This is a genomic window from Microbacterium sp. T3-8 (assembly GCF_055398145.1).
On the sequence record NZ_AP027918.1, the window covers coordinates 1520198 to 1577868 of the forward strand.

45 protein-coding genes and 1 tRNA gene (1 of these 46 cut by a window edge) are annotated in these 57671 nt (G+C 69.6%); 28 read left to right on the plus strand and 18 right to left on the minus strand.

Annotated elements, in window-relative coordinates:
• Positions 1-630 carry the 3' portion of a YflT domain-containing protein gene (locus ACZ5Y9_RS07160; protein WP_464472648.1) on the plus strand. The gene continues 84 nt to the left of window position 1, outside the view, so only the last 630 of its 714 coding nucleotides appear in the window; its start codon lies beyond the left edge, outside the window; the stop codon is at positions 628-630.
• A complete protein-coding gene (locus ACZ5Y9_RS07165) occupies positions 630-1298 on the plus strand; it encodes an alpha/beta hydrolase family protein (protein WP_247622939.1) in 669 nt (222 codons plus the stop codon). Before ACZ5Y9_RS07160 ends, ACZ5Y9_RS07165 begins: the two co-directional genes overlap by 1 nt.
• Positions 1299-1309: 11 nt before the next feature.
• Here ACZ5Y9_RS07165 and ACZ5Y9_RS07170 read toward each other — a convergent pair whose 3' ends face one another.
• Both ACZ5Y9_RS07170 and ACZ5Y9_RS07175 read right to left on the minus strand, forming a co-directional pair.
• On the minus strand, positions 1310-2722 hold the full coding sequence (locus tag ACZ5Y9_RS07170) for an aminopeptidase P family protein (RefSeq protein WP_247622938.1): 1413 nt from the start codon (positions 2720-2722) through the stop codon (positions 1310-1312).
• A gap of 36 nt (positions 2723-2758) precedes the next feature.
• The gene (locus tag ACZ5Y9_RS07175; protein WP_247622937.1) at positions 2759-3781 is read right to left on the minus strand and encodes an endonuclease/exonuclease/phosphatase family protein; all 1023 of its coding nucleotides are present in this window, start codon (positions 3779-3781) and stop codon (positions 2759-2761) included.
• 100 nt (positions 3782-3881) lie between these two features.
• Between ACZ5Y9_RS07175 and ACZ5Y9_RS07180 the strand changes: the two genes are divergently transcribed.
• Positions 3882-4757 carry a PHP domain-containing protein gene (locus ACZ5Y9_RS07180; protein ID WP_464472649.1) on the plus strand — a complete coding sequence of 292 codons (876 nt, stop codon included), beginning with the start codon at positions 3882-3884 and terminating at the stop codon, positions 4755-4757.
• 68 nt (positions 4758-4825) lie between these two features.
• The gene (locus ACZ5Y9_RS07185; protein ID WP_464472650.1) at positions 4826-5692 is read left to right on the plus strand and encodes a DUF817 domain-containing protein; all 867 of its coding nucleotides are present in this window, start codon (positions 4826-4828) and stop codon (positions 5690-5692) included.
• Between the two features lie 45 nt (positions 5693-5737).
• Here the strand turns inward: ACZ5Y9_RS07185 and ACZ5Y9_RS07190 are convergent, their stop codons facing one another.
• Complete coding sequence (locus ACZ5Y9_RS07190) at positions 5738-7261, minus strand: DEAD/DEAH box helicase (RefSeq protein ID WP_247632557.1); 1524 nt, start codon at positions 7259-7261, stop codon at positions 5738-5740.
• Between the two features lie 195 nt (positions 7262-7456).
• Between ACZ5Y9_RS07190 and ACZ5Y9_RS07195 the strand changes: the two genes are divergently transcribed.
• Positions 7457-8173 carry a ferritin-like fold-containing protein gene (locus ACZ5Y9_RS07195; protein ID WP_247622933.1) on the plus strand — a complete coding sequence of 239 codons (717 nt, stop codon included), beginning with the start codon at positions 7457-7459 and terminating at the stop codon, positions 8171-8173.
• A 64-nt stretch (positions 8174-8237) separates the two neighbouring features.
• Here ACZ5Y9_RS07195 and ACZ5Y9_RS07200 read toward each other — a convergent pair whose 3' ends face one another.
• Together ACZ5Y9_RS07200 and ACZ5Y9_RS07205 are read right to left on the minus strand one after the other, a co-directional pair.
• On the minus strand, positions 8238-8525 hold the full coding sequence (locus ACZ5Y9_RS07200; protein ID WP_336640663.1) for a hypothetical protein: 288 nt from the start codon (positions 8523-8525) through the stop codon (positions 8238-8240).
• A 5-nt stretch (positions 8526-8530) separates the two neighbouring features.
• Complete coding sequence (locus ACZ5Y9_RS07205; RefSeq protein WP_247622931.1) at positions 8531-8755, minus strand: DUF3107 domain-containing protein; 225 nt, start codon at positions 8753-8755, stop codon at positions 8531-8533.
• 167 nt (positions 8756-8922) lie between these two features.
• On the opposite strand from ACZ5Y9_RS07205, the gene ACZ5Y9_RS07210 reads away from it, so the two are divergent.
• The gene (locus ACZ5Y9_RS07210) at positions 8923-12138 is read left to right on the plus strand and encodes an ATP-dependent helicase (protein WP_464472651.1); all 3216 of its coding nucleotides are present in this window, start codon (positions 8923-8925) and stop codon (positions 12136-12138) included.
• Positions 12135-15638, plus strand: a complete 3504-nt coding sequence (locus ACZ5Y9_RS07215; protein WP_464472652.1) for a UvrD-helicase domain-containing protein — start codon at positions 12135-12137, stop codon at positions 15636-15638. Before ACZ5Y9_RS07210 ends, ACZ5Y9_RS07215 begins: the two co-directional genes overlap by 4 nt.
• Here the strand turns inward: ACZ5Y9_RS07215 and ACZ5Y9_RS07220 are convergent.
• Positions 15584-16864, minus strand: coding sequence for a phosphotransferase (locus tag ACZ5Y9_RS07220; protein WP_247622929.1), 1281 nt, complete (start codon positions 16862-16864; stop codon positions 15584-15586). The genes ACZ5Y9_RS07215 and ACZ5Y9_RS07220 overlap by 55 nt on opposite strands.
• A 71-nt stretch (positions 16865-16935) precedes the next feature.
• Here ACZ5Y9_RS07220 and nudC point away from each other — a divergent pair, with 71 nt between their 5' ends.
• Both nudC and ACZ5Y9_RS07230 read left to right on the plus strand, forming a co-directional pair.
• Positions 16936-17811 (plus strand): NAD(+) diphosphatase, encoded by an 876-nt coding sequence (gene nudC / locus ACZ5Y9_RS07225; RefSeq protein WP_464472653.1) that lies wholly within the window; start codon positions 16936-16938, stop codon positions 17809-17811.
• The gene (locus ACZ5Y9_RS07230) at positions 17808-19529 is read left to right on the plus strand and encodes an ATP-dependent helicase (RefSeq protein ID WP_404596671.1); all 1722 of its coding nucleotides are present in this window, start codon (positions 17808-17810) and stop codon (positions 19527-19529) included. The genes nudC and ACZ5Y9_RS07230 overlap by 4 nt, the downstream gene beginning before the upstream one ends.
• A gap of 804 nt (positions 19530-20333) precedes the next feature.
• On the opposite strand, the gene ACZ5Y9_RS07235 is transcribed toward ACZ5Y9_RS07230, so the two are convergent.
• On the minus strand, positions 20334-21743 hold the full coding sequence (locus ACZ5Y9_RS07235; protein ID WP_247622926.1) for a zinc-dependent metalloprotease: 1410 nt from the start codon (positions 21741-21743) through the stop codon (positions 20334-20336).
• Between the two features lie 117 nt (positions 21744-21860).
• Between ACZ5Y9_RS07235 and ACZ5Y9_RS07240 the strand changes: the two genes are divergently transcribed.
• On the plus strand, positions 21861-22946 hold the full coding sequence (locus ACZ5Y9_RS07240; protein ID WP_336640656.1) for a YlbL family protein: 1086 nt from the start codon (positions 21861-21863) through the stop codon (positions 22944-22946).
• A 57-nt stretch (positions 22947-23003) separates the two neighbouring features.
• Entirely contained in the window at positions 23004-25925 is a 2922-nt protein-coding gene (locus tag ACZ5Y9_RS07245; protein ID WP_247622924.1) for a UPF0182 family membrane protein, read from the plus strand.
• Between the two features lie 159 nt (positions 25926-26084).
• Here the strand turns inward: ACZ5Y9_RS07245 and ACZ5Y9_RS07250 are convergent.
• A tRNA-Met gene (locus ACZ5Y9_RS07250) sits at positions 26085-26158 on the minus strand.
• Between the two features lie 79 nt (positions 26159-26237).
• Between ACZ5Y9_RS07250 and ACZ5Y9_RS07255 the strand changes: the two genes are divergently transcribed.
• Positions 26238-27047: a carbon-nitrogen hydrolase family protein gene (locus ACZ5Y9_RS07255; RefSeq protein ID WP_464472654.1), complete on the plus strand. Its 810-nt coding sequence runs from the start codon at positions 26238-26240 to the stop codon at positions 27045-27047.
• A 62-nt stretch (positions 27048-27109) separates the two neighbouring features.
• Here the strand turns inward: ACZ5Y9_RS07255 and ACZ5Y9_RS07260 are convergent, their stop codons facing one another.
• Positions 27110-28318 (minus strand): aminotransferase class I/II-fold pyridoxal phosphate-dependent enzyme, encoded by a 1209-nt coding sequence (locus tag ACZ5Y9_RS07260; RefSeq protein ID WP_464472655.1) that lies wholly within the window; start codon positions 28316-28318, stop codon positions 27110-27112.
• A gap of 100 nt (positions 28319-28418) precedes the next feature.
• On the opposite strand from ACZ5Y9_RS07260, the gene ACZ5Y9_RS07265 reads away from it, so the two are divergent.
• The 3 genes from ACZ5Y9_RS07265 to ACZ5Y9_RS07275 are packed head-to-tail and all read left to right on the plus strand — an operon-like array spanning position 28419 to position 32765.
• Entirely contained in the window at positions 28419-30032 is a 1614-nt protein-coding gene (locus ACZ5Y9_RS07265) for a S1C family serine protease (RefSeq protein ID WP_464472656.1), read from the plus strand.
• Positions 30033-30078: 46 nt separating this feature from the next.
• A complete protein-coding gene (locus ACZ5Y9_RS07270; protein WP_464472657.1) occupies positions 30079-31332 on the plus strand; it encodes a CDP-glycerol glycerophosphotransferase family protein in 1254 nt (417 codons plus the stop codon).
• Positions 31329-32765: a CDP-glycerol glycerophosphotransferase family protein gene (locus tag ACZ5Y9_RS07275; protein ID WP_247622919.1), complete on the plus strand. Its 1437-nt coding sequence runs from the start codon at positions 31329-31331 to the stop codon at positions 32763-32765. The genes ACZ5Y9_RS07270 and ACZ5Y9_RS07275 overlap by 4 nt, the downstream gene beginning before the upstream one ends.
• Positions 32766-32806: 41 nt before the next feature.
• On the opposite strand, the gene ACZ5Y9_RS07280 is transcribed toward ACZ5Y9_RS07275, so the two are convergent.
• Positions 32807-33877, minus strand: coding sequence for a glycosyltransferase family 2 protein (locus ACZ5Y9_RS07280; RefSeq protein WP_247622918.1), 1071 nt, complete (start codon positions 33875-33877; stop codon positions 32807-32809).
• A 78-nt stretch (positions 33878-33955) separates the two neighbouring features.
• On the opposite strand from ACZ5Y9_RS07280, the gene ACZ5Y9_RS07285 reads away from it, so the two are divergent.
• From ACZ5Y9_RS07285 to ACZ5Y9_RS07310, 6 genes are all read left to right on the plus strand, one after another.
• Positions 33956-35239 carry a CDP-glycerol glycerophosphotransferase family protein gene (locus ACZ5Y9_RS07285; RefSeq protein ID WP_464472658.1) on the plus strand — a complete coding sequence of 428 codons (1284 nt, stop codon included), beginning with the start codon at positions 33956-33958 and terminating at the stop codon, positions 35237-35239.
• Between the two features lie 2 nt (positions 35240-35241).
• Positions 35242-36009: a biotin--[acetyl-CoA-carboxylase] ligase gene (locus tag ACZ5Y9_RS07290; protein WP_247622916.1), complete on the plus strand. Its 768-nt coding sequence runs from the start codon at positions 35242-35244 to the stop codon at positions 36007-36009.
• A gap of 51 nt (positions 36010-36060) precedes the next feature.
• Positions 36061-36615 (plus strand): PH domain-containing protein, encoded by a 555-nt coding sequence (locus ACZ5Y9_RS07295; RefSeq protein WP_247622915.1) that lies wholly within the window; start codon positions 36061-36063, stop codon positions 36613-36615.
• Positions 36616-36709: 94 nt separating this feature from the next.
• Positions 36710-37834 (plus strand): 5-(carboxyamino)imidazole ribonucleotide synthase, encoded by a 1125-nt coding sequence (locus tag ACZ5Y9_RS07300; protein WP_247622914.1) that lies wholly within the window; start codon positions 36710-36712, stop codon positions 37832-37834.
• Between the two features lie 121 nt (positions 37835-37955).
• Positions 37956-38423, plus strand: coding sequence for a 5-(carboxyamino)imidazole ribonucleotide mutase (purE, locus tag ACZ5Y9_RS07305; protein WP_247957597.1), 468 nt, complete (start codon positions 37956-37958; stop codon positions 38421-38423).
• Complete coding sequence (locus tag ACZ5Y9_RS07310) at positions 38420-39874, plus strand: LCP family protein (RefSeq protein WP_247622913.1); 1455 nt, start codon at positions 38420-38422, stop codon at positions 39872-39874. Before purE ends, ACZ5Y9_RS07310 begins: the two co-directional genes overlap by 4 nt.
• Positions 39875-40051: 177 nt before the next feature.
• Here ACZ5Y9_RS07310 and ACZ5Y9_RS07315 read toward each other — a convergent pair whose 3' ends face one another.
• Both ACZ5Y9_RS07315 and ACZ5Y9_RS07320 read right to left on the minus strand, forming a co-directional pair.
• On the minus strand, positions 40052-40651 hold the full coding sequence (locus tag ACZ5Y9_RS07315) for a hypothetical protein (protein WP_247622912.1): 600 nt from the start codon (positions 40649-40651) through the stop codon (positions 40052-40054).
• Between the two features lie 143 nt (positions 40652-40794).
• Positions 40795-42558, minus strand: a complete 1764-nt coding sequence (locus tag ACZ5Y9_RS07320; protein WP_464472659.1) for a DUF4012 domain-containing protein — start codon at positions 42556-42558, stop codon at positions 40795-40797.
• A 118-nt stretch (positions 42559-42676) separates the two neighbouring features.
• Between ACZ5Y9_RS07320 and ACZ5Y9_RS07325 the strand changes: the two genes are divergently transcribed.
• The 4 genes from ACZ5Y9_RS07325 (at position 42677) to ACZ5Y9_RS07340 (ending at position 47845) form a co-directional block, all read left to right on the plus strand.
• The gene (locus ACZ5Y9_RS07325) at positions 42677-43750 is read left to right on the plus strand and encodes a glycosyltransferase (RefSeq protein WP_247622910.1); all 1074 of its coding nucleotides are present in this window, start codon (positions 42677-42679) and stop codon (positions 43748-43750) included.
• 111 nt (positions 43751-43861) lie between these two features.
• Positions 43862-46099, plus strand: coding sequence for a hypothetical protein (locus ACZ5Y9_RS07330; RefSeq protein WP_464472660.1), 2238 nt, complete (start codon positions 43862-43864; stop codon positions 46097-46099).
• Positions 46100-46227: 128 nt separating this feature from the next.
• Complete coding sequence (locus tag ACZ5Y9_RS07335; protein ID WP_247622908.1) at positions 46228-47088, plus strand: ABC transporter permease; 861 nt, start codon at positions 46228-46230, stop codon at positions 47086-47088.
• Between the two features lie 4 nt (positions 47089-47092).
• Positions 47093-47845 (plus strand): ABC transporter ATP-binding protein, encoded by a 753-nt coding sequence (locus tag ACZ5Y9_RS07340; RefSeq protein WP_247622907.1) that lies wholly within the window; start codon positions 47093-47095, stop codon positions 47843-47845.
• 7 nt (positions 47846-47852) lie between these two features.
• Here the strand turns inward: ACZ5Y9_RS07340 and ACZ5Y9_RS07345 are convergent, their stop codons facing one another.
• Genes ACZ5Y9_RS07345 through rfbA form a run of 5 tightly spaced genes read right to left on the minus strand, consistent with a single transcriptional unit; the run spans position 47853 to position 53340 of the window.
• On the minus strand, positions 47853-48746 hold the full coding sequence (locus ACZ5Y9_RS07345; protein ID WP_464472661.1) for a glycosyltransferase family 2 protein: 894 nt from the start codon (positions 48744-48746) through the stop codon (positions 47853-47855).
• Complete coding sequence (locus ACZ5Y9_RS07350) at positions 48743-50050, minus strand: UDP-glucose dehydrogenase family protein (protein ID WP_464472662.1); 1308 nt, start codon at positions 50048-50050, stop codon at positions 48743-48745. Before ACZ5Y9_RS07350 ends, ACZ5Y9_RS07345 begins: the two co-directional genes overlap by 4 nt.
• A gap of 4 nt (positions 50051-50054) precedes the next feature.
• The gene (locus ACZ5Y9_RS07355; protein WP_247622904.1) at positions 50055-51476 is read right to left on the minus strand and encodes a sugar nucleotide-binding protein; all 1422 of its coding nucleotides are present in this window, start codon (positions 51474-51476) and stop codon (positions 50055-50057) included.
• Entirely contained in the window at positions 51473-52471 is a 999-nt protein-coding gene (gene rfbB / locus ACZ5Y9_RS07360; protein ID WP_464472663.1) for a dTDP-glucose 4,6-dehydratase, read from the minus strand. The genes ACZ5Y9_RS07355 and rfbB overlap by 4 nt, the downstream gene beginning before the upstream one ends.
• On the minus strand, positions 52468-53340 hold the full coding sequence (gene rfbA / locus ACZ5Y9_RS07365; protein ID WP_247622902.1) for a glucose-1-phosphate thymidylyltransferase RfbA: 873 nt from the start codon (positions 53338-53340) through the stop codon (positions 52468-52470). Before rfbA ends, rfbB begins: the two co-directional genes overlap by 4 nt.
• Before the next feature lie 123 nt (positions 53341-53463).
• On the opposite strand from rfbA, the gene ACZ5Y9_RS07370 reads away from it, so the two are divergent.
• Genes ACZ5Y9_RS07370 through ACZ5Y9_RS07380 form a run of 3 tightly spaced genes read left to right on the plus strand, consistent with a single transcriptional unit; the run spans position 53464 to position 56547 of the window.
• A complete protein-coding gene (locus tag ACZ5Y9_RS07370) occupies positions 53464-55401 on the plus strand; it encodes a DUF6541 family protein (protein WP_464472664.1) in 1938 nt (645 codons plus the stop codon).
• Positions 55402-55420: 19 nt separating this feature from the next.
• Positions 55421-56161: a glycosyltransferase family 2 protein gene (locus ACZ5Y9_RS07375; protein WP_464472665.1), complete on the plus strand. Its 741-nt coding sequence runs from the start codon at positions 55421-55423 to the stop codon at positions 56159-56161.
• Positions 56158-56547, plus strand: a complete 390-nt coding sequence (locus tag ACZ5Y9_RS07380; protein ID WP_247632526.1) for a DUF2304 domain-containing protein — start codon at positions 56158-56160, stop codon at positions 56545-56547. Before ACZ5Y9_RS07375 ends, ACZ5Y9_RS07380 begins: the two co-directional genes overlap by 4 nt.
• Before the next feature lie 7 nt (positions 56548-56554).
• Here the strand turns inward: ACZ5Y9_RS07380 and ACZ5Y9_RS07385 are convergent, their stop codons facing one another.
• Positions 56555-57571 (minus strand): glycosyltransferase, encoded by a 1017-nt coding sequence (locus ACZ5Y9_RS07385; RefSeq protein WP_464472666.1) that lies wholly within the window; start codon positions 57569-57571, stop codon positions 56555-56557.
• Positions 57572-57671: the final 100 nt, after the last annotated feature.

Sequence of the window (57671 nt, forward strand, 5' to 3'; positions counted from 1 at the left end):
ACCGTGTCGACGCTGATCGCCGCCGAGATCCCCGCCCGTGACATCGCGATCGTGGGCCAGGGCGTCCGCACGGTCGAGCGCATCACCGGTCGCCTCGGCTACGCGACGGCCGCGCGTTCCGGCGCGGTGAACGGCGTGCTCATCGGTCTCTTCCTCTCGGCGATCCTCGTGATCGGCAACCCCGAGGTCCCGATCCAGCTGTTCCTGGGCTTCGTGCTCATCGGCGTGGCGATCGGCATGATCCTCAGCCTCGTGACCTTCGCGATCGTCCGCCGACGTCGCGACTTCGCGAGTGTGACGCAGCTGGCGGCCGACCACTACGAGGTCACGGTGCTGCCGGCGTCGCTGGCGAAGGCTCGTCAGGCGCTGGGGACCGCCCGCCAGGCGCCCGTGCGCCCGCCCGTCGATCTCGACGAGCCCCCGCGCTACGGCGAGCGGATCACGCCGGGGAGCCAGGGCCAGGCGCCCGTGCCCTCCGGCGAACCGGTGATCCCGCCGCGGCCCGCCGCACCGGTCGCTCCCGGAGCGGACGCGCCGACCGCGCCCGAGGCCGACGACACGGAGCAGGGTAAGCCCGCGAAGCCGGGCGAGGGCGACGCTCCCGCTGCAGGTACGCCCGAGCCCGCCTGATGCTCGCATCCGGACGCTCGTCGTTCGAGGTCGCCCTGCCCGCAGGTGGAACGCAGGTCTCGGTCGAGCGCACCCCGGGCGAGGGGCGTACGACGATCCTGATCGCGCACGGTGCGGGCGCCGGAATGGACCACCCGTTCCTCACCGGGCTCGCCGCGGCGTTGACGGAGGCCGGGTTCTCGACCGCTCGGTTCAACTTCCCCTACGTGGAGCAGGGGCGACGGATGCCGGGCCCCGCCGCGCACGCGATCGCGACGTGGCGCGCCGCCGTCGCCGCGGAGCGGGAGCTCGACCCGACGGCGCGGATCATCGCGGCCGGCAAGTCGTACGGCGGCCGGATGGCCTCGATGGCCGTGGCCGAGGGACTCGACGTCGACGCTCTCGTCTATCTCGGCTATCCGTTGCACTCGCCGGGCGCCCCCGAGAAGCTGCGCGCCGAGCATCTGCCGGCGATCGCCGTGCCCCAGCTGTTCATCGAGGGCTCGAACGACCCGTTCATCCAGCCGCTCACGCAGTTCGAGGAGGTCTTCGAGACCTGCCGGGATGCGCGCGTCGCCTGGATCGACGGCGGAGGTCACAGCTTCGAGGTGAAGGGGCGCAAGCGTCCGGCATCCGATATCGGTGCCGGGCTCGCGCCCCTCCTCGTGGACTTCGCCGCCCGGATCTGACTCCCGAGGGATCAGCTCTGGACGCGGGCGATCCAGGCCTCGATCTCGTCGGCCGTGCGGGGGATGCCGGCCGAGAGGTTGACGGGACCGTCCTCGGTCATGAGGATGTCGTCCTCGATGCGCACGCCGATCCCGCGGAGTTCGGCGGGGACGGTGAGATCGTCGATCTGGAAGTACAGGCCGGGCTCGATCGTGAACACCATGCCCGGGGCGACGATGCCGTCGTAGTACATCTCGCGGCGAGCCTGGGCGCAGTCGTGCACGTCGATGCCGAGGTGGTGCGAGGTGCCGTGCACCATGTAGCGGCGGTGCTGGCCGCCGGCGTCGGCGTCGAGGGCCTCCTCGGCCGTGACGGGGAGCAGACCCCACTCCGCGACGCGAGCGGCGATCACGGTCATGGCCGCAGCGTGGATGTCGCGGAAGCGCACCCCGACCTTCGCGGCGGCGAAGGCGACGTCGGCCGCTTCGCGCACGGCTTCGTAGACACGGCGCTGCACATCGGTGAACGTGCCGGAGACGGGCAGCGTGCGGGTGATGTCGGCGGTGTAGAGGCTGTCGGCCTCGACACCGGCGTCGACGAGGATCAGATCGCCGGGCACCACGGCGCCGTCGTTGCGGGTCCAGTGCAGGTAGCAGGCGTGGGGCCCGGAGGCGGCGATGGTGTCGTATCCCTCTCCGTTGCCGTCCTCGCGTGCCCGGCGGTGGAACACGCCCTCGACGACGCGCTCGCCGCGCGCGTGCGCCACGGCGGAGGGGAGCTCGCGGATGATGTCGTCGAAGCCCGCGGCGGTGATCTCGACCGCACGTCGCATCTCGGCGATCTCGAAGTCGTCCTTGATGAGGCGCAGCTCGGAGACCGTACGGGTCAGCGTCTCGTCCTCATCGAGCACCAGCTCTCCCTCGGCCGGCGCGAACTCGGCCAGGTGCGCGGTGGTGAGGGCGAGGTCGGCGGCGACACCGGCCAGCGAGGGGCGTGGTCCGATCCAGAACTCTCCGACGGTGGCGTCGGCGTAGAACTCGGTCGTGGTGCGGTCGGCACGCTCGCGGAAGTACAGGGTCACGTCGTGACCGTCGTCGGTCGGGTCGAAGACGAGCACCGAGTCGGGCTCGGTGTCGGATGCCCAGCCGGTGAGGTGCGCGAAGGCGGAGTGCGCACGGAACACGTAGTCGGTGTCGTTGCTGCGCTGCTTGAGGGAGCCCGCCGGGATGACGAGGCGCTTACCGGGGAACGCGGCCGAGAGCGCGGCGCGGCGCACGGCGGCGTAGGGTGCCTGCTCGCGCGCGCCGGGAAGCGTCTCGGGACGCTCGGCCCACCCGGTCGAGATGGTGTCGAGGAAGCCCTGCGGGAACGGCTGCTTGCGATTCGTGTTGCTGTTCTCGACGTCGGGTTCGGCGATCGTGTCGCGTTCTGCTGCGGTGCTCATCCCTCAAGTCTCTCACTCGGGGATGCACGCCGCCTCTCAGCCGGCGGGCTCGAGCTGCACCACGAGGGCACGGTGATCGCTGCCGCCGGCGTCGTCGAGCACGACCGAACCGGTGGGCGTCCAGTTCTGCGAGGCCATCACATGATCGATCGGCGCGCCCGCCAACGGGGGCAGCGAGCTGGGCCAGGTTCCGACGACTCCGTTCCCGGTGCGCGAAGCGACATCGCGGCAGTACCCGATGTCACCGCCCTCGACGCCGAGACCGGCCATGTGGTCGATCGTCGCGTTGAAGTCGCCCGCGAGGATGAAATCGCCCGCGGGGCACTGGTCGGCGATCCACTGGAGATCGGACTGCCACTGCTGCATCTCCTCCACGCGGGGGGCCACGGCGTGCACCGCCACGACCGTGGGCCCGCTCCCGTCGACCGGCATCAGCACGACGCTGGGCACCGAGCCGGTGTTGCTCGTGCCGTCCTGCGACGATTCGATGACCGAGTACTCCCCGAGGTCGGGGGAGACCAGGACGGTCGTCTGCCAGGACTGCGGGCCGTCGGGCACGTCGGGGCGGAACTGCACGTGGTGCACCCACATCGGATGCCCCTGCTCGCGCAGCATGAGCGCGATGCGCTCGCCCACGGCCTCGGTCGTCTCGGGGAGCGCGACGATATCGGCTCCCTGGTCGAGGATCTCCTGGGCGATCTGGTCGGCCGACACCGCCTCGCCGGCGGTGTTCCAGGTCAGAACACGGACGCTCGTCTCCGTCTTGTCGGGGAGGGCCGACGTGCCGAATCCGCGGGTCGCTCCGATGATTCCGGTCGCTCCGGCTCCGAGCAGCGCGACGATGAGGATCGAGGCGGCGAAGCCGCGCAGCGGGCGGGCGAGTAGCAGCAGCAGCGCCAGGAGCGCGATCACCACGAAGATGCCCAGCACCACACCGCGCGCCGCGACGACCTGCGCGAAGGGATAGGTCTGCTCCAGCCGGAAGAACTGCGGCCACACCACGACGGCCGTGGCGGCGGCGAACAGCACGGTGATCAGGATTCCGAGGAGGCGAAACATCCCCTCCAGCCTAGGAGCGCCGCCTGTGAAGTCCCTGCCGCGACAGGCGGGACTGCGCTCCCGTGCGCCCGCCCTCCGCACCGCTCGGTACGCTCGGAGGATGGCCCCTGAGCACCCCCGTCGATTCGTCGGTCCCGCCGACCTGCATCTGCACTCGAATCACTCCGACGGAACCGAGGCGCCGGCCGAGGTCGTGCGCCAGGCGCACGCGCACGGACTGCGCACGATCGCGCTCACCGACCACGACCGCACGACCGGTTGGGGCGAGGCGGCGGAGGCGACGGCGGCGCTGGGAATGACCTTCCTGCCGGGGATGGAACTGTCGGCGAAGCACGACTGGCGCAGCGTCCACGTGCTGGGCTACCTGTTCGACCCCGACGACGCGGCCCTGCGGGCGGAGACGGATCGCATCCGCGGCGACCGCATCGGCCGGGCCGAGCGGATCGTCCGCAGCATCGGCCGCGATTACGACCTGCACTGGGACGACGTGCTCGCCCAGACCACACCGGACGCGACGGTCGGTCGCCCGCACATCGCGGATGCGCTCGTCGCACGAGGAATCGTCCGCGATCGCACCGAGGCGTTCGACGGCATCCTGCATCCGCGCGAGGGGTATTACGAGCCGCACTACGCGCCGGATCCGCTCACCGCCGTCCGGCTCATCACGGACGCCGGGGGAGTGGCGATCATCGCCCACCCGGTGACCTCCGGTCGCGACCGTATGATGCCGATGTCGTTCCTGGAGCAGCTGATCGACGCGGGGCTCGGCGGCTTCGAGATCGACCATCGGGAGAACACCGAGGCGGGGAAGGCCCTGCTGCGCGAACTCGCCGCTCGACGCGATCTCATCGTCACCGGCTCCAGCGACTACCACGGCAGCGGCAAGCCCAACCGGCCCGGGGAGAACACCACGAGCGACGAGATGGTCGAGCGCATGATCGCGCGCGCCTCCGGTACCACACCGCGCTACCCCTGACGGGGCTTCCCGGCATACTGGCGGTCGACTCCCGGCGCTCTCGCCGTCGTCGTCGATACGCTCGCCCGATGCAACGCGCCACCTCGCTCGAGCGCCGGATCGACGCGGCCGCTCACCGTCTGCTCCGCGATGCCCCGGCGAACGGCATCCGCGCGTTCCTCGTCGAGTTCACCGTCTTCGTGCTCAAGCAGGCCTGGGCCTGCATCTTCGGCGCGGCGCTCCTCGTCGTGATCGTCGCCGCGCGGCTCTGGTATCCCGATGACGTGGCCCTCGCCCGGAACGATGCCCTCACGATCGCCGCCGTGCTCATCCAGGTCGCGATGCTGGTGTTCCGGCTCGAGAGCGGACGCGAGCTGTGGGTGATCCTGCTCTTCCACGTCACCGGCACGGTCATGGAGTTGTTCAAGACCGACGTGGGGTCGTGGGCGTATGCCGCCGACGGCATCCTCCGCATCGGCGGAGTGCCGCTGTTCAGCGGCTTCATGTACGCCGCGGTCGGCTCCTACATGGTGCGCGTCTACCGCCTGTTCGATCTCGGGTTCACGCGCTACCCGCGCCGATGGCTCACCGCACTCGTCGCCCTGGCGATCTACGCGAACTTCTTCGCGCACCACTACTGGTGGGATGCACGCTGGGTTCTGCTGATCGCCGTGCTCGTGCTCTGGCTGCCGACGGCCATGCACGCGCGGGTCTGGCGGCGGACGCTGCGCATCCCGCTCCTGCTGGCGTTCGCCGGCGTCGCGGTGTTCATCTACTTCGCCGAGAACATCGGCACGCTGGCCGGTGCCTGGGCGTACCCGGATCAGGCCGACGGGTGGCAACCCGTCTCGCCGAGCAAGCTCGTGTCGTGGTTCCTGCTCATGATCATCTCGGTCGTGCTCGTGACGTGGGTGTACCCGCCGAAGGCCCCGGCGCGGGCCCGAGCCGGGACATGACAGAGGGGCGGATGCCGCAGCATCCGCCCCTCTGTCGAAACCGTCTCAGGCGCCCGCGACCGGTGCCGCGCCCGCTCCGCCGGAACCTCCGCGACGACGGCGGCGACGGCGAGCCGGGGCGGGCTTTCCGTCGTGGTGCTCCTTGCCCGCGCCGTCGTGCGTGCCGGCGCCCTCGGCGCTGCGATCGGCGGCGGGGGCACCGTCGCCGTCACCCGAGGCCGCAGGTGCGGCGCCCTCGGCGAACGTCGAACCGACCGGGTTCGACCCGCCGCGACGGCGACGACGGCGGCGCGTGCCGCCCTCGTCGGTGCCCTCGGCAGCGGCATCCGCTGCGCGCTCGGGGCGCGGGGTGCGCGGGGGACGGGTCGACTCCGCCTTGGGTGCCGAGACGAGACGACCCTTCGTGCCGGCCGGGATGTCGAGGTCCTCGTACAGGTGCGGGCTCGAGGAGTAGGTCTCGACGGGCTCGGGCTGACCGAACTCGAGGGCGCGGTTGATCAGGGCCCACTTGTGCAGGTCCTCCCAGTCGACGAACGTGACCGCGATACCGGTCTTGCCCGCGCGGCCCGTGCGGCCCGCTCGGTGCAGGTACGTCTTGTCCTCGTCCGGGATCGTGTGGTTGATCACGTGCGTGACGTCGTCGACGTCGATGCCGCGGGCGGCGACGTCGGTCGCGACCAGGACGTCCTTCTTGCCGGCCTTGAACGCCGCCATCGAGCGCTCGCGCTGGTCCTGGCCCATGTCGCCGTGCACGCCGCCGACGTTGAAACCGCGGTCGCCGAGCTCGTCGACCAGTCGCTGGGCCGCACGCTTGGTGCGGGTGAAGATCACGGTCTTGCCGCGGCCTTCGGCCTGCAGGATTCGGGCGATGACCTCGTCCTTGTCGAGCGAGTGCGCGCGGTAGACGAGGTGCTTGATGTTCGCCTGCGTGAGTCCCTCGTCGGGGTCGTTGGCGCGGATGTGGATCGGGTTCGTCATGAAGCGACGGGCCAGCGCCACGATCGGGCCGGGCATCGTCGCCGAGAACAGCTGGGTGTGGCGCACGGCCGGCACCTTCTGGAAGATCTTCTCGATGTCGGCGAGGAAGCCGAGGTCGAGCATCTTGTCGGCCTCGTCGAGCACGACCTCGGTCGCGTTCGACAGGTCGAGCAGACGCTGGCCGGCGAGGTCGATCAGGCGACCGGGCGTGCCGACGACGATCTGCGCGCCGGCCTTGAGCTGGTCGATCTGGCCTTCGTACGCCTTGCCGCCGTAGATGGCGACGACGCTGGTCGAGCGGTTGCTGGTGAGCAGGTCGATGTCCTCGTAGACCTGCACCGCGAGCTCGCGGGTCGGCACGACGATGAGCGCCTTCACCCCGTGCTCGGGGTCGAGGCCGAGACGCTGGACGACGGGGATGCCGAAGCCGAAGGTCTTTCCGGTTCCGGTCTTCGCCTGGCCGATGATGTCCTGGCCCGGAAGGCCGAGGGGGATGGTCTGCTCCTGGATGGGGAACGCGTCGACGATGCCCTTCGCAGCGAGCGCATCGACGATGTCCTGATCGATCCCGAGATCGGAGAAAGTAGTCACTGTATTCAGATTGCCTGTCCGGCGGTCGTGCTGAGACCGCCACGTTAACGATCCACGCCGTCTCTTGTGCCACAGGCGCGGGCCCCGCTCCGACGGCGGGGACACGCCCAGCCTACCGGAGGGCGGCCGAACGCCCGAGGAGGACCTCCGCCCCGGGTATTGTGATCGTCGTGGCGAACTCGGTAGGGAGACCTCGTGGTTAAGTGGTTCTGGCAGCGCGACGATGCGCCGCGACGCACTCTCGCCCTGCGCAGCCGGGGCGACCAGGGCGACGCGACCCGCGTGGACTTCGCCGACCTCGCGCCCGAGCTGCCCCGCTTCCTGGGCCAGGCCGCCTACCTGCAGCTGGGGTACTTCGAGACCCTCACCCGTCTCATCCGCGCGACGCCGGAGCTCGCCGAGAAGGAGGCGCTCTCCCGTGCGGCCGGGGCCGCTCTCACGAAGCATCGCGGCATCGTCGAGGTGATCGCCGAGCGCGGCGACGACCCCACGCAGCTGATGCTCCCGTTCCGCGAGAACCTCGATGCGTTCCGCCGCAAGACGATCGGTGCGCGACCGCGCGAGACGCTCCTCGCCGTGTACATCACGGCCGGGATGCTCGACGACTTCTATCTCGCCCTCGCGTCCAGCTACGGCGAGACCGGGCGGCGGATCGCCGAGATCCTGCGCGAGGACGACGCCCGCCACGAGATCGTCTCGATCATCCAGGAGACGATCGAGAGCGACGAGGAGTGGCGCTCACTGCTGTCGATGTGGGCGCGACGCCTGGTGGGTGACACGATCCTCGTCTGCCGCTCGGCGCTGAAGCCCGAGGTCTTCGTGGCACCGGACGACGAGCGCATCGAACCGGTGTACACCGAGCTGATGGGCGCGCACGCGCGTCGCATGGATGCGATGGGACTCGCGTCCTAGACGTGCGGACCTATCCGGACCTGCGGATCTATCTGGACGCGAGGACCTACCTGGACGTGCGGACCTAGATGCCGAGGGCCGCGGTCTTCGCCGCGTCCGAGCGGCGTCGGGCGGCGACCAGAGCGAGAGTCGCGACGACGGCGACCACGACACCGCCGAGGATGCTCGCGAGCCAGAGCCACACGTTGTCCTCGCCGAGACCGGCCCACTGCAGGCCCGTGTAGAGCGCGGCGGTGACGACCGTCGCGATGCCCGGGGTCAGTGCGGCGCCGCGGAGTTCGCGGCCGTCGACGAGGAAATGCGCGGCGATGCCCAGAGCGCAGGCCGCGACGAGGGCGAGAAGGATGTACATCGCGATCAGGCGACGAAGCCGACCCGGCGCGATTCCTCGGTGCCCAGCTCGATGTAGGCGAGGTTCGCGGTGGGGACGATGTAGGAGTTGCCCTTGATGTCGGTGAAGCTCAGGTGCGCGGTGCTCTGGTCGAGCGCTGCCGCGACCTGGGTGCGGATCTCTTCTGCTGCGGTGGCGGTCTCGAAGCTCAGCTCGCGGCCGGTGTTGATGATTCCGATGCGGATTTCCACGCGTACTCCTTGGAGTGTCAGGACGATGTCGTCGTCCGAGGTCTGCGCCAACTCTACCCCGCAGGTGCGTCGCCGGATCGGCGCAGGGGAGCGGTTTCGCCGTGAGCGCACACGCGCCCGACCCGCCGCGGGAGGCGATGTCGGCGCACGCCGCTAGCGTGGAGTGCATGACAGGGGATGCCGCGCAGCGAGCCGTGATCGACGCCGCGGCGACCGCATCCGGAGTCATCATCGGCGCACCGGGAACGGGCAAGACGCGCACGCTGATCGAGCGCATCGGCAGGCTGCTCGATCACGAGGGGCTGCGCCCCGAGGAGGTGCTGGCCCTCACTCCGAGCAGGCAGGCGGCAACGGCGCTCCGCGACCGCATCGGCGTGCGCGTCCGCCAGGCGACGCCGGGTCCGCTCGCGCGGTCGCTCGGATCCTTCGCCTTCCAGATCGTTCGCGGAGCGATGGTGCACGCGGGCTCCGAGCCGCCGGCGTTGCTCACGGGCGCCGATCAGGACCGGATCATCGCCGAGCTCCTCGCGGGCGACGCCGAAGACGGCGGCATCCGCTGGCCCGACGCGCTCAGCGCATCGGTGCGCGGGTCGAAGGGGTTCCGTTCCGAGCTGCGTGCGCTCATCGCCGAGTGCACCGAGCTGGGTGTGCTCCCGGACGAGCTGAAGGCATCGGGCGACCCGATCTGGGCGGCCGCCGCCGATTTCATTCTCGAGTACCGCTCGGTGCTCGACGCGTTGCGCTCGGCGCATCGCGACGCCGCAGACCTGCTCGGCGAGGCGAGCACGATCCTCCGTGACGCGTCCCCGGGCACGCTCGGCCCGCTGGCGCCCCTGCGCGTAGTACTCATCGATGACGCGCAGGAGTTGACCCGCGGGGGCGTCGCCGTCGTCCAGGCGCTGCGTGCCCGAGGGGTCTCGGTGCTCGCGTTCGGCGATCCCGACATCTCCTCCGGTGCGTTCCGGGGAGCGAGCCCCGAACTGTTCGCCGACCTCGTCTCGGCGCTCGGAGCGGTGCACGTGCTCGACGGCGCGCACCGCCAGCACCCGGCGCTCACCGCGCTCACCCGCACCGTGACGCAGGCGATCGGGGTCTCGGGAAGGGTCGAGCACCGGCGCGCACCGCAGGCCGGCCCCATCGAGGGAGCGGATGCCGCCGTCACGTCGTTCCTCGCCCCGTCGCCGCACGAGGAGTTCGACCGCATCGCCGGTGTCATGCGCGAATGGCACCTCATGCAGGGCGTCGCCTGGGATCGCATGGCCGTCATCGCCCACGACACGCGTCAGGTGACACTGCTCGAGACCGAGCTCGCCGCGCGGGAGATCCCGACACGGGCCGCCGGCGTGCAGCGTCCGCTCGGCAGCGAGGGCGTCGTGCGCGACATCGTCGGCATCGTGCGCCTCGCACTCACTCCGGCAGCGGAGCGCACGTCCGCGGAACTCGAAGAAGCCCTGCGCACGCCGTTCGGGGGGATGGACGCGATCGCCCTGCGTCGTCTGCGCGCGCGGCTGCGACACCTCGAGCTGGAACACGGGGGAGCCACACCCGCTCGCGAGCTGCTGCGCCAGGCGATGGCCGACCCCGAGCACTTCACGCTCATCGATGCCCCGGAGTCCCGCACGGCCCGGCGGTTCGCCGAGACGATCGAGGCGGTCTCGGCCGCCGCGCGAGCCGGCGAGACGATCCACGACCTGCTCTGGCGGATCTGGGAGCAGTCGCGGGCGATCGACGGCCGCCGCCTGCACATCGCGTGGCGAGAGGTGTCGGCGCAGCCCGGCGGCGCCGAGACCGCGCGATCGCTGGATGCCCTCGTCTCGCTGTTCGACGCGGCCAAGCGCTTCGTCGAGCGCACGCCGAACGAGCGCCCGGAGACGTTCGTTCGCGACATCCTCGACAGCGAGGTGCCCGAGGACTCGCTCTCGACACCCGATCGGCCGGGGCGGGTCACTCTGCTCACCCCGGCGACCGCGCTCGGCACCGAGTTCGACGCGGTCGTCGTGGCCGGTCTTCAAGACGGCGTCTGGCCGAACCTCCGGCTCCGGGGCGGGATGCTGCAGACCTGGCGTCTTCCCGACGCCGTGACGTCGATGCGTACCGGCGTCCCCCTCGAGACGCCGGGCATCCTGGATCGGCGAAGAGGAGCGCTGCACGACGAGCTCCGCCTCTTCGTCCGGGCCATTTCGCGCGCGCGGGACCGGATCCTCGTGACGGCGGTCGACGACGACGACCAAAGCCCGAGCCCGTTCTTCGCGTTCCTGCCGACGCCCGACGCCCCGGAGGCACACGCATCGGCCGAGCATCCGCTCACCCTCCGCGGACTCGTCGCGCGCCACCGACGCACCCTCACGACGGCGACCTCCGACCCGGCACGTCGTCTCGCCGCGGAGCAGCTCGCGATCCTCGCGGCCGAGGGTGTCGCCGGCGCGGATCCGCGGGACTGGTACGGCGTCACGCCACCGAGCACCGATCGTCCCCTGCGGGACCTCGCCGCCGACGGTGCGCGGGTGTCGCCTTCGAAGATGGAGTCCTACGAGGAGTGCGGCCTGAACTGGGTCGTCTCCGCCCTGGGGGGCGACACCGTGATGCCGCCGACGGCGGGGATCGGCACGATCATCCACGAGGCCATGGAGAAGGTACCGGACGGCGACCTCGAGCAGATGCGGGCGATCGTCGCGGAGCACTGGCCCGAGCTGGACTTCGAGACCGAGTGGATCGGACGCAAGGAGCGGCGTCGAGCCGACCTCTACGTCGACCGGCTGCACACGTACCTCGGCGACGTCCGACGCGACGGAGGGCGGGTCGTCGGCAGCGAGACGCGGTTCGACTTCGCCGTCTCCCTGCCCGATGACGACGGCCTCCCGGTCGTGCACGACGTCGGTGACGACAGAGGAGCGCGCGCGGTCGTGAGCGGCTACATCGACCGTATCGAGGCCTATCCTCCGGGGGCGGGGGAGCATCCCCCGGCGCGGGGGCGCGGGTGGACCGAGATGACCGCGGACCGCGAGGGCGAGCGCGCGGTGGTCGTCGACCTCAAGACCGGACGCACCGATCCGGAGGCCGACGCGGGAGTCCGTGAGCACGCCCAACTGGCGGCGTACCAGGTGGCGGTCCAGCAGGGCCTGATCGAGGGTGCCCCCGCCGATGCCCTCGCCGGGGCGCGTCTCGTGATCGTCTCGAAGACCCTCGCCAAGAGCGACTACCGCATCGCCCACCAGCACACGCTCGACGACACCGCGCGCGAGGCGTTCCTGCGCCGTGTGGCCGATGCCGCCCGCGGGATGTCGGCCTCGAGTTTCACCGCGCAGGTCGAGTCGCACTGCGCCGACACGCAGCGCCGCATCCACCCCTGTCGGATCCACACCGTCCCGGCGGTGAGCGCGTGACCGGCTGGGGCGGCGGACTCGGGCTGTCGGCGACCGATGTCGCGGCGGCTCTCGGCCAGCCCTCACCCACCCCCGCGCAGCAGCAGGTGATCGAGGCGCCGCCGTCGCCCGCCCTCGTCGTCGCCGGAGCGGGCAGCGGGAAGACCGAGACGATGTCGGGTCGCGTGGTGTGGCTCGTCGCCAACGGTCATGTACGACGCGACGAGATCCTCGGACTCACCTTCACCCGAAAGGCTGCGGGCGAGCTCGCCGAGCGCATCGGGCACCGCCTCGCCGTGATCGACGAGTTCGGTCGCCGCGGTCTGCTGCCGCACGTGCCGGAGATCGTGGCGACGCACGCCCTGCGCCGGGTGGAAGAGGCGGCCGCGGGTCGTCAGCGCGACGTCGTGCGCACGCACGTGCTCGACGAGCTCGCCGGCCGTTACGGCACGGGCTGGGACCCGACCGCTCCGCGTGCGGCCGAGGAGCTGATGATCCGCCCACGGGTGTCGACCTACAACGCCTTCGCCGACGGCATCGTGCGCGAGCACGCCGCTCGGATCGGACGGGACGCCGACGTGGCGATGCTGAGTCAGGCCGCGTCGTGGATGCTCGCGCGAGAGGTCGTGCTGCGCGCCGACCTCCCGGAACTCGAGGGGATCGACTACACGCTCGGCACGGTCATCGACGCGGTGCAGCGCCTCGCGGGGGAGGCTCTCGACCATCGGGTCGATCTCGACGAGGCCGAGCGTCTCGCGCGCGAGACGGCGCTGTCGTTCGAGCCGTACCGCGGCAACGGCGACGTCGAGAAGGCGGCGGCGAACCTTCTCAGCCTGCCGACGCTCGCCGCGCTCGTGCGCGAGTACATCGCCGAGAAGGGGCGACGCGGCGTGCTCGACTTCGCCGATCAGGTCGGTGGCGCCTACGACATCGTCGAGGCCGCTCCCGACGTGCGCGCCGAGCTGCGCGAGCAGCACCGCGTCGTCCTGCTCGACGAGTATCAGGACACCTCGGTCATCCAGACCCGTTTCCTCGCCGAGCTGTTCCACGACAGCGCGGTGATGGCCGTGGGAGACCCGCACCAGTCGATCTACGGCTGGCGCGGCGCGAGCGCCGACAATCTGTACGCGTTCTCGAGCGCCTTCGCGCGCGAGCAGGAGGCGCAGACGTACAGCCTCATGACCAGCTGGCGCAACGACCGCGGCATCCTCGACATCGCCAATCGCGTGCTCGAGCCGCTGCAGCGGCCGGGGCTCGACGTGCCCCCACTCGAACCCCGTCCCGGTGCGGGCTCCGGAAGCGTCGATCTGCGATTCGCTTTCACGGTCGACGACGAGGCCGCCGATGTCGCTCGCTGGTTCGTCGAGCGACGAGCCGCGCACGACGCATCCGCCGCCGGGCGCCCGCACACCGGCGCGCTGCTGTTCCGTTCGAAACGTCACATGCAGACCTTCGCGGCCGCGCTCGCCGCGGAGGGCGTACCGCACCGCATCCTCGGGCTCGGCGGACTGTTGGCGACCCCCGAAGTGGTCGACGTCGTCTCCACCCTGCGCGTGGTCCACGACCCGACCGCGGGTTCGGCACTCATCCGTCTGCTCACGGGTCCGCGGTTCGGCGTCGGGGTGGCCGATATGGCCGCACTCTACGATCTCGGCCGAACCCTCGCCGAACGCGACACCTCGATGATGCCGCTTCCCGAAGAGGTGCGCGTGCGACTGCGCTCGTCGCGCGGCGCCGATGAGGCGGTGTCGATCGTCGATGCCGTCGACGTGGTGCGAGCGGTGCGCGACGACTATCGCCTGCTGGAGGGATTCACCCCTGACGGGCGATCGCGCATCCGCGCAGCGGGGGAGATGCTCGAGCGGCTTCGGCGTGCCTCGTCGCAGCCGCTGACCGAGCTGCTGCGTCTGATCGAACTCGAGCTGCGCCTCGACATCGAACTCGCGGCGAACGAGACCCGGGGGCCGGCACGGGTCGCCTCGACGCAGCTCCGCGCGTTCTCCGATGAGGTGCGTGCCTTTCTCTCGGCCGACGACCGCGGCACGATCGGCAGCCTCCTCGCCTGGCTCGACAAGGCGGAGAGCACCGACGAGCTCATGCCGCGCCCGGAGCCCCCCGAGCCGGGCGTGGTGCAGCTGCTGACGATCCACGGATCGAAGGGGCTGGAGTGGGATGCCGTCGCAGTCGTCCGTCTCGTCGCCGACGAACTCCCCAGCCGGGTCTCCGACACCTCGGGCTGGTTCGGCTTCGGGGTCGTGCCGTTCGCGCTCCGCGGCGACCGCGACGCGCTGCCGCGATTCGAATGGGACCCCGAGGGTGCGGTCGACGGTGAGCTCGACCCGAAGAAACGCCAGGCGCTGGCGCAGGCGTCACTGTCGGGCGGGGCGACCAAGGCCAATCCCCAGGGCGGCGCGATCAAGCGCTTCAAGGACGCGTACCGCGCCTATCAGCAGCAGGAGGAACGCCGGCTCGCCTACGTGGCGGTCACACGCGCGCGCACCGACCTGCTTCTCAGCGGTGCGCACTGGGCGGGGCAGAAGGCTCCCCGCACGCCGAGTCCTTTCCTGCTCGAGGCGATCGACGTGCGCGAGCACGAGCCCATCGAACCGGTCAATCCCGACGAGAACCCCTACGACGGGCCGGGAGCGACGGTCTCGTGGCCACTGGATCCGCTCGGTGCCCGCCGTCCGCTCGTCGAGTCGGCGGCGGAGATGGTAGCCGGGGCCCTCGCGCGACCCGAGACGCTGATTCCCTCGGAAGAGCTCGAGCGGCTCCTCGCCGAGCGCGCCGCGCGTCTGCGTGGCATCGACGCAGCGGCGCCGACCCGCGTGCCCGCCTCCCGTTTCAAGGACTACGTCACGGACTACGGCGGCACGGTCTCGGCGATCATCCGCCCGATGCCGGAGCGTCCGTACCGGCAGACCCGACTCGGCACGCTCTTCCACGCCTGGGTCGAGCACCGGTCATCGCTCGTGGGCGTCGGTGCCCGCGTCGACGAGGCGCTCTGGGAGATCGACGAGGACGAGGTGGGCGGCGAGATCGGTCCGGCGCCGGGAGAGGGAACCGGCGAAGCGGCGGATGCGGCCGACCTCGCCATCCTCCAGGCGACGTTCGAGCGCAGCGAGTGGGGTTCCCTCCAGCCGATCGCCGTCGAGATCGAGATCGACTTCGCGCTCGGCGCCGGGCTCGCGGATGCCCCCGCTGACCGGGCCGGCGAGTCCGACGCGCACATCGTGATCTGCAAGCTCGATGCCGTGTACCGCCGCGACGATCGTGGAGGCCGGATCGAGATCGTCGACTGGAAGACGGGAAAGCCGCCGAAGGGCGAGGCCGAGCGGGACGAGCGGATGCTGCAGCTCGCACTGTACCGTCTCGCCTACCACCGCCGATTCGGGGTGCCGCTCGACGAGATCGACGTCGCGCTCTACTACGTCGCCGACGACCTCGTCATCCGCGGAGACCGGGTCTACTCCGAGTCCGAGCTCTTCCAGCGCTGGAGCGCCGCGCGCGCCGCGCGCTGAGCCTCGTCGTCATCGCGTTCGTCGTCATCCGCGTCGTCGCCGGCGTCCGCCGGGGCCGTGAAGATATCGCCGACGCCGGTGAGGTCCTCGGTTTCGACGTCGACCATCGCGGCGCGACGCGCCGCTTCGGAGGTGTCGGTCGACGACGATCCCTCCTCCGATTCCTGCGCCCAGAGTTCGTCGGGATTGTAGGCGTCGGTCTGCATCGAGGTGTCGATCAGTGCTGCGGCTTCCGCGGGAACGCGGTCGAGCGCGTCGAGGGCCGAGTCGACCCCCTCGTTCCGCGCGGCGACGACGGCGAGGTCGTCCGCGCGGAGACCCTCGGCGAGCGCCTCGAGAAGGGCAGCCGCATCGTCGACGATGTCGGGGCGGTGCAGCGAGTCCCCGTGCACCAGCCAGCGCGCGAACTCGAGTTCGGCGAGCATCCGTGCGCGCACCTCGATCGCACCGTCCGGTGAACGCTCCGACGACCGGGCGTAGGCGGCCTGCACGTCGGGTGCCGCGTCGGGCGCGGCCGAGAGCCAGGCGAGGTCGACGGCCGGATCGCCGACCGAGAGGCCGTGCCAGTTCAGCAGTCCGGTGACCTGGGGACCGCGCTCATCGTCGTCTTCGAGCAGGAAGGAGGTCGACTGCACGCCGTTCAGGGTCACGGTCGACTCGAAGCGCCACAACTCGTCGTCGGCGACGGCATCCCGCCAGCGCGCCGTCAGCCGGGCGGGAACGCGGCCGGTGGAGGCCGCGTCGTCGACCAGCCGCCGGATGTCCTCTCGGCTCTCCTCGGCCGAGCGTGAGACGAGACCCGCGCTCCGGACGATCGAGACGGGCAGGCCGTGCACGGCGGCGATCGCTGCCCCCATCGACTCCGCCGTGCCGCGTCCGGCCGGTACGTGGGCGGCCTCGACCTGGAAGCCGGGGAGGAGTTCGGTGACGAGGGCGCGACCATCGCCGACGCGGGTCTCGCCCACGTACTCGGGTGCGCGGAACGGGAGGATCGCCCGCGCGCCGGCCGTCAGGGCGCGCAGCGCGAGGGACTCGGCGGCGAGCTCCCGGGCCGTCTCGTCGTCGTCCGCGACGCGGATCGCGAGCTCGCGCCCGTCGGCCAGCGAGGCGACGGCGGAGTCGAAACGTGCGTCACCGTCTGCGCTCAGCGTGCGAGTACCCGTGACCTCCGCGCCGGGCAGTGCCGCCGTCACGGCCGCGGCTAGAGTGAAAGGTGAGCGTCCCATGCCCTAAGGGTAGGTCGGCTCAGGGGCGGTCCCGCCTCCGCCACGCCCGTGAGAGAGGGAGTCGATCACCCATGCACCGCCCAACCCTCGACCGCGCGGCCGAGCTCCGCGAGGAATCCGGCGTCATCGATCGTCTGCGCGGAGAGACGTCGACACGCGTGATCGCCGTCCGCGACGGTCGAGTGCGCGTGACCGATGATCTGCTGGTCCGCGTCGCGCCGACCGAACCCGTCGATGCCACATGGGCGCTCCTCGGGCGCGACGAGTCCGGAACTCCGCTGTTGTTGGCCGCGCTTCCGGCCGAGAGCGCATCGATCGACGCGGCTCCCGACGAGACGTGGCTCGGGCTGCGTGATCTCGGAGCGCGGCTCCCGGTGCAGGAGAGCGAGATCCTCATCGAGGCGCTGGCGCTCGCCGCCTGGCTGCGCGATGCGCCGTTCTGCCCGACCTGCGGCGGAGGCACCGAGATCCGTCAGGCGGGATGGTCGCGTCGCTGTCTGGTCTGCGGGCGCGATCACTTCCCGCGAACCGACCCTGCCGTGATCGTGGCGGTCGAGAGCCGCGACGGCGAGCGACTGCTCCTCGGCGCGAACGCGAACTGGGGCGGTCGGATGTACTCGTGCTTCGCGGGGTTCGTCGAGGCGGGCGAGTCGCTCGAATCGACCGTCCATCGTGAGCTCGCCGAGGAATCGGGGGTGCGTCTCTCCGCGCTGCGCTACGTGTCTTCGCAGGCTTGGCCGTTCCCGCGCTCTCTGATGGTCGGCTTCCGCGCGGTCGTCGACGACGAGGCGGATGCCCGCGCCGACGGCGAGGAGATCGTCGACGTGCGCTGGTTCACCCGCGCGGAGATCACGTCGTCCCTGGCGGGAGAGGGGCCCGTCGGGCTGCCCGGACACGCATCGATCGCGCGCGCACTCATCGTGGACTGGCTCGAGGCGGGCGCGTGAGCGCTCTCGACGCACTCGACGAGCGCCAGCGGCAGGCGGCATCGGTCCTCCGCGGACCCGTCGCGGTGCTGGCGGGGGCCGGTACCGGCAAGACGCGCGTGATCACCCACCGGATCGCGCACGGAGTCGACACCGGCGCGTACTCGCCCGCGCGGGTGATGGCCGTGACGTTCACGGCGAAGGCCGCGGGGGAGCTGCGCGGGCGCCTGCGTGCGCTCGGGGTCGAGGGCGTCGCCGCCCGCACGTTCCACGCCGCCGCTCTCGCGCAGCTCAACTTCTTCTGGCCGACGCTCGCCGGACAGCCCGCCCCGTCGATCATCGACAACAAGGTGCGGATGCTGGGACAGGTCGCCGACGCCATCCGCCTGCGTCCCAGCACCGCGACCCTGCGGGACATCGCGTCGGAGATCGAATGGCGCAAGGTCTCCATGCTCTCGATCGAGCAGCACGCGACCCTGGGACGGTCGGTATCCGGCGTCGATGCGACGCAACTCGCCGAACTGCAGCGCGGATACGAGGCGCTCAAGGACGAGCGGAACCAGCTCGATTTCGAAGACGTTCTCCTGGCGTGCGCCGGGATGCTCGAGGCCGAACCGCGAGTCGCCGCATCGGTGCACGAGCAGTACCGCCACTTCACGGTCGACGAGTTCCAGGACGTCTCGCCTCTGCAGAACCGACTGCTCGAGCTCTGGATCGGTGACAGGCACGACATCTGCGTGGTCGGCGACGCCAGCCAGACGATCTACTCCTTCGCCGGCGCCGAGCAGCGTTTCCTCCTCGAGTTCGAGCGCCGCCACCCCGATGCGACCGTCGTGCGGCTCGAGACGAACTACCGCTCGCAGGCTCCCATCCTCTCCGCCGCGAACGCGCTCATGAAGGGGCGCCCCGGCGCCCTGGAGCTCACCCCCGCGCGCGAGCAGTTCGCGACCGAGCCGCCCACCGTCACCGCGTACGACAGCGAGCGCGACGAGGCGGAGGGAATCGCCGCGTCCATCTCGGCACAGATCGCCGAGGGCATCTCTCCCGCAGACATCGCGGTGCTCTACCGGGCCCATGCCCAATCGGCCGCGCTGCAGCAGGCGCTCGCCGCGGAGGGCATCCCGACCACGGTGCTGGGCGGCACCCGTTTCTTCTCGATGCCCGAGGTGCGTCAGGCGATCCTCGCGATCCGTGCTGCGGCCGTCGCCCCGGTGGAGCAGGGGTTCGTCCCTGCGGTGCAGCGCGTGCTGCGCGAGCTCGGACTCACCGAGGAACCGCCGGCGGCGGGCGGAGCCCAGCGCGACGGCTGGGAGGCGCGACGCGCGATCCTCCGCCTCGCCGAGGAGGCCGGGCCCGAAGCCACCTTGCGCTCCTTCGGCGATGCGCTCATGGCCCGGGCGAAGGATCAGCACGAGCCGACCATGCGCACCGTCACGCTCTCGACCCTGCACGCCGCGAAAGGCCTGGAGTGGTTGCACGTCCACCTCGCCGGATGGGCGGAGGGGGCATTGCCGATCTCCTATGCGACGAGCTTCGAATCGATCGACGAGGAGCGCCGTCTCGCGTACGTCGGCGTCACGCGAGCCGCGCGAACTCTGTCTCTGTCGTGGTCGCGCTCGGCGGGACGAGGCGAACGGGCTCCCTCGCGGTTCCTGGCAGAGATCGGGACGACGGGACGCGGCACAGGCATTCTCCGTGAAACCTCACCGCTCGCGAGTCGCGGGACCCGTCCGCGCTGAGCCGGATGATCTCGCTCTCCGCCGAGGGCGCGGCGGCGAGAAGGCGCGCGGCGATCGCTCCGGCGCCCGCGATGAGCACGGCGCGAACGCGCCCGGGGTCGCGAGCGACGAGCTGCGTGTGCAGTCGGGGCCAGGCGGGGTCGAGATCGCGAGCATGGAGATCGCGGCACGTGAGGCACGGCGTGATGCCGGGGACGACCATCGGGCCGATCGTCACCTGATCGCGACCGACGGCGACGGGCAGGTGCGTCACATCGTCGCGGAGGTACGTCGCCAGTTGCATCGCCGCAGCGCTGCCGGCGACGAGCACCACGGCCGCGCCGGACCGAGAACCGTGCTCTCCGATCGGAACGCCCTCGTCGGCGAGGCTCTCCCGCAAGCGATGCTCGGTGCGGGCATCGGTCACGCCGAGTCGCTCGACCCAGGCGGCGCGCGGCACGGGCGGGTCGTCGATGAGGAGGTGTTCCAGCCGCGCGAGCAGCGCTCGCGCCTCCTCGCGCGGCGCCCCGAGTCCGTGCGCGATCACGTCGAAGGAGGCTCGGCGGAAGCCGGAACCCATCCGTGACAGCAGCAGCTCCACCCATGCCGCTTCGGCGTCGATGTGCAGATCGCCGTCGAGTCCGAGCTGCAGCGTGCGCTCGTCGCGCCAGAGCAGCGGAAGGGCGGGGGAGAGGCGGGAGAGTGTCGTCGGCGTGAGCGGAGGCATCCACCGATTCTGGACATTCCACGGCGTCCATGGGATGCCGCAGAGACATCCGTGGACAACGCGACTGCTCCTCTCCGATGGGGAGGAGCAGTCGCGGCTCAGACCGGTCGGTCGCCCTCGGGGCGGTCTTCCGACTCGTCTCCGCCCGACGAATCTCCGTCCGGCTTTCCGTCGGCGTCGCCCGAGAAGTCGTCACCGTCGAGCAGGCGGGCCAGCGCCTCGTCGAACTCGTCGGCGACCGGCTGCTCGCCCCGCGCCGTCGCCTGGAGGCGGGCGACGAGGGCCGTCGGGTCGTCGATGTCGTCGGCGGTCGGCATCAGATCGGGGTAGTCCCAGAGCGCGTCGCGGGCGGCGATACCGACGGCATCCGTGACCTGCTGCCACATCGCGGCGGCCTCACGCATGCGGCGCGGGCGCAGCTTCAGACCGACGAGAGCCCCGAGCGCGTCCTCGGCGGGACCGCCGACCGCGCGCCGACGACGTGCCGCCTCCGCGAGCCGTGCACCGTCGGGGAGGCGCGAGGTCGCCTGGGTGGTGACGACGTCGACCCAGCCGTCGATCGTCGCGATGAGGTTCTCGAGCCGCGTCAGTGCCTCGCGCTGCGCCTCGGTCTGCGTCGGCAGCAGGGCACCGCCCTCGATCGCGGCCCGCAGCTCCTCGGGATTGGACGGATCGAGTCGGCTCGCCACGTCTTCGAGTGCATCCACATCGACCGTCACCCCGCGCGCGAAGTCGGTGATCTGGGCCATCACGTGCAGGTGCAGCCACTTGGCGTGCCGGTACAGGCGGGCGTACGCGAGCTCGCGCGCCGCGAGGTAGAGGGCGATCTGGTCGTCGGGGATCTCGAGTCCCTCGCCGAAGGCGGAGAGGTTCTGCGGGATGATCGCGGCGGTGCCGGCGGGGAGCACCGGGATGCCGACGTCTCCGCCCGAGACCACCTCGAGCGAGAGGTTGCCGAGCACCTGGCCGAACTGCGCGGCGAACACCGAACCGCCGAGCCCGCGCATGAGCCTGCCCGCGCCCTGCACGACGTCGCGCATCTCCTCGGGGACCTGCGTGTCGAGTGCGCTGGTGAGCGCATCGGCGATGCTGGTCGAGACGGGGCCGGCGATCTCCTTCCACACGGGGAGGGTCTTCTCGACCCATTCGCCGCGGGTCATCGCGACCGGCGCCTGGGCGAGGTCGGAGATCGTGGTCGCCTCGCCGAGCCAGAGCCCCGCCAGGGCGAACGCATCCACGAGCGAGGTGCGCGAGCCGTCGGTGATGCCCTGTCCGTCGCGGTTCGCGATGTGCAGCGCCTGGCGCAGCGCGTTCTCCCAGGCGTCGCCGCCGAACGCGCCCTGCAACTGCGACATGATCGTCTGCATCATCGCGGGGTCGAGCGCCAGCCCGTCCATGCCCTCGAAAGCACCACGCAGCGCCTCGGGGTCGATGTCGCCTCCCTGGCCTGCGAGCATCCGCCGCAGGAACTCCTGGAAGTCCTCGGGTGTCGGGTCGTTGTCTGCCATGTCGATCGCCCTCTCAGCACGCCTATAGCCGTGCCATCTACGCTAGTCACAGGTTCATGCGAGCGAACCCGATGCGGGCAGATCCCTGTACGCCGCTCGCGAACGACGGAGGATGCTGTGGAACGAACGCGGCCTGTGAAGCTCGGACTCGGCGTCTGGGCGTTGATCGTCGCACTCGTGGCACTGGTCGTCCTCACCTTCCTCCCCACCCCCTACGTCATCCAGCGGCCGGGCCCCGTCTACGACACCCTCGGCACGGCCGCGGGTGCGGACGGGGAGAAGGTGCCGCTCATCAGCATCGAGGGCGCCGAGACGTTCGACACCGGCGGCACGCTCGATCTGACCACCGTCCAGGTCGTCGGCAACCGCGAGCGCACCCCCAGCTGGTTCGAACTCGCGCTGGCGTGGACCGACTCCTCCCGCGCCGTCGTACCGCTCGACTCCGTGTTCCCGGAGGGCGTGACCACCGAGCAGCGCGATGAGCGCAACGCGACCCTGATGGTCGACTCGCAGCACGAGGCGACCGCCGCGGCGCTGGGAGAGCTCGGCTACGACACCGGGGCCGAGGTCGTCGTCGTCGAGGCTGTCGAGGATTCCCCGGCCGAGGGCATCCTCGAACCCGACGACGTGATCACCGCGATCGACGGCGACCCCGTGGTGTCGGCGAAGCAGCTGCGCTCGCGCATCCAGGACATCGGGGGAGCGGAGATCGACCTCACGGTCCTGCGCGACGGCCAGGAGCAGGACGTCACGATCACCCCGCAGGAGTACACCGAGGGCGACACGACCACGTGGCTGATCGGCATCACCCTTCGCACCGACTACGACTTCCCGATCGACGTGACGATCCAGCTCGACAACGTCGGCGGCCCCAGCGCGGGGATGATGTTCGCTCTCGGGATCATCGACCAGCTCACCCCGGGCGAGCTCAACGGTGGCGAGAACGTCGCCGGCACCGGCACGATCGAGGCCGACGGCACGGTCGGCCCGATCGGCGGCATCCGTCAGAAGCTCTACGGCGCGCGTGATGCGGGGGCCGAGTTCTTCCTCGCTCCGGCATCGAACTGCGACGAGGTCGTGGGCCACGTGCCCGACGGGTTGCAGGTGGTCCGCACCGCGACGCTCGAGGAATCGCTCGATGCTCTCGAGGTCATCGCCGACGGCGGAGACGTCTCGGCGCTGCCCGCCTGCACCGCGTCGTGACCTCGCCGTGACCGGGATGACAGCCGCAGCCCAGTAACGCGTGCCTAGGATGGGGGTGTGACCTCGACCTCAGCTCCGAACCCGGCCACTCCTCGAACCTCCCGACGCATATTCGGCATCTCGCTGGTGATCATCGCCGCATTGATCGCGGTGTTCTTCGTCTTCGCGTCGCTCTACACCGAATTCCTCTGGTTCGATCAGGTGGGCTTCACCGGTGTGCTCACGACCCAGTGGGTCGCCACCGTGGTGATGTTCGTCATCGGCTTCCTCGGGATGGCGGTGCCGCTGTTCGTCGTGATCCAGCTGGCCTACCGCCTGCGCCCGGTCTACGTGCGCCTGAGCTCCCAGCTCGACCGCTACCAGGAGGTCATCGAGCCCCTGCGTCGTCTCGCCATGTGGGGTATGCCGATCTTCTTCGGTCTGTTCGCCGGCTTCTCGGCCGCCGGGCAGTGGAAGACGGTGTGGCTCTGGGCGAACGGCGTCGCGACGAGCGACGTCGACCCGCAGTTCGGCATCGACACCGGCTTCTACATGTTCGCGATGCCGTTCTACTCGATCGCGCTCGCCTTCGTCTCGGCCGTGCTGCTGCTCTCGCTCCTGGTCACGGCGCTCGTGTCGTACCTCTACGGGTCGGTGCGCATCGGTCAGGGAGAGCTGCGCATCTCGAAGGCGGCGCGCATCCAGCTCGCCGTCATCGCCGGTCTCTACATCCTCGTGCAGGCGGTCAGCCTGTGGCTCGACCGCTACAAGACGCTGGTCACCCCCGACGACCGCATCACCGGTGCCGCGTACACGGGCGTCAACGCCACGATCCCCGGTCTCGCGATCCTGGCGATCATCGCCGCACTCGTCGCGATCCTCTTCTTCGTCACGGCCGTGATCGGCCGCTGGCGCTTCCCGCTCGCCGCCACGGCGCTGCTGATCGTCGCCTCGCTGGTCGTGGGTGTCGGATACCCGTGGGTCGTCACGACCTTCCAGGTGAAGCCGAACCAGAACGCCTACCAGGCCGAGTACTACCAGCGGAACATCGACGGCACGAAGGAGGCGTACGGGGTCGCGAACCTCGAGACGACCACCTTCGAGGCCGAGACGGATGCCGAAGCCGGTCAGCTGCGCGCGGATGCCGACACCACGGCCTCGATCCGCATCATGGACCCGAAGGTCATCAGCCCCACCGTGCGGCAGCTCGAGCAGTACCGCGCGTACTACCAGTTCGAGGAGACGCTCGATGTCGACCGCTACGAGATCGACGGCGAGATGCAGGACACGGTCGTGGCCGTCCGCGACCTCGACATCACCAAGCTCGGCGAGGGCGACAACTGGAACAACCGTGTCGCCGTCTACACGCACGGTTACGGCCTCGTCGCGGCCGCGGGCAACCAGCGCACGAGCGACGGCGAGCCCGTCTTCCTCGAGCGCGGCATCCCGTCGTCGGGCTTCCTGACCGACCGCGAGAACTTCGAGCCCCGCGTCTACTTCGGCGAGAACTCGCCCGAGTACTCGATCGTGGGAGCCCCGGAGGGCTCCGACCCGGTCGAGATCGACTACCCGCGCGGCAAGGACGGCGCGAGCGAGACGAAGACGACGTTCAACGGCGAGGGCGGCCCCGCCATCGGCGACACGTTCACGAAGCTCCTCTACGCGCTCAAGTTCCAGTCCGAGCAGATCCTCTTCTCGAATCTGGTGAACGAGGACTCGCAGATCCTCTACGACCGAGACCCGAAGACCCGTGTGGGCAAGGTCGCTCCGTACCTCGAGCTCGACAGCGACCCGTACCCCAGCGTGGTCGACGGCCGCATCGTCTGGATCGTCGACGGTTACACGACGAGCTCGACCTACCCCTACGCGACGAGCGTGAGCCTCTCCGACGCGATCACCGACTCGAACACGCGGGCACCGAGCCTCGCGATCGACGAGATCAACTACATCCGCAACTCGGTCAAGGCGACCGTCGATGCCTATGACGGCACCGTCACGCTCTACGCGTGGGACGCCGAGGACCCGATCCTCAAGACCTGGCAGAAGGTCTACCCGTCGACCGTGAAGCCGATCAGCGACATGTCGGGCGAGCTCATGAGCCACGTCCGCTACCCGACCGATCTGTTCAAGGTGCAGCGCGACATCCTCGGGATCTACCACATCGACACCGCCGGGTCCTTCGCCCAGCAGGACAACCGCTGGCAGACGCCGAACGACCCGCGCAGCGACGCGATGCTGCAGCCGCCGTACTACCTGACCATGCAGATGCCGGGGCAGGACAGCGCGCGGTTCTCGATGTTCTCGACGTTCATCCCGGCGTCGCAGGGCGCCGGCAGCAGTCGAGACGTGCTGATGGGTTATCTGGCCGTCGATTCGGATGCCGGTGCCGAGGCGGGTGTCAAGGCGGAGGGCTACGGCCAACTGCGCATGCTCGAGATCAACGACGACACGACGGTGCCGGGTCCCGGTCAGGTGCAGAACACCTACAACTCCGACACGGCGGTCGTCCCGCAGCTCAACCTGCTGCAGCAGGGTGAGTCGGAGGTCATCTACGGCAACCTGCTGACGCTCCCCGTGGGTGGCGGTCTTCTCTACGTGCAGCCCGTGTACGTGCAGTCGTCCGAGGGCACGCAGCTCCCGCGTCTGCAGAAGGTGCTCGTCGCCTTCGGAGACAGGGTCGCGTTCGAGAACACCCTGACCGAGGCGCTCGATTCCCTCTTCGGCGGTGATTCCGGTGCCACCGGAGGAGATGACGAGGTCGAACCGGTCGATCCTTCCGAGGTCGACCCCGACACGGGTGAGGTGCCGACCACCGAGCCGACCGAGCCCACGACGCCGACCGACGAACAGGCTGCAGCCCTGGCCGACGCGCGTCAGGCGCTTCTCGACCGCGACACCGCTCTGAAGGCCGGTGACCTCGAGAAGTTCGGCGAGGCCGACAAGCGTCTCACCGAGGCCGTGCAGAAGCTCCTCGACATGGAGTCCACCTCGGGGGAGTGATCCTCGGACCGCACTGACCAATGCCGCATCCCTCGGGGTGCGGCATTCGTCGTTCCCGGCTGTCGGCGATCGTGTCGGTCCACGCATCCACCGGGCACAGCGAAAGGCCCCCGACCGGGATTTCTCCTGATCAGGGGCCTTTCTTGTGTCGCATTCTCGTTGCGGGGACAGGATTTGAACCTGCGACCTCCGGGTTATGAGCCCGGCGAGCTACCGAACTGCTCCACCCCGCGGCACAAGGAATAGCCTAACACGGGAATCGGGAGTGCGCGAATCGAGGCGCAGTCCGCGGCGATGCGGGAGGATGAGGGCATGTCCGTGAGCCCCGCCGTCCCCGTCGCCGTCTGCCAGTTCGCGCCCACCGATTCCCGCGAGGGCAATCGCGAGCGCATCGCAGAATTCGTGGCGGATGCCGCGGCGCGGGGCGCACGTCTGATCGTTCTGCCCGAGTACTCGAGCTACTTCGTGAATCCGATGGACGAGACCCTCGCCGCACACGCGGAGACGCTGGAGGGCGACTTCGTGCAGACGCTGATCGCTCTGGCGGGGGAGTACGCCGTCGTGATCGTCGCCGGACTCGTCGAGAAGTCGGACGACACCCGTCGCGTCCGGAACACGGTGGTCGCCGTTCGGGGCGACGGCATCCTGGCCGTCTACCGCAAGCAGCACCTCTACGACGCGTTCGGGCAGACCGAGTCGGACTGGGTCGAGCCGGGAGAGGTGGGCGAGGCGGCGACGTTCGACCTGGCAGGCCTGCGCTTCGGCCTGATGACCTGCTACGACCTCCGCTTCCCCGAGGTGGCCCGCACCCTCGTCGACGCGGAGGCGGACGTGCTGGTGGTGCCCGCCGAGTGGGTGCGAGGTCCGCTCAAGGAGCATCACTGGACCACCCTGCTCGCCGCCCGGGCGATCGAGAACACGGTCTACGTCGTCTCCGCCGACCACCCCGCGCCGATCGGCGTCGGCCACTCGCAGATCGTCGATCCGCAGGGAGTGGTGCTCGCCGGTGTCGGCAGCGCCGAGGGCATCGCGGTGGCGCCCGTCGAACGGGCGGCCATCGACCGCGTCCGCGAGACGAACCCGTCGCTGCGGGTGCGCCGGTACGCCGTCGTTCCGCGCTGACCGGCGAGCTCTCCGCACCTCGCGGCGGAGCCTTCGGCTCCCGTGGGCCGCTGGGAGAGCCTTCAGTCCCGCAGGCGCGCCAGGCGCGAGACGGCCTCGTCGATGACCGACACCTTCTTGCAGGCGGCGAAGCGCACGATGCCCGCGTACTCCGGGTCGGCGCGGTGCGCCGGCGGCAGGAAAGCAGCCAGCGGAATCGCCCCGACGCCGAAGCGCTCGGGCAGGGTGCGGCAGAACTCCGCACCATCGGCGCCGCCGACCGCCGTGGCGTCGGCGAGGGTGAAGTACCCGCCCTGCGGGGCGAAGACGGTGAAACCCGCGGCCTGCAGTCCGGCACCGAGTACGTCGTGCTTGTGGGCGAGCGTCGCCGCGGCATCCGCGAAGAAGGCGTCTCCCAGGCGGAGCCCGACCGCGACGGCGGGCTGGAAGGGGGCGGCCCCGACGTAGGTGAGGAACTGCTTCACGGTGAGCACGGCGGTGATCAGTGCGGCGGGACCGTGGATCCAGCCGACCTTCCACCCGGTGGCCGAGAAGGTCTTGCCCGCCGAGGAGATCGTCAGCGTGCGCTCCGCCGCGCCGGGCAGTGTCGCGACCGGGATGTGCCGGGCACGGAACGCCAGGTGCTCGTAGACCTCGTCCGTCACGATGAGTGCGTCGTGCCGCTCGGCGAGGCGAACGATCTCGGTGAGCACGTCCGCGCCGAACACCGTGCCGGTCGGGTTGTGCGGATCGTTCACGAGGATGATCCGCGTACGGTCGGTGACGGCATCCGCCAACCGGTCGAGGTCCGGCTGGAAGTCCGGCACGCGCAGCGGCACGGTGCGCAGCGTGCCTCCGGCGAGAGAGACCGCGGCCGCGTAGGAGTCGTAGTACGGCTCGAAGACGACGACCTCGTCCTCCGGACCGTCGATCAGGGCGAGGAGCGTCGCCGTGAGAGCCTCGGTCGCTCCGACCGTGACGAGCACCTCGGTGTCCGGATCGACGTCGAGGCCGTAGAACCGCTTGTGGTGCTCGGCGATGGCGAGTCGAAGATCGGCGGTGCCCCGACCGGGCGGGTACTGGTTCACCCCATCGGCGATCGCCCGCCTGGCGGCTTCGAGAACCTCCGCCGGGCCGTCCTCGTCGGGGAATCCCTGCCCGAGATTGATCGCTCCCGTCGAGGCCGCGAGGGCCGACATCTCTGCGAAGATGGTGGGCGCGACGGCCCCGTCGGGCGAGAGCAGGCCCGCGCCCGCCGCTGTGCGCCGCCATGCACCGGTGATGACACTCATGAAGAACAGGCTATGGCCATAAGGGAAACTCACCTTCGCCATATGAAACGCACAGACTCGGAGAGCACTCTGAGAGGGCGTTGTTGAAGGAGCACACACCATGAACGAAGACAACACCCCCGACCACTCGGCACCCGACGTGCCGTCCACCGAGGCAGCAGAGGTCGCCGACCGTTCGGCGCCGCAGGCCGCCGCTGACATCCCCGCCGCGCCGGCCGCGGAGCCCGCCGCCCCCGTGGCCGCAGAGTCCGCTCCCGCGCCGCAGCCGGCCGCGGGACACCAGGTGCCCTCGACGTTCGCGTCGCCCGCTCCCGCAGCCCCCGCGCCCGTGATCGCTCCGGCCATCGCGCAGCAGTTCGCTGGCTCGACTGCCACGTCGCAGGGAGCCGCGTTCGGCCTCCACTCCGGCGCCGCCCACACCCAGCCCACGGTTCCCCTGGGCGGAAACGCGCCGCTCGGCCTCGGTGACGCACCGGCCGATCCGCACGTGAAGACCAAGGAGGCCAAGCCGCGCGGCGGCGTGCGCCTCGCGGCCATCGTGGTCGCCGCCGCACTGGTCGGAGGCGTCGCGGGCTTCGGCGGCGGCGCGATCTGGAACGCCGTCGGCACCACACCCTCGAGCGGTGTCGCAGAGGGCCCGCAGACGGTCACCGTCAACAACCCCGGCTCCGTGAACGAGACCACGGCCGTCGCCACCAAGGCGCTGCCGTCGGTGGTCACGATCGAGGTCGCCGGCGCCAGCGAGGCCGGCAGCGGCTCCGGAGTCATCATCAGCGACGACGGCTACGTGCTCACCAACACGCATGTGGTGACGCTCGGCGGTGCCGTCGCCGACCCCACGATCCGTGTGACGACCTCCGACGGTCGCATCTACTCGGCGACCGTCGTGGGCACCGACCCCATCTACGACCTCGCGGTCATCAAGCTCACCGATGCCACCGATCTCACGCCCATCGAGTTCGCGGACTCGTCCGAGCTGAACGTCGGCGACACGGCCGTGGCACTCGGCGCGCCGCTCGGACTGTCGAACTCGGTCACCACCGGCATCGTCAGCGCGCTGAACCGCAGCATCCAGATCGCGTCCTCCGCACTGCCGGACTCGTCCAGCGAGGACGCCCCGCAGGAACAGGCGCCCGAGGACGGTCAGCAGGACGGCCAGCAGGGTCCGTTCCAGTTCGATCTGCCCGGCAACGGCCAGCAGCAGACGTCGGAGTCGATCTCGATCGCCGTGATCCAGACCGACGCCGCGATCAACCACGGAAACTCCGGCGGTGCCCTCGTCAACAGCAAGGGCGAACTGATCGGCATCAACGTCGCGATCGCCAGCTCCGGATCGTCGGAGGAATCCGGGTCGATCGGCCTCGGCTTCTCGATCCCGTCGAACATCGCCCAGCGCGTCTCCGAAGAGATCATCGCCGACGGTGCGGCCACGCACGGCCTGCTCGGGGCGTCGGTGCAGGATGCGGCCTCCGTGCAGGGCGCGGATGTCGCAGGGGCGTACATCGCCGACGTGACCAGTGGAGGAGCGGCGGCGGCCGGCGGCCTCAAGGCCGACGACATCGTCACCGCCTTCAACGGCGTGCCGATCACCAGCGCCAGCGACCTCACGGCCCAGGTGCGCGCCGCTGCCGGGGGCAGCGACGCGAAGGTGACCTACATCCGCGGCGGCAAGGAGTACCAGATCGAGGTGACGCTCGGCGAACTCGCCGGCTGATCCCACCGCCCCGAGAAGGACGCCACCTCCGCGATAGGCTCGCGGGGTGGCGTCCTTCTCTTTCGGGTCCGGCAATGCGGCCAAGCTGCTGAGGATCCCGCTCTCCCTCGCAGGGCGCCTCGGCACGCTCGTCGTACCGCGCGGCGATCGTTGGGTGTTCGGATGCGGTGCCGGGATCGGTGACGGCGCGCTCGCCCTCCACCGTTACGCGACCGCGCAGGGCCACGAGGCGGTCTGGCTGACCCGATCGCAGCGGGAGGACGACGAGGCGGCGACGCTCGGCATCCGCACGCTCCGACGATCGAGCATCCGTGGCTGGTGGGCGACCGCACGCGCCGGGGTCCTCGTCGTCACGCACGGTCTCGGCGACATCAACCGGTACGCCGACGGGGGCGGGTTCATCGTCCAGCTCTGGCACGGCATCCCCCTCAAGCGCATCGGACTCGACTCGCCGGCGACGACCCAGGTTCCGAACGTCCCGGGGTCCGCGATCCTGCGGCGGGCCATCGCGATCCTGTACCGGGCCGCCGCGCAGAGGATCCGCGTGCTCCCGGCCGCCTCCGATCGCTCGCGCGGGCGCCTGGAGTCGGCGTTCGGGCTGCCGAGCGACCGCGTCGTCGTCACCGGGGAGCCGCGTGTGGATGTGCTCTCGGAGGGATCGCCGGAGGAGCGTCGCGCACGAGCATCCGCCCGACTGCGCACGGCGCTCGAAGGCCTGGCCGAAGCGTCTCGCGTGGTGCTGTACGCGCCCACCTGGCGCGACGGTGCGGCCGACCCCGCCGTCCCCTCGGCCGACGACTGGGTGCGGATCGTCCGAGTGCTCGAAGAGCGCGATGCGACCCTGATCATCCGATCGCATCCGCTCGGCGAAGGAGGGTACGTCCCGCCTCTGCCGAGCCGTCGGGTGCGGATGCTCGGCTCCTCCGTGCTCGCGGACGTGACCCCGGTGCTGCCTGCCGTCGACGTGCTGATCACCGACTATTCGTCTCTCGCCTACGACGTCGGACTCCTGGCGATGCCCGTCCTCTTCCTCGCGCCCGACGCGGAGGAGTACGCGCACTCACGCGGCTTCTACGGTCGCTTCCGCGACGTCGCGGGTGCGGATTCCGCGTCCTCCTGGCCGGATGTGCTGGAGCAGCTCGAGGGGCTGCTGTCCGACGAGGCGGCGTTCACCGAGCGGGCCGCCCGTTCCGCTACGCTCAGCGCGGAGATGCACGCCTTCCGCGACGGCCGAAACACCGAGCGGGTCTATGGTGCGATCCGCGCGCGGGGAATCCGCGCACCGAAGGGAGCAGTATGACAACGGCCCGGATCGATGAGTCGGCGCAGACGCTGGTCATCGCAGGAACCGGACCGCGCCCGGCGCACGCCGAGCTGGTCGGCCCGCGTGCGCGGGTCGACGCCCGGCTGTCGGGTGGGGGGAAGAGCTGGAAGGCGGTGTTCGCGCTGCAGGCCGCCCGGTGGGGTGGCCCCGCACTCCCGCTTCCCGCCGGCGAGTATCGCTTGACGGTTGCCGACACCGCGTTCGACGACATCGACGTCGCTCCGGTGCTGCTGCCCGGGCTCCGCGTCGAGGTCACCGGCGACACCGTGCGCATCGCGGCGCCGATCGATCCCATCTACGAGACCGCCGAGGGGCAGGCGACGCTCGAGGAGCGCTACGTCGCCCAGGCGGGCGGCACGGAGAATGCGGTGTTCTTCGAGAGCTTCTACGGCCGGAGCGTCGGGTGCAATCCGCAGGCGATCGACCGCGAGATCGCGAAGCGCGCCCCCGACGTCCGTCGCTACTGGAGCGTGGTGGACTTCTCGGTCCCCGTGCCGGAGGGGGCGATCGCCGTGGTCGAGGGAAGCCCCGAGTGGTGGCACGCTCGGGGAGCGGCGCGCCTGCTCGTCGTGAACGACTGGCTGCGCCGGAGATTCGCCCGCAAGCCCGGCCAGAAGGTGCTGCAGACCTGGCACGGGACTCCGCTCAAGCGGCTCGCGCTGCATCGTCCGGGATTCGACCCGCGACGGATGGCGGCCGTCGTCAAGGAATCACGGCGCTGGGACGTGCTGCTCGCGCAGAACACCTACGCCGAGCGCATCCTCAAGAAGGCGTATGCGTTCTTCGGGCGTCCGATCTGGGTCGAGGGATACCCTCGCAACGACGCGCTCACGACCACCGATCCGGCCGTGATCCGCGCAGCGCTCGGCATCGGAGCCGAGGAGCGCGTGCTGCTGTACGCGCCGACGTGGCGCGACGACCGCACCGAGATGGTCGACTTCGTCGACGCCGAGCGGTTGGCCGAGCAGACCGATGCGGTCGTGCTCGTGCGCGGGCACTCCCGCACGCTGGATTCCGGACGCGACCACGCCGGCGCGCGCGTGATCGATGTGACCGGCTATCCCGAGACGGCCCAGCTGCTGCTGGCGGCTGACGCCCTCATCACCGACTACTCCTCGGTGATGTTCGATTTCAGTGTCACCGGCAAGCCGATGTACTTCCTCGTGCCCGACATCGAGCACTACCGCGGAACCCTGCGCGGGTTCTACTTCGATCTCGGCGCCCGGGCTCCCGGGCCGCTCGTGGGGAGTCAGGACGAGCTCGTGCGCGCGCTCGCCGCGCCCGACCACGAGCAGGTGTACGCCGAGCGCTACGACGCATGGCGGCGTCAGTTCAACGCTCGCGATGACGGGCGAGCGGCCGAGCGCGTCGTCGACCGCATCCTCGACCAGGGCTTCCTGACGGCCTGACCCGCGGCCGCAGGTCCTCGGCCCGCCATGGCCGGGGCAGGTCAGGGCAGCGGAGTGTTGCGGGTGCCCAGGCGGGAGGCATCGACGGTGTCGCCGGCTCCACGCAGAACGCCGCCCAGGAAACCCCAGCCCCAGGCCAGGTGCATGGTCGGCAGCACGAGCAACGTCCACAACCGCTGTCGGATGCCGCCACCGCCCGGTGCGGCGGCGACGGCGACGACGAGCAGCGCGTAGGCCGCGAGCGGGGCGTAGACGATCGAGGCGATGAGTGAGGCGAGGCCGCTGAGCACCCCGGTGAGCTGCAGGATGCCGACGATCACCGCGACGATCGTGAGCAGCACCAGAACCGGCGGGGCGAAGAAGCGGATGCCGTTGCGCCGCCCGAATCGCCGCACGAGCTCTCCGCGCCAGGCGCCGGTCGCGCGGAACTGGCGCGCCAGGCGCACCCAGCTCTCGCGGGGCCAGTACGTGACGGCGAGGGTGGGGTCGAACCACACTCGATGACCGGCCTGGCGGATGCGGAGGTTGAGCTCCCAGTCCTCGCCGCGTCGGATCGTCTCGTCGAAGAGACCGACCTCGTCGAGGACCTCGCGGCGCATCACGCCGAGGTACGCGGATTCTGCTTCCCCCTCGTGCGCGCCGCCGTGGTAGGCGCCGCCTCCGAGGCCGACGGGGGAGTTGTAGAGGCGTGCGACGGCCTTCTGGAACGGTGCGCGGCCCTCGGCGTGCATCACGCCGCCGACGTTGGACGCGCCCGTGCGCTCGAGGGTCTGCATGGCACGAGCGGCGTAGCCGGGGGAGAGCTCCGAGTGCGCGTCGACGCGGATCACGGTCGAGTACCGGCCCGCGCGGATCGCCGCGTTCAGGCCCACCGGGATGTGCGCGGCGGGGTTGTCGACGAGGCGGATGCGCTCGTCGTCGGCGGCCAGTCGGTTCGCGATCTCGGTCGTTCCGTCGGTCGAGGGCCCGAGGGCGAGGATCAGCTCGACGGGAACGTCGAGATCCTGGGCGAGGACGGACTGCACAGCGTGCTCCAGATACCCGCGTTCGTTCAGCACGGGCATGACGAAGGAGACCCCGACGGGCGGCGCGTGCGAATCGTCATGCTGCATCCGTCGATCATGTCATGGGGCGTCGGACGTTCGCTGATCGAGATCTCGGCCCCGCTCCCGGCTCGGTATCCTGGAGGGATGGGTGCGATCTCCGACGCGAAGAAGGCGTACCGTCTGCTGAAGCGGGCGGTCGCGTCGAGGACGGCCGTGCAGCGCGTGCGCCGCAGCCTCGCGGTCAGTGAGCAGTTCCCCGAAGGGCACTTCAAGATCGCCGTCTACTTCGCCGACGGTGCGGTGAACATGTACCAGATGCGGCAGTGGTACCGGCCGCTCGCCGAGCTGTCGAAGCGCTGGCCGGTCGTCGTGCTCGCGCGGCAGGCGACGGGCGCCGAGAAGCTGCTCGCCGAGGACGCCCCTCCGGTCGCGTTCGTGCCGACCGTGCGCAATCTCGAGAAGTTCGTCGCGCAGCACGACATCCGCATCGTGCTGTACGTCAACCAGAACACCCGCAACTTCCAGATGTTCCGGTACGGACGCCGGTGGCACGTGTTCATCAACCACGGCGAGTCCGACAAGATGTACATGACCACCAACCAGTACAAGGCGTACGACTACGCGATGGTGGCGGGTCAGGCGGCGCGTGACCGTCTCTCGCGCACTCTCTGGGCCTACGACGTCGATCGGCGCACCATCGAGATCGGCCGTCCGCAGGCCGATCACTATTCGGGTGAGCTCCCCTTCACGCCGGACGGCCGCACCGTGGTGCTCTATGCGCCGACCTGGGAGGGCGACCGACCGAGCGCGCACTACGGGTCGATCGCCACGCACGGAGAGCGGCTGGTGTCGGCACTCCTGGCGACCGGATCGCACCGCGTCATCTACCGGCCGCACCCGCGCAGCGGTGTCGTCGACCACGAGTACGGGGCGGCGCACCGTCGGATCATCGCCGCGATCGCCGCGGCGAACGCCACCGACCCGCGCGCTCAGCACGTGTACGACGACGGCCCCGAGCTCGGGTGGCAGCTGTCGGCCGCCGATGTCGCGGTCGTCGACATCTCTGCGATGGTCTACGACCGCCTGGCCTCGGGCAAGCCCCTGATGATCACGCGTCCGGTCGACGAGCGCGCCTCGATCGACACCACGGGCTACCTCTCGGACTGCGAGTGGCTGACCGCGGATGCCGCCGCCGACATCGTGTCGGAGGTCGAGCGGGTCCGCGCCGACGATGCGGCGATCGCGCGTCTGCGCATGTGGGTGCAGCACTACTTCGGTGACACGACTCCGGGCGCCGCGACGGCCAAGTTCCACGCGGGCATCGAACAGCTCATGGCCAAGTGGGACGACTGGGAGGCGCACGAGATGGGTGCCGTGCGGCCGGATCTCGACGACGATGACGAAGAGGGCGACGAGGAGGAGATCTGACCATGGATCTCCCGCTCGCGCGAGACGTCGCCCCCCGGATCGAGTACGTGCCGGCGTCGGCATCCACGAACGCCGATCTGCGGTTGCTCGCCGAGGATCCGCTCGGCTGGCCGCACCTGTCGACCCTGATCACACGGAACCAGACCGCCGGTCGCGGACGGCTGGATCGCGTCTGGACGGCTCCCGACGGGGCGGCGCTGGCGATCTCGGTCGTCGTGCGCGTCTCGGTGGAACCGGCGCTCCGCGGTTGGATCCCTCTGATCGCGGGGATCGCGATGGCGGATGCCGTCGCCGCACAGCTGCCCGCGCGTGCGGTGGGCGTGAAATGGCCGAACGACGTGCTCGTCGACGAGCGGAAGATCTGCGGCATCCTCGCCGAGGCGACGTCGGATGCGATCATCGTCGGCGCCGGCGTCAACACGGCCATGACGGCGGAACAGCTGCCCGTGCCCACCGCGACATCGTTCGCCGTGGAGGGGGCCGCCGCCGATGAGGATCGGCTGCTCGCCGACTACCTCCGGGGATTCGACGCGCACCTCGCGGCTCTCGCCGAGGCCGACGACGCGGTCTCCAGCGGCCTGCACGATGTGGCGACGGAGCGCATCACGACCCTCGGTCGCACCGTGCGGGTGTCGTTGCCGGGGGAGCGGACGCTCGACGGCATCGCGCGCGAGCTCGACGACGAGGGGCGTCTCGTGGTGCGTCACGGCGGGGTGGATCATCCGATCTCCGCCGGTGACGTCGTGCACGTGCGCCCTCTCGCGGACTGACACGCCGCCCGCCCGCGCGTCGATGTCGGAGATCACGGGCACAATGGTGGGGTGACGCAGCCTGTGACGCTCAGCGGTCGGCCGATGATGCCGCCGCCCGGTGCGCCGTCTGAGGAGCGTCTGATCGCACGCTTCCGCGGTCACGCCCGTCGCCTCTTCTGGTCCGCGCTCGTGCTGGTGGCCACCTTCGGGGCGACCGCCTACTTCTACGACAACCTTCCGGCGCCGTTCGAGAACTGGATGCTGCTGTCCGCCGCCGGCGGCGTGGTGCTGCTGCTCGTCGTGATTCCGTTCACGGTGTGGCTCGCACGTTCGACGACGGTGACGACCCGGCGGGTGATCGTCCACGGCGGTGTGGGCGCGCGCAACCGCCGCGAGATGTCGCACGCCCGCGGGTACACGATCGGAGTGCGCCGCGGACCGCTGCAGCGGATGTGGGGCACGGGGACGATCACGCTCTCCAACGGTGTCGACGCTCCGCTGCGATTGGTCAACGTGCCGAACGTCACTCTCGTGCACGAGACCCTGGCCGATCAGATCGAGGTCAGTCAGATCCTCGCCCACCGCGACGCCCAGACCGGCACCGAGGGCTTCGCATCCGCGTGACGCGCGCCCGCACTACCGTGCGCCCGAGGTCTCGAGATGTCATCCGCATCGATGACGATGCGCGAGAATGGTCGAGACGAAAGGGAGACGGCACATGGCTTTGCGTGTGGGCGTGATCGGCGGCGGACAGCTGGCTCGGATGATGATCGCTCCGGCGGTCGAACTGGGGCTCGATCTCCGAGTGCTCGCCGAGGGCGAGGGGATGTCGGCCCAGCTCGCCGCGACCGCCGTCGGCGATTATCACGATCTCGAGACCGTGCGCGCCTTCGTCGCCGACGTCGACGTCGTCACCTTCGACCACGAGCACGTGCCGCAGGACATCCTGCGCGCCCTCGTCGCCGATGGCGTGGCCGTGCACCCGGGCCCCGACGCCCTCCAGTTCGCCCAGGACAAGCTGGTCATGCGCGCGCGCCTGGCGGACCTCGGAGTGCCCCAGCCCGACTGGGCTGCGGTCGCCTCCGAGCAGGAGCTGCAGTCCTTCCTCGACGCCCACGACGGCCAGGGCGTCGTCAAGACGCCGCGCGGCGGGTACGACGGCAAGGGTGTGCGCGTCGTCCGTGCCGCGAGCGATGCCCGCGACTGGTTCGCCGCCGTGCCCGCGGGCGAAGCTCTGCTGGTCGAGGAGCTGGTGCCCTTCGTGCGCGAACTCGCGCAGCAGGTGGCGCGCCGCCCGAGCGGTGAGATCGCGGCCTATCCGGTCGTCGAGACCGTGCAGCGCGATGGCGTCTGCGCCGAGGTGATCGCGCCGGCACCGGCGGCCGCCGAGCGCCTCGTCGAGGTGGCCGAGAGCATCGGCGTCCGCATCGCCGAGGGCCTCGGTGTGACGGGGATGCTCGCCGTCGAGCTGTTCGAGACCGACGACGAGCGCATCCTCGTGAACGAGCTGGCCATGCGCCCCCACAACAGCGGTCATTGGAGCCAGGACGGCGCCGTCACCGGGCAGTTCGAGCAGCATCTGCGCGCCGTGGCCGACCTCCCCCTCGGCAGCACCGCCCCGCGCGCACCGTGGTCGGTCATGGTCAACATCCTCGGCGGTCCCGCCGAGGGAGGGCTCGGGGAGCGCTTCGCGAGCGCGATGGTCGCCCACCCCGAGGCGAAGATCCACACCTATGGCAAGGATCCGCGGCCCGGGCGCAAGGTCGGCCACGTGAACGTGTCGTCGAGCGATCTCGACGACGCGGTCTACGTCGCGCGCGCCGCGGCCGCGCATTTCGCCTGATTCGCCGGACGAGGGTGCCGCTCGGCCGCGTGCCGTGGGGGCAATCTCCAGCACCAGACCGTAGCCTGTTCTGGTGACCGAGCCACTGCACTCCTCCGCCGCGCCCCTGGTCGGCGTCGTCATGGGATCCGACTCCGATTGGCGCGTCATGAGCGACGCGTCCCAGGCGCTCACCGACTTCGGCATCGCGCACGAGGTCGAGGTGGTGTCGGCGCACCGCACGCCGGACAAGCTGATGAGCTACGCCCGCGAGGCTCGTGCCCGTGGCATCCGTGTCATCATCGCCGGCGCCGGCGGCGCGGCCCATCTGCCGGGCATGCTCGCCTCGATGACGCCGTTGCCCGTGGTCGGTGTGCCCGTGCCGCTCGCCTACCTCGACGGAATGGATTCGCTGCTGTCGATCGTGCAGATGCCCGCGGGCATCCCCGTCGCCACGGTATCGATCGGGGGAGCGCGCAACGCCGGTCTGCTCGCCGCTCGGATCCTCGGGACCGCTGATGAGGCTCTCGCCGACCGCGTCGAGGACTACGCCCGCGAGCTCGAGGCCCAGGTCGAGGCCAAGAACGAACGGCTGAAGGACTCCCTGTGACCCTCGCGCCACCGCGGGCGGGTGGGCGGCCGCTGATCGAGACCCGGCCCATGCGGCACCCGGACTCCACCGACGAGGGGGCGATGGCGAAGCGCGGCTGGTGGCTGGTCGCGCTGAACGTGCTGATCCCCGGTTCCGCTCAGATCGTCGCGGGCAACCGTCGACTGGGACGCATCGGTCTGCGGGCGACCCTGCTCGCCTGGCTCCTCGTGATCGTCGCGGCGGGTTTGGCGCTCTTCGCGCGCCCCGTGCTGCTGTGGCTGACCGTAGGCGCGGGATGGTTCTCCGCTCTCATTCTCACGCTCGTGCAGATCCTCCTCGTCGTGTACGTGGTGCTCTGGGCCGTGCTCACCTTCGACGTGCTCCGCATGGTGCGATTGGTGAAGGTGCCGACGGCATCCCGGTTCGCGATCCCGGTCGTCGCACTGATCCTGCTGGGGCTCGTCGGCGGGGGAGCGGCCTATGCGGCAACGGTCGTGGGATCGACCCGCAACACGATCAGCTCGATCTTCGGGCAGAGCGGACCGAGCCTCCCGCCCGACGACGGCTACTACAACATCCTGCTGCTCGGCGCCGACAGCGGTGACGGCCGCGACTCCATGCGCTTCGACAGCATCTCGGTGGTCTCGGTCAATGCCGACACCGGAGCGGTGACGATCACCGGAATCCCGCGCGAGCTGCCGAATGCACCGTTCAGCGAGGGCAGCCCGATGCAGGAGCTCTACCCGAACGGATTCGAGGGTCACGGTTCGTCCAGCTGCGGGTGGAACGGATGGATGAACCACGTCCGCAACGCCGCCGAGGTGTGCCGCGATGACAACGGCACGGGTCTGTACCCGAATGCGCAGGCTCAGGGATCCGAGCCCGGCATCGAAGCGACGAAGGATGCCGCGGAGGGTGTGCTGGGGATCAAGATCCCCTATTACGTCTTCGTCGACATGCACGGCTTCGCCGATCTGGTCGACGCACTCGGCGGTGTCGACATCACCGTGACGGAGCGTCTGCCGAAGGGCGGACCGCCCGAGGGCTGGCACGGGACGGACGTGAACGAGTGGGCGATCGGGTGGATCGAGCCCGGCGCGCAGCACATGGACGGCGACACGGCGCAGTGGTACGCGCGGTCCCGGTACACGACCAGCGACTGGGATCGTATGAAGCGACAGCGTGAGCTGCAGGCGGCGATCCTCGCGCAGTTCACCCCACAGACCGTCTTGACCCGGTTCAATGAGGTGGCGGCGGCCGGTACGGCGCTGATCAGCACGGACCTTCCGCAGGACAAGCTGCCGGAGTTCTTCGACCTGATGATGAAGGCCAAGGAGCTTCCGGTGAACACGATCGAGCTCACCCCGGAGCAGGGTGTCGACGAGTTCCAGCCGGACTACGCCTACATCCACGAGATGATCCAGCAGGCGCTTCACCCGCCGACGCCGACGCCGACTCCCGCTCCCTGACGCGGAGGGTGACGGCGGAAGTTCGGCCCCGGGCATGAATGTGCCCACGGCCTCCTCGGGAGAGTGTGGAGGAGGCCGTGGGCTTCCGGTGTATCACCGGATTCGCCAGACGACGGTGATCGGAGGGGGAGGGATCACCGTCGTCCAGTCGACCGCCGCACGAGGCGGCGATCAGATCTAGGCGCGCTTGCGGCGGGCGGCTCCGATGACCACGAGGCCACCGCCGACCGCGAGTGCCGCAGCGCCGCCGCCGATCACCCAGGGCGAGATGCTTCCACCGGTGAGCGCGAGTTCGATGGAACCGTCACCCGAGAGCGGCAGTTCGGTGCCTGCAGCCGCGATGCTCGGGTCGTGGGCACAGCTCGACGTGCCGCTGACCGTGATGACGGCGGTGTACTGGCCGATGCCGGCGACCGATGCCGCTCGAGCCGCGGCATTGGCACCCGCGCCCGTGAACGTGATCGCATACGCGCCGGAGCCGCCGGACGGCGGGCGGAACGAGACCGTGAGGCTACCGTCGGCAGCGGCGGTGTTGCCCGAGATCTCGGACTCTTCGGCGCGGAGGCCGGAGACGGAGACGCCGACGACCTCGGAGGGCTGGAACGATCCGGCCCCGAAGACGATGGTCGAGACGTCGCAGATGTCGATGATCGGGTCGTTGACCGTCACACTCGGCTTGTCGGCATAGGAGTCGGACGGCGCCGCGGAGGCGGCGGTCGGCGCGGCGAGAATGATGACGCCAGCGGCAAGGCTGATAGCAGCCAGTTTCTTCAGCATGATGTTTCCCCAGAATTTCACGCGGAATCACACCCGGATACACCCCTGCATCCGACTGTGTGGACCCTCCCTGCCCCCACGGCAGGTTCTTAGAGCCCAGATATTCCCCAGTGAGATGACGGTACCCCATCCCGGGGAGAAAGTCACGAGGTGCAGCGCAGTTCTTCGCGTGTCGCCGTCGGCGCATCGATCGTGGGCGTCTGCACGACCGAGTCGATGCGCTCTCCTGCACCGTCTCCCTGGAATTGCACGGTGACGGTGGTGGACTCGCCCGGCGCCAGGAGGACGTCGTGCTGCACGACCGAGCGCGTCCCGAGGAGCGCGGTCTGCACGGGCTCCTCCTCGCCGTCGCGATCGGCGCGCGACAGCGTCGCCCCCTCCGGGCCGTAGATCGCGAGCAGGGTGCGGGTGCTGCCCGGGTCGACGCCGAAGTTCCCACCGCCCGTGACGTACGGGGGAAGAGCGGTCGCGGCATCCGCCGGCGCCTCGTTCGTCCACGTCACGCTCACCTGCGTCGTCGGCGTGCCCGCGCAGCTGCCGATCGCCGTGGAGACCGTGGCGTGCGCGTAGAAGTCCATCTTTCCGCCGGTGGTGTCGTTGATCAGGACGCCGACGTGCGTCCCGGCATCCGTGTCGACCGGGAGCGTGCCTCCGACCGTCGAGGCGGCGAGGACGCTCTGCTCGTCTTCGTGCGCGCTCCAGATGCGGACCCGTCCCTCGTCCGCCGATGTCGCGAGCGCTCCCAGAAGCGCTCGGGGATCGCCGCCCGCGAGTGCCGCGCCGAAGAGACCGGTCGCGGCCTGGGCGAACACCTGGTCCTGGACGACCGGGTCGGGGATCGCGGCGTAGATCTCCGAGAGCAGAATGCTCACCACGTTCTCCGAGGTCGCGGTGAACGGACCGAAGCTCAGCTCGCCGATCGCGTCGACCAGGTGCTTCGCGACGACCGTGTCGACCGCGATCACCCCGTCGACCGGGCCACCGAACACGCCCTCCCAGCGGGCGGCGATGGCGGGGCCGGCCTCGGCGAAGTCCGGGATGCTCGTCAGATTCTGCAGATAGCGGCCGGGGCCGTCCTCGAAGAGGGCGATCGTACTGTCGCTCAGGGGGAGCGGATCCGTCAGCGGCGGGAAGTCCAGAGTGGACGCCTGCCGCTCCAGGGAGATCCTGCCGTTCTCGGCCCGCAACAGGGCGATCGACCCGATGATGCCGCCGGACGAGCGGAGTTCGGCGTTGTTCTGCATCGCGAGGACGTAGGTGCGGGGGCCTTCGCCGCCGAGCATCGTGGGGAGCAGGATCGCGGCGCCGTTCAATGTGCCGACCACGGTCGCGGCCTCGGTGACGTTGGTACGCACTTCTCGCACGGCATCCGCCAGTGGAGGGAGCGTGGCATCGGCATCGATGCCCTCCGCTCGTGCGAGCGCCTCATCGAGCACGCTCGAAGCCTCCGCGAGCGGCTCCCGGATCGTGGCGAACGGGGCCAGGTCGATCGCGCCCCCGGAGAGGCCGAGGCTCGCCAGATCGACCTCGGCGGCGACGTCGAGCAGCGGTGTGAGCGCGTCCGTCCCTACGCTGTCGGCGATGGCGGCGATGTCGCTCACCGCGCGGAAGTTGGGGCCGACGAACGGCACGGCCGCGAAACCCTGCCACACGAAGTCGGAGGTGAGGTCGTTCGCGGATGCCGCGTGCCGGGCGATGCTGCCGGACACGTCCGCGGCCCTGTCGAGGTCACCCTCCGCGATCGCCGCTTTCAGATCCGAGGACTGCTCGGCGACGTGCGTCAGGTTGTCGACCGCCCCGATCCCTCGAATCGTCACCCAGCCGAGGGCGAGGACGAGGAGCGTCAGGACGATGCCGACGGTCCACCCCACCCATCGGCGCCGTCGTGGAAGTCGCCCGTCGCTCACGTGAGCATTCAAGCATGAACGCGGGGTGCGGGCGAGGATGCTGAGCGAACGCTGTCAGTCCGTGCGACGCGTCGGCGTCCTCCGGGCCGGAAGCGGTCGACGGAGATACTCTGAGCGCATGGGTGCTCGACTGCGTGTGGTTCTGGATCAGCTCGTGCAGGTGGTCGACCCGGATCACGCTGCCGCCGCGATCGAACTCACACGCGGACTCGTCGCGACAGCCCCCTCGGGGTGCGACGTCGAAGCGATCGTCGCCGCGGGCAGCGAGGTGACGCTCCCCGGCATCACCGAGGTGCGGACCCTCGGACTGGCCCGCCGGGAACTGGCGGCGTCGTGGCAGCTCGGGATCGCCGCCGGCGCCGGTGGAGGACTGATCCATTCGCCGACGCTGATGGCACCGCTGGTGCGGCACGACCGCACCCACGACAACGATCAGACGACCGTGACGGTCTGGGGTCTCGAGGCGTGGGACGCGCCGGACAGCCTGTCCCGCGCCGCGGTCGCGTGGCAGAAGGCGATGCTGCGCCGAGCCGCGAAACATGCGGATGCGGTCGTCGTGCCGACGCACACGATCGCGCAACGGATCCAGGAGATCGCCCGTGTCGGAGATCGTGTGCGCGTGATCGCGGGGGCGGCGCCCGAAGGCTTCGTTCCGCCGTTCGACGCCGCCGAGCGGCGCGGCGGGCTCTCCCTGCCCGAACGTTACGTCGTCGTGCACGGCACCTGGGACTCGGTCTCCGACGGATTCCGCGGCGCGCTGGCGGCCGGGGCGCACGCCGTGGTGCTGGATGCGGCGGAGGGGACGGAGCCCCGCTACTCCGACATCGCGTCCTCCGCGGGACTGGCCGAGTCGCGCGTGCACGTCCGGGGTGCCCTCGACACGTCCGACCGCGCCGCCGTGCTCGCCGGAGCCGCTGCCTACGTCGCGAGCAGTCCGACCGCCGCCTGGCCCTGGCGTGCGGTGGAGGCGATGCGTCTCGGTGTACCGGTGGTGGGCGTCGACTCGGGAACGCACCGGGACGTGCTCGCCGACGGCGGGCTGCTCGTCGACCCGGGTGACCTGGCCGAAGCGGTCGAGACCGCGACCGGGGGCGAAGGAGCGCGACTCTCGGTGCTCGCGGCGGACCGCTCGCGGGCGTTCTCGTGGGCCGGATCGGCCGAGCGCGTGTGGGGTCTGCACGCGGATCTGTGACGGTGGGGCCGCGCCTGGGAGGTGCCTTCGGATCGGAGGGACACGCCGACACGCGGTAGCCGATATTCCGTAACAGTGGCATCATCACGTGACTTCCGTCACACTGGTCACATGTCTCGACGTGCCCCACGCTCGCGAAACAACCGGAAGATCACCCGTCTCCTCACTTGTTTCCTCGCTGTCACCGCTGTTGTCGCCGGAACCGTGCTCCCGGCCGGTGCGGCATCCGCGGCTGCCCCTGTCGCGGCCCCCGCGGCGACGACGGTGTCGAACGCCGTCTCACAGATCGTGGGAGACCCTGCGGCATCCGGCATCGTCAAGTCCACGCTCGTGGGCTTCAATCCGGGAAACATCATCAGCGACGCCGTGTTCACCAATAAGAGCACGATGACCGAGGCGCAGATCCAGGCGTTCTTCAACAGCAAGGTGTCGAGATGCCTGGGCGGCACCGACGAGAACGGCAAGCCGATCGTGTGCCTCAAGGACTTCAAGATCACGTCGGTCACGCGCCCGGCTGATCAGTACTGCAGCGGGTACTCGGGAGCTGCGAACGAGTCGGCGGCGCGGATCATCTATCGCGTCTCGCAGGCGTGCAACATCAACCCGCAGGTTCTGATCGTCATGCTCCAGAAGGAGCAGGGCCTCATCACCCACACGTGGCCGAGCGCATGGCGATACAACATCGCGCTGGGCCAGGGCTGCCCCGACACCGCTCCGTGCGACCCCAACTACATCGGCTTCTTCCACCAGATCTACGGCGCCGCGCGTCAGATGCAGATCTACATGGAGGGGCGCTGGTTCCAGTGGTACGCCCCGGGCAAGACCTGGAACATCCTCTACAACCCCAACGCCAACTGCGGATCCTCTCCGGTGTACGTCGCGAACAAGGCGACGTCGGCGCTCTACTACTACACGCCCTACCAGCCGAACGCGGCTGCGCTCCGTGCCGGATACGGCACCGGCGACGGATGCTCCGCCTACGGCAATCGCAACTTCTACAACTACTTCACCGACTGGTTCGGGTCGACGCAGGGCATCAAGTACCCGGACGGCCCCATCGTCAACGTCGGCAAGGACATCTACGCGATCTCCAACGGCACGGCGTATCACATCACCGCCGATGTCTGGCCGGAGTACAAGGCCGCCTACGGCAATCCCGAGGCCACGGTGAACGCCCATATCGCGTCACTCGGTCAGGGGGGAACCGCCTCACTGTTCCTCCGCGACCGATCGTCGGGCACTGTCGCCTATCTCAATGGGGGAAAGACCCATCGCTTCGCGAGCTGTGATCTGGTCGCGAAATGGAAGGGGAGCTGCGCCTCGCTCACGACCTTCGATTCCGACGACTTCACGCGGCCTGGAAGCGGCCCCGAGATGACGACGCGGGCGAACGTGAGGGGCGATACCCGCATCTTCGCGATCGAAGGCAATGACCTCGTGCCGTATCAGAACGCCGCTGCGATGTCGTCGTGGGGACAGAACGCCTCGCTCTACGCTGCGACCATGCCGGCGACTCATCTTGCGAAGTTCTCGGTACGGCCGACGCGCTTCGTGCCCGGGCAGCTCATCACCGTGGCGGGCTCAGACCGTGTTTTCCTGCCGTCTTCGGACGGCCAGTTGATCTACGTCCCGGTCTTCGGCAATGTGACGAGCCTGGGGCTGTCGACGAATGTGCTCAAGTCGGTTCCGACTCCGTGGATCGCCCAGTACCCCGGTCGCGCCAACCTCGGTCGTTATGTCGAGTGCAATTCGGCGACCTACTTCACCGCAGGGGGGATGCTGTACCGCACACCCTCGTCCGGTGGCTTCGTCTCGGTGACTCCGGACAGTCGCACGTGCGCCCTGCTGAAGGTCGGCGACGATGCCGCAGGCCCGCTCTTCGTCCGCGCGACGAATGACACGGCGGTGTACGTCGCGGACGGGGGAACTTTCCGCCACGTCGCGAACCAGAGCACTCTGGCAGCTTTGAGGGGCACCGGTCCGACGCGCCTCGTGTCCCTGGCCCCCGCCGACCTCGCGACGCTCCCGAAGGGTGCTCCCATCCGGACCGATATCGGACTCGTGACCACCGCCGGTGACGGGCGGGTCTACCTGGCAGATGCCGGGCGACTGATCTATCTGAGCTCCTGGACGACGGCGGATGATCTCGGACTCCCGCGCGCCGCGGTGACGATCTCCGATGCTGTCGCGGCGTCGATACCGCGTGCGGGCACGGTCAGCAACGTGGTCAGCTGCAACAGCGTGGTCTACTCCGCGAAGGCGGGGGTGTTCACCAGAGTCGGCGATCCCACGGGACTCACCCCCATGGTTCTCTCCGCGGATAACTGCGCGACGCTTCCTCTTCGCTGAGGTCTCTCGCGCGCGGCACAGCGTGGAGGAGCGCCGTTGTGCCGGTTCCTCACAGCCGGACCGTCTACGATGGAAGGCGCTATGCACGCCTGCCCGGTCGTGCGACGAGGAGGCGTGGTGGTAGTCAGGTGAGCACGGTCGACGCGAACTTGTATCAGTCCCCCGGACGTGGCCGCGGAGTCATCGACGTCTTCCGGCGTAGCTATCTTCTCCGGCTGCTGGTTCGCAAGGCGACGGCTACGCGTTACCGCAATTCGGTACTCGGATGGACCTGGTCGTACGTCAAGCCGCTGTCGCAGTTCGCCGTCTATTACTTCGTGATGGGGATCATCCTCAACGCGCATCGGGATGTGGACAACTTCGCGATCTACCTGTTCTCGGGGATCGTCATCATCAACCTCTTCAACGAGGGCTTCGGCAACGCGACGAACTCGATCGTCGACAACGGGGCGCTGGTGCGCAAGATCTATCTGCCGCGCGAACTCTTCCCCGTGGCTGCGATCATCGTGTCGTTCGTGCATTTCCTCCCTCAGGTGGCCGTGCTCCTGGTGATCTGCCTCTTCCTGGGGTGGACGCCATCGCTGATCGGGATCGCAGCGGTACTCGGAGGGGTCTTGCTGGTCCTGGTGTTCGCGACGGGCCTGGGACTGTTCTTCAGCGGTATCAATGTGCGTTTCCGAGACGCTCAGAACCTGGTGGAGATCATCCGCATGTTCTCGACGTGGACGTCACCGGTTCTCTACATGTGGACGCTCGTGATCGACAAGATGCCGCCCTGGCTGTTCCACATCTACATGTCGAACCCGCTCACCGTGGCTGTCGAGTTCTTCCATCTGGGATTCTGGGCGCCGACCGCGTCGTCGACGCCCGGACTCCCGCCGCACTTCATGATTTACGCGCTGGCGGCGTGCCTGATCAGCCTGATCATGCTCGTCGTCGGTCAGACCGTCTTCCGGCGCTTCGAGCGCAGCTTCGCCCAGGACCTGTGAGCACATGCAAGATCTGATCACCGTCGAGACCTCGACGCCGCCCACGATCATCGTCGAGAGCGCATCGAAGTTCTTCCTCCGTCGCAATTCGCACTCCTTTAAAGAGGCGTTCATCGGCTGGATCCAGCGCAAGAAGGTCGGCACCGACCACTTCGTCGCGCTCGACGACATCAGCTTCCAGGTGGGCGAGGGCGAGTCCGTCGCGATCCTGGGTATGAACGGTTCGGGCAAGTCCACCACGCTCAAGCTGGTGTCCGGCGTTCTCGAGCCGGACTCGGGGCGGGTCCTCACCCGTGGTCGCGTCGCCGGACTCATCGAGGTCGGTGCGGGATTCCATCCGGATCTCTCCGGACGCGAGAACGTGTACCTGAACGCGGCGATCCTCGGGATGTCGCGCAAGGAGACCGACGAGAAGTTCGACGACATCGTCGCGTTCTCGGAGATCGGCGACTTCATCGATCAGGAGGTCAAGCACTACTCCTCCGGCATGTTCATGCGCCTGGCGTTCTCCGTGGCCATCCACGTGAAGCTCGACACGCTCCTCGTCGACGAGGTGCTGAGCGTCGGTGATGCGCCGTTCCGCGCCAAGTGCGCGAAGAAGATCCAGGAGCTCACCGGCCGGGGCGTGACGATGCTCGTCGTGAGTCACGACAGCAACATGGTGAAGCAGCTGTGTTCTCGCGGGATCGTGATCGCGAAGGGCAAGAAGGTCTTCGACGGACCGATCGACGAGGCCGTGGACTTCCTGAAGGCCTGAGTCGCCGTCAGCGGCGACGCACGCGACGCAGGGCGCGGCGCCAGAACGACGAGGCGACGATCTCTGCGCGGATCCCGTTCTCGACGTCCACGAAGCGCTGGTCGATGAACTTGGTCAGATACAGCACGAGCCCCGTGCCGTTGCTCTCGACCCAGCTCCGGAGGGCGTCGTCGCGGATGCTCGCGTCGTACTTCGCGTGATCGCCGCGGGCACCGGCGACACTGTTCGCCGCGTTGCCCGTCGCCCCCCGACGCTGATGCCAGTATGCCAGCGGCTGGTCGCCGAGGTACTCCAGAGGACCGCGGGAGAGCACCTTGAGATTGAAGTCCCAGTCCCCGACGACGGGAAGCTTCTCGTCGTACAGGCCGAGCTCCGCGTGCAGGGAGCGCCGGTAGAGAAAACCGATCGGAACGAAGCGGTTGAAGAGGAGGGTGTCCGTGAGCAGGGGCGCGGTGAGCTGCGCCTGGAACTCTTCACGCTCGTCCACGACGAAGTGCCCGTTCTCCTCGCGCTCCCAGACGATCTCGATGCGGGAGACGACACCCTGGCGATCGGGACGGGCATCCAGGTACTCCACCGCCCGTGTCAGGAAGTCTCGGTGCCAGGAGTCGTCGTCGTCGTGCAGGACGAGGAACTCGCCTGCGGCCGCGAGGACTCCGGCGTTCGCCGAGACCCAACGTCCACGGGACTCGTCGTGGTCGATGACGCGGATGCGGTCGCGATCGGCCGCACGCGGCAGCCCGGCGACGAGAGCGGCGACCTTCTCGGGGTTCCCGCCGTCGTTGACGACGATCGCCTCCCAGCCCTCGAAGGACTGCCCCGTGATGCTCGAGAGGGCGCGCGCGAGGAAGTCGGGTCGATCCTTCGTCCGGACGACGATGCTGACGCGCGGGGCGCTCACGGCCGGCCCATACCGTGATAGGTCCATCCGGCCGCACGCCAGGCCTCGGGGTCGAGGCAATTGCGCGCATCGACGATGATCCTGGCGGACGTCGCGGACGACACCGCCTCGGGGTCGAGATCGCGGAACTCGCGCCACTCCGTCGCCACGACGACGACCTCCGCATCGGCGATCGCAGCGAGCGCGGAATCGGCATAGGCGAGGTCGGGGGCCACTCGACGCGCGGTCTCATTGGCGGCGGGGTCGAACGCCCGCACCTCGATGCCTGCCGCATGCAGACGACGGGCGACGTCGAGCGCCGGCGAATCGCGCGTGTCGTCGGAGTCGGGCTTGAACGCAAGCCCGAGAACCGCGACTCGCCGACCGTCCGCGGGGCCATCGAGCGCGCCGAGAACGAGATCCGCCACGCGCTGACGACGGCGCAGGTTGATGGCGTCGACCTCGTGGAGGAAACGGACCGACTCACCGACGCCGAGCTCCTCGGCGCGCGCGGCGAAGGCGCGGATGTCCTTGGGCAGGCATCCGCCGCCGAATCCGATACCGGCGTTCAGGAATCGACGGCCGATGCGGGCATCGAAGCCGATCGCATCGGCGAGCTGGGTGACATCCGCACCCGTGACCTCGGCGATCTCGGCCATCGCGTTGATGAAGGAGATCTTGGTGGCCAGGAAGGCGTTCGCCGAGACCTTGACGAGCTCTGCCGTGGCGTAGTCGGTGACGACGCGCGGGGTTCCTGCATCGATCGCCGGCCGATAGATCTCGTCGAGTACGGCGACGTCAGCGGACGAGAGATCATCGCTCTCGACGCCGTAGACGAGGCGGTCGGGCTCGAGGGTGTCCTGGATGGCGAAGCCCTCGCGGAGGAACTCCGGATTCCAGACCAACCGTGCGCCGGTCGGTCGGATCGCGTCCGCGAGCCGCCGGGCGGTACCCACTGGGACGGTGGACTTACCGACCACGAGGTCGCCGGGGGAGAGCACCGCCGTCAGCGACGCGATCGCGCTGTCGACGTAGCGCAGATCCGCCCCGTCACCGTCGGCGCGCTGCGGGGTCCCGACGGCGACGAAATGCACGGTCGCGTCGGACGCGGCGGCGAAGTCCGTCGAGAACGTCAGCGTTCCCCGGTCACGCGCTTTCGTGAGGAGATCGTCGAGACCGGGTTCGAAGAACGGAGCCTTCCCCGATGCGAGCATCGCGATCCGGTTCTCGTCGACGTCGATCCCGACCACCTCGTGGCCGAGGGAGGCCATCGCGGTCGCGTGAACGGCCCCGAGGTATCCGCAACCGATGACGCTGAGCTTCATTCCCTCAACCCTTCAGGCCTGCGACGTACGCGCGCAGGGATTCTTCTGCCGGAGCGGGCGTGAAGCCCGATGCGATGATCTTGGTCAGGTCCAGACGGCTGTTCCGCGGACGCGGTGCCACCGGCGCGGTGGCCGAGGCGAAGTAGTCCTCCGTGCTGACGGCCGTGACGCGCTCGGGGTCGTGGCCGCCGAGACGGAAGACCTCGCGAGCGATCTCGGCCCAGGACCGGGCATCGCCCGATCCGGTCACGTTGTAGACGCCGTAGGCGGCATCCGATGCGTAGAGGTGCGCGATCGCGTCCGCGATGTCCGCGGTGAAGGTGAGGCGCCCGAACTGGTCGCCCACGACCCGCGGGTCGATTCCGCGCTCGGCGAGCGAGTGCATCGTGCGGACGAAGTTGCCTCCGTCGCCGATCACCCAGGAGGTGCGCACGACGTAGTGCCGCGAGGCCGTGGATGCGGCGAGGTCGCCGGCCGCCTTGGTCTGGCCGTAGACACCGAGCGGGCGCAACGGGGCGTTCTCGTCGTAGGCGCCGTCGAACGTTCCGTCGAAGACGTAGTCGCTCGACACGTGCACCAGGGTGATGCCGTGATCGTCGGCGACACGGGCGAGCGCGGCGACTGCGGTCGCGTTCGCCGCCCACGCCTGCTCTCGGCCCTCCGGAGTCTCGGCAAGGTCGACCGCGGTGTACGCGGCGGCGTTGACGATCAGACCGTAGTCGCGCCAGCGCCGAGCGGACGAAAGGTCCGAAGCGGTCACATCGATGTCGTCGCGTGTGGCGTACTCGATGTGGGCGGCGTCTCCGAAACGAGCGCGCAACGCGAGTCCCAACTGGCCGGACGCCCCGAGGACGAGGATGCGCTTCGGCGGGATCGGGGTGACGTCGGCGAGCCGAGGGTGCGCCTTGTCCTTCTCCGAGATCTCGACGTCGGCGAGCGGGATGGGCCACGCCACCGCGGCCGTCTCGTCCGCGAGGTTCAGGAAGGAGTACGACGCATCGGGGGACCAGTGGTCGTTGACGAGATAGGTGTACGCCGTGTCGGCCTCGAGCGTCTGGTACGAGTTGCCCACGCCTCGAGGGACGTAGATCGCCCGAGACGGGTCGATCTCCGTGGTGAACACGGTGCCGAAGGTCGGTCCTTCGCGCAGGTCGACCCACGCGCCGAAGATGCGCCCGGTCGCCACCGAGACCCACTTGTCCCACGGCTCCGCGTGGATGCCACGCGTCGTGCCGACGGCGTCGTTGAACGAGATGTTGTTCTGCACCGGGCCGAAGTCCTCGAGCCCGAGCGCCAGCATCTTCTCGCGCTGCCAGTTCTCCTTGAACCATCCGCGCGAGTCCCCGTGGACGGGCAGTTCGAACACGACGAGGCCCGGGATGGGCGTCTCGATCCGTTCGAGCTGCTTCCCGAACGCGGTGCTCACTGGCCCTTGCCCGCGTAGAACGCCTCGACGGCGTCCTTGGACGGCGCCCACCAGGCTTCATTGTCGCGGTACCACTGGATCGTCGAGGCGAGTCCGGCCTCGAAGTCCGAGAACTGCGGAGCCCAGCCGAGCTCGTCGCGCAGCTTGCTCGAGTCGATCGCGTAGCGGAGGTCGTGGCCGGCGCGGTCGGTGACGTGATCGTACGCGTCCGCAGGCTGGCCCATCTCGGTGAGGATCAGCTCGACGACGGACTTGTTGTCCTTCTCGCCGTCGGCGCCGATGAGGTACGTCTCGCCGATCGCGCCCTTCTCGAGGATCGTCAGCACGGCCGAAGAGTGGTCGTCGGCGTGGATCCAGTCGCGGACGTTCTGCCCGGCACCGTAGAGCTTCGGGCGGATGCCGCGGATCACGTTCGTGATCTGACGCGGGATGAACTTCTCGACGTGCTGGTACGGACCGTAGTTGTTCGAGCAGTTCGAGATCGTCGCCTGGACGCCGAACGAGCGCACCCACGCGCGCACGAGCAGATCGCTGCCCGCCTTGGTGGAGGAGTACGGCGACGAGGGGTTGTAGGGAGTCGACTCGGTGAACCGCTCGGGATCATCGAGCTCGAGGTCCCCGTAGACCTCGTCGGTCGAGATGTGGTGCAGGCGCACGTCGTGACGTCGTGCCGCCTCGAGCAGCGTGTACGTGCCGATGATGTTGGTGTCGAGGAACGGCCGGGGGTCGTTCAGCGAATTGTCGTTGTGCGACTCCGCGGCGTAGTGCACCACGGCATCCGTCTCGGCGAACAGGCCGTCGACCAGGCTGGCATCCGTGATGTCGCCGTGGACGAACGTGAGCCGATCCTCGGGGAGTCCCTCGAGCGAGCGTCGGTTCCCGGCGTAGGTGAGGGCGTCGAGCACCGTCACGTGGTGCTCGGTGTTCTCGATCACGTGGTGGACGAAGTTGGAGCCGATGAAACCGGCTCCTCCGGTGACGAGCAGACGGGTCATGCGTGGCCTCTCTTGAGGATGTCGAGCAGATAGGCGCCGTAGCCGGACTTGACGAGCTTCTCGGCGCGTTCGCGCAGTTCGTCGTCGGTGAGGAAGCCCTGGCGCCAGGCGACCTCCTCCGGCATCCCGATCTTCATGCCCGTACGGCGCTCCATCGTGCGCACGTACTCGGCGGCGTCGGTCATCTGGTCGAACGTTCCCGTGTCGAGCCAGGCGGTGCCGCGCGGGAGGACCTCGACCTGGAGCTTGCCGCGCTCGAGGTACTCGCGGTTGATGTCGGTGATCTCGTACTCGCCGCGGGCGCTGGGCGCCAGGTTGCGAGCGATCTCGATCACGTCGTTGTCGTAGAAGTAGAGGCCGGGAACGGCGTAGTTGCTCTTGGGGGAGGCGGGCTTCTCCTCGAGCGAGACCGCGCGTCCTTCGGCGTCGAACTCGACGACACCGTAGGCCTCGGGCTCCGCGACCCAGTAGGCGAAGACCGCTCCGCCGTCGATGTTCTCGAATCGCTGCAGGCGGCTGCCGAGGCCCGGGCCGTAGAGCAGATTGTCGCCCAGGACCAGGGCGACCGAGTCGTCGCCGATGAAGTCCGCGCCGATCGTGAACGCCTGCGCGAGTCCGTCCGGAGAGGGCTGCTGAGCGAACGTCAGGTTCACACCGAACTGCGATCCGTCGCCGAGGAGGCGCTCGAAGTGCGCAGCGTCGTGCGGCGTCGTGATTACGAGGATGTCCTTGATCCCCGCCAGCATCAGCGTCGAGAGCGGGTAGTAGACCATCGGCTTGTCGTAGACCGGGATCAGCTGCTTGGAGACGCCCAGCGTGATCGGGTGCAGACGCGTGCCGGACCCGCCGGCGAGAATAATGCCTTTCACGCCTCTATGTTGTCATACCGAGCCTGGATCGCCCGTGTCAGGGACGCCCCGGGGTGCGCTCACCGAGATCGCAGCCCCGCCGGGATATCCTGGGTCGGTTGTCGGTGAGAGGGTCTGGAACACATGGAAATGCTCGAACTGCTCTGGCCTGCCGCTGTGCTTCTCGCGCTGTACGCCGTTTTGGGCGGAACGTTGGCCTGGCTGATCGGACTGCGCGGGCTCTGGGCCGTGGCCGCCGCACCGGCGTTCGCCATGACCGTGGTGGGGGGTGCGAGTCTGCTCGCCGGCTTCGCCGGGATCGGCTGGTCGATCGTGCCGTGCCTCGTCCTGGCTGCGGTGATCGGCGTGGGGATCCACCTCGTGCGCCGCCGCGGACGGCGTGGTGTGACCTCCTCGCCGTCGACGTCGAGGTGGTGGACCATCGGCGCCGCTGTCGCCGCAGCGGTGGTCATCGGACTGCAGATCTTCGCCGTGATCGGTCAGCCGTCGGCGATCTCGCAGACCTTCGACAACGTGTTCCACCTCAACGCCATTCGCTACATCATGGACACCGGTGCCGCCTCGCCCCTCGAACTCGGGCAGATGACGAGCCCGAACGGCGGAGTTCCGTTCTATCCGTCGGCCTGGCACGCGACCGCGGCCATCGTGGCGCAGCTGAGCGGGGTCGGCATCCCCGCGGTCGTGAACGCGCAGACGCTCGTGATCGCCGCGGTCATCTGGCCGGTGAGCGCCATGCTCCTGGCGCGGACGCTCATGGGGAAGTCGGCGACCGTCACCGTCACCGCTGCGATCGTGAGCTGCGCCATCCCGATGTTCCCGATCCTGCCGATGGACTACGGCGTCCTTTACCCGTTCCAGCTCGCTCTCGCCGTGGTCCCCGTTACGGTGGCGGCGACGGCATCCGCCTTCGGAATCGGAACATCGGCGAAGGACCTCGCGCCGGGCTGGTGGGGTTTCGTCGCGCTCGGCGCGATCCCCGGCGTCGCCCTCGCGCACCCGGGCGGATTCGTCGCCTGGCTCGCGTTCTCGGTGCCGATCGTTCTCGTCTTCGTGGTGCGCCTGTGGCGGGCGCATCGATCCGGTCGGGTTCGCGCGGCACTCGCCGCCGGCGTCCTCGCTTACTTCGGCGTCGGTGTTCTCCTGCTCATGGTGCTGCGCCCGCCGCTCCCGACCCGCGGGTGGCCGACGGCCCTCACTCCCGGACAGGCGGCGCTCGAAGTCGCCCAGGTGTCGATGTTCTACGGCACGATCGCGATCGGTGTCGCGATCGCCGTGCTCCTCGGCCTCTTCTGGGTTCTGAAGGAGCGCAGTGAGGCGCTCGTGGTCGGTGCGGCTCTCTGGGCGATCGGCGCGATCCTTTTCATCGTCGTCATCTCACTGCCCATCGGTCCCATCCGGGATGCGCTGACGGGGAGCTGGTACAACAACTGGCCGCGTCTGGCCGCGGTGTTCGGGATCGCGCTGGTCCCGCTCGCGACCCTGGGGATCGCGCGCACGGTCGAGGCGATCGGGCGGCTCTGGTCGCGGGCCCACCCCGACGGACATCTCCTGCGCGTGATCGCCGGCGTCGTCGCCGCCGCGATCGGCTTCGTGGTCCTGCCGCTTCCCGCCATCCCGGCCGCTGTCGCGCAGGCGCAGATCCGCTTCGTGCTGGACGAGGGTTCTTCCCTCGTCAGCTCGGACGAGATGGCCCTGCTCGAACGCCTCCCCGAGCACGTCCCCGCAGGCTCCGTGGTCGCCGGCAACCCGTACACGGGCACCGCACTCGCATACGCGATCGGTGGGCGCCAAGTGCTCATGCCGCACATCCTGGTGGACGTCTCCGACGATGCGTCGACCATCAACGACCACCTCGCCGACGCCGAGTCGATGCCCGCCGTGTGCGATGCGGCCGAGGCGCTCGACGTCCGGTTCGTCCTCGATTTCGGGGATCGGGAGGTGCACGGCGGATCGCATCCGCTCGCAGGCCTCGAGGATCTCGAGGAATCGGGAGCGGTGCGCCTGGTCGACAGCCAGGGCGATGCCAGACTGTACGAAGTGACCGCCTGCGGTCTCGGCTGAACACGGAGAGACTTCCCTCATGAGCGACACCACGCGCATCGATCGCGTCCTGGTCCTCGTCCCCGCGTGGAACGAGGAGCGCAGTGTCGGCGACACCGTGCGCGAGATCCGGGCGGCCTCGTCGCGGTACGACGTCGTCGTGATCGACGACGGGTCGGCCGATGACACGGCTGAGGTGGCCCGAGCCGCCGGCGCGGCCGTGCTCTCCCTGCCCTTCAACCTGGGCGTGGGCGGTGCGATGCGCACCGGGTTCACCTATGCGGCGCGCGAGGGCTACGGAGCCGCGATCCAGGTGGATGCCGATGGGCAGCACGACCCCGTCGACATCGATCGGGTGCTCGCCGGCCTGGAGCACGCCGACATCTCGATCGGCGCGCGCTTCTCCGACGTCGGCGACTACTCGGTGCGCGGCCCCCGGCGCTGGGCCATGGTCTTCCTCGCCTCGGTGGTCTCGCGCATCGCCAAGACGCGGTTGACCGATGTGACGAGCGGTTTCCGCGCGGCGAACACCCGCGCGATCGCCCAATACGTGCACTATTACCCGGCCGAGTATCTCGGTGACACCCTCGACTCACTCGTCGCCGCGCTGCACGCCGGGCTGACGGTCACGCAGGTCGGCGTCGCGATGCGCCCGCGTGCGCATGGCAATCCCAGCCAGGGACCGCTCGGTTCCACCGTCTACCTGCTGAGGTCGGTGTTCGCGCTGCTGCTCGCCGCGATGCGACGTACGGGCTCACGGCGGCAGGAGGAACGCGCATGATCGTCTTCGTCGGGATCGCTCTCGCCGTCCTGATCCTCGTGATCGTGCTGTGGATGCTCCTCACGCGCAAACTGCGCGAGAAGTACGCGGTCCTCTGGCTGGTGATCGCTGTCTCGGTGCTCATCGTCGGGTTGTTCCCCGGCCTGCTGGGCGGGCTCACGGCGTTGCTCGGTGTGCAGGTCCCCTCGAACCTGCTCTTCGCGACCGCGATCCTCCTGCTCCTCGGCGTCGCCCTGCACCTCTCGTGGGAGCTCAGCCAGGTCGAGGAGGAGACGCGGCGACTCGCGGAGGAAGCCGCCATTCTCCGCACGCAGCTGGAGAGCGTCGAGGGCCGGCTCGCGAAGCTCGAGGCTCCCCGGACGGGGTCGGACGGCGAACCCTCCTGACGGGGCGTCAGCGCCGAGGCGCGGTGACCGCTCGGGTGACGGCGCGTCGGCCACCGCTGAGTGCTCCGCCGATCCAGCTCGCCCGGTACTCCCAGGTGAAGCGCTCGGGGACGATCTCCCGTGCGCGTCCCGCACGGAGCAGCGACAGCGCGGTGCGCAGCCTGCGGGAGCGACCGAAGGCCAGCTCCTGACGGGAATCGGTCGCGGCGTCGGTGCGACGCGCGGCGAGGGTGTCGACCATCAGTTGGCGCCAGCCCACGTAGGCCCAGAACGTCATCCGGAAGATCGACCGCGGGCTGCGTGAACCCTCGAAGCGCTGGGACTGCGCGAGCACGTTGGTGATGGAACTGCGGATGCTTCCGCTGCCCAGCCTGCTCGGGTCGCCGAACACGTTCGCATCGTGCTGGACGTAGTCCTGGACGACGTCGTCGATGATGCGGGTGCCCCGGTGCGCCGACGCGACGACGGCGAGCCAGTGATCGTGCGCGGCCGCCCGAGTCGAAGCTCGGGGGAACGGCAGTGCGGTCGGCAACACTTCGGGGTGGAACACGCAGAGCGAGCCGGTGAACTCGTTGGAGAGGATCGTGAAGATCGCGCCGTGATCGTGACGCGTCGTACGGCCCGTCTCCACTTCGGAGGGGTACGAGACGAGCCGCGCCTGGGCCGAGACGAGAGAGACCTCGTCGAGGTGCGGGAGGAGCTTCTCGATCTTGTCCGCGTCCCAGCGGTCGTCCTGGTCGCAGAGGGCGATCCACTCGCTCCGCTCGTCGACGGCGAGGAGGCCGCGTTCGAAGTTCAGGTAGAAACCGAGCCGTGTGCCGTCGCCGACGATGCGGAATCGGGCGTCTCCCTCGGTGATCTCCGCTACCAGCGCGGCGATCGGCTCGGGATCGCCGTCGACCGAGATCACGCACTCCCACTCGCGGACCGTCTGCTCCTGCAGGGAGGTCAGCTGCCGGCGGAAGAGCTCCGGGTCGGGGGAGTAGGCGGCGAGCACGATCGTGCCGAAGGGATGTGTCGACACAGGCGGCCTTCCGAGTCTGCGGGGATTGAACAGCGAATGAAGCTAGTCTAAATGCGCCATGCTCGTGATTCCCTTCTCCGTCCGTCGTCCGGTGCGTCTC

Excerpts from the sequence above, each read along its gene's own strand:
- ACZ5Y9_RS07165 (WP_247622939.1), top strand. The coding sequence starts at position 630 with ATGCTCGCATCCGGACGCTCGTCGTTCGAGGTCGCCCTGCCCGCAGGT.
- ACZ5Y9_RS07170 (WP_247622938.1), bottom strand. The coding sequence starts at position 2,722 with ATGAGCACCGCAGCAGAACGCGACACGATCGCCGAACCCGACGTCGAG.
- ACZ5Y9_RS07175 (WP_247622937.1), bottom strand. The coding sequence starts at position 3,781 with ATGTTTCGCCTCCTCGGAATCCTGATCACCGTGCTGTTCGCCGCCGCC.
- ACZ5Y9_RS07180 (WP_464472649.1), top strand. The coding sequence starts at position 3,882 with ATGGCCCCTGAGCACCCCCGTCGATTCGTCGGTCCCGCCGACCTGCAT.
- ACZ5Y9_RS07185 (WP_464472650.1), top strand. The coding sequence starts at position 4,826 with ATGCAACGCGCCACCTCGCTCGAGCGCCGGATCGACGCGGCCGCTCAC.
- ACZ5Y9_RS07200 (WP_336640663.1), bottom strand. The coding sequence starts at position 8,525 with ATGTACATCCTTCTCGCCCTCGTCGCGGCCTGCGCTCTGGGCATCGCC.
- ACZ5Y9_RS07210 (WP_464472651.1), top strand. The coding sequence starts at position 8,923 with ATGACAGGGGATGCCGCGCAGCGAGCCGTGATCGACGCCGCGGCGACC.
- ACZ5Y9_RS07220 (WP_247622929.1), bottom strand. The coding sequence starts at position 16,864 with ATGGGACGCTCACCTTTCACTCTAGCCGCGGCCGTGACGGCGGCACTG.
- nudC (WP_464472653.1), top strand. The coding sequence starts at position 16,936 with ATGCACCGCCCAACCCTCGACCGCGCGGCCGAGCTCCGCGAGGAATCC.
- ACZ5Y9_RS07235 (WP_247622926.1), bottom strand. The coding sequence starts at position 21,743 with ATGGCAGACAACGACCCGACACCCGAGGACTTCCAGGAGTTCCTGCGG.
- ACZ5Y9_RS07255 (WP_464472654.1), top strand. The coding sequence starts at position 26,238 with ATGTCCGTGAGCCCCGCCGTCCCCGTCGCCGTCTGCCAGTTCGCGCCC.
- ACZ5Y9_RS07260 (WP_464472655.1), bottom strand. The coding sequence starts at position 28,318 with ATGAGTGTCATCACCGGTGCATGGCGGCGCACAGCGGCGGGCGCGGGC.
- ACZ5Y9_RS07265 (WP_464472656.1), top strand. The coding sequence starts at position 28,419 with ATGAACGAAGACAACACCCCCGACCACTCGGCACCCGACGTGCCGTCC.
- ACZ5Y9_RS07275 (WP_247622919.1), top strand. The coding sequence starts at position 31,329 with ATGACAACGGCCCGGATCGATGAGTCGGCGCAGACGCTGGTCATCGCA.
- ACZ5Y9_RS07280 (WP_247622918.1), bottom strand. The coding sequence starts at position 33,877 with ATGCAGCATGACGATTCGCACGCGCCGCCCGTCGGGGTCTCCTTCGTC.
- ACZ5Y9_RS07285 (WP_464472658.1), top strand. The coding sequence starts at position 33,956 with ATGGGTGCGATCTCCGACGCGAAGAAGGCGTACCGTCTGCTGAAGCGG.
- ACZ5Y9_RS07290 (WP_247622916.1), top strand. The coding sequence starts at position 35,242 with ATGGATCTCCCGCTCGCGCGAGACGTCGCCCCCCGGATCGAGTACGTG.
- ACZ5Y9_RS07300 (WP_247622914.1), top strand. The coding sequence starts at position 36,710 with ATGGCTTTGCGTGTGGGCGTGATCGGCGGCGGACAGCTGGCTCGGATG.
- purE (WP_247957597.1), top strand. The coding sequence starts at position 37,956 with ATGGGATCCGACTCCGATTGGCGCGTCATGAGCGACGCGTCCCAGGCG.
- ACZ5Y9_RS07315 (WP_247622912.1), bottom strand. The coding sequence starts at position 40,651 with ATGCTGAAGAAACTGGCTGCTATCAGCCTTGCCGCTGGCGTCATCATT.
- ACZ5Y9_RS07325 (WP_247622910.1), top strand. The coding sequence starts at position 42,677 with ATGGGTGCTCGACTGCGTGTGGTTCTGGATCAGCTCGTGCAGGTGGTC.
- ACZ5Y9_RS07330 (WP_464472660.1), top strand. The coding sequence starts at position 43,862 with ATGTCTCGACGTGCCCCACGCTCGCGAAACAACCGGAAGATCACCCGT.
- ACZ5Y9_RS07340 (WP_247622907.1), top strand. The coding sequence starts at position 47,093 with ATGCAAGATCTGATCACCGTCGAGACCTCGACGCCGCCCACGATCATC.
- ACZ5Y9_RS07350 (WP_464472662.1), bottom strand. The coding sequence starts at position 50,050 with ATGAAGCTCAGCGTCATCGGTTGCGGATACCTCGGGGCCGTTCACGCG.
- rfbB (WP_464472663.1), bottom strand. The coding sequence starts at position 52,471 with ATGACCCGTCTGCTCGTCACCGGAGGAGCCGGTTTCATCGGCTCCAAC.
- ACZ5Y9_RS07370 (WP_464472664.1), top strand. The coding sequence starts at position 53,464 with ATGGAAATGCTCGAACTGCTCTGGCCTGCCGCTGTGCTTCTCGCGCTG.
- ACZ5Y9_RS07375 (WP_464472665.1), top strand. The coding sequence starts at position 55,421 with ATGAGCGACACCACGCGCATCGATCGCGTCCTGGTCCTCGTCCCCGCG.
- ACZ5Y9_RS07380 (WP_247632526.1), top strand. The coding sequence starts at position 56,158 with ATGATCGTCTTCGTCGGGATCGCTCTCGCCGTCCTGATCCTCGTGATC.